Genomic DNA, 57286 nt, shown 5'->3' with positions numbered 1-57286 from the left:
CGGGGTGATCGGGCTGTCCGCCCGGCCCGGTTCGTGGGGGAGCCGGGTGGTGGAGATCCTGCGCTCCGGCGGGTTCGGCGGCGAGCTGTACGCCGTGGAGCCCCGCAACCGCGACGTGGACCTGCCGATCCTCGACGACCTGGCGGAATCCGGGAAGCTGCTGGATGTCCTGGTCGTGGCCGTGCCGGCCGAGGCCGCCATCGAGGTGATCGAGCGAGCGCGGCGCGGTGGCGTCGGAGCCGTCGTGCTGTTCTCGTCCGGATTCGCCGAGGACGGCGCCGACGGCCGGGAGCGGCAGCAGCGGTTGCGCGAGGCGGCCGGGGACATGCCGGTGCTCGGCCCGAACTGCCTCGGCGTGATCAGCAAGCCCGCCTCGGCGAACGTGACGACCACCGCGTACGTGGCGCGGCCCGCGCCGCCGCCCGGCCCGGTGTCACTGGTGTCGCAGAGCGGTGCGGTCGGCTTCGTGCTGGCCAGCCTGCTCGACGCCCGCGGCGTCGGCTTCACCTATTACGCCAGCGTCGGCAACGAAGCCTGCCTGGAGGTCACCGACATCGGCGGCTACCTCGTCGAACGCCCCGACGTGCGGGTGCTCGGGCTGTACGTCGAGCAGATCCGCGACCCGGAGGCGCTGGAGCGGCTCGGCAGGCGGGCGGTCGAACTCGGCAAGCGCATCGTGGTGCTCAAGGCCGGCGCCAGCGAGGCCGGGCAGCGCGCGACGCTCTCGCACACCGCGGCCGTGGCCGGGGACCAGCTGCTGTTCGACGCGCTGTGCCGGGACGCGGGAATCGTGGTGGCCGAGGACGACGAGTCGTTCGCCGACCTCGTAGTCGCGCTGCAACGCGAGGTGTCGCTGCCGCCGCGACCGAACATCGCAGTGCTGTCGATGTCGGGCGGCGCCGGGGCGATCATCGCCGACCGGCTGGCCGCGCTCGGCGCGGAAGTCCGGCCGCTGAGCGGGAAGACCCGGGACCGAATCGAGGAGCTGGAGCTCGCGGGCGTCGCGTCGACCGACAACCCGATCGACCTCGGCGGGCAGTTCTACCGCAGCTCCGACGCGTTCGGGCAGCTGCTCGCGCTGCTCGACGAGGATCCCGAGGTGGACGGCGTCGTCTGCTGCTTCACCTTCGGCGACCTGTTCCCGGAGCTGTACCGGGACCTCGCCGAGAAGATCGCCGCCCTGGACTCGCCGAGCTGGCTGGTGTGGGCGTGCCCGCCGCCGGGCGCGCTGGTCGGCACGCCGCCCGGGGTGGTGTACCCGAGCATCGCGGGGCTGATCCGGGCGCTGCCCGGCGTGATCCGCCCGGCGCAGCTGGACGTCGAGATCGGTGAGCAGGACGTGTCGGCGGCGGTGGAGCTGCTGAAGCCGCACACCGGCGTGGTCACCGAGATCGATGCCCGCGAGGTGCTGCGCGAACTCGGCGTGCGCTACGTGGACACGGCCGTCGCGGGCGAAGACCTGCCGCCCGCCGATCGGTACGTCGTGAAGATCGACTCGCCGGACGCACCGCACCGAGCTCGCCTCGGCCTGGTCAAGCTGGGCGTCGCGGCGTCGGACGTCTCCGGGACTTGCGCGGAACTGCTTGCCAGGGCAGGAGAACTGGGCCTCGCCGGGGCACGCGCGGTGATCCAGCCGCAGCTCGCGCACCAGGGCGAGATCGCCGTCGGGGCGGTGCGCGATCCGCACTACGGGCCCGCGCTGCTGATCGGGCCAGGCGGCTCGCGCGTCGAGGAGGAGGGACTGGCGCGCCAGGTGCTCCGCCTGCCCGCGCGTCCCGGGGCGATCGCACGAGCCCTCGCCGACGCGGCGCCACAACTGTCCACTGTGGAGTTCGCTGCGGTGCTGGCCCGGCTCGGCGAGCTCGTCGTGCGGGTACCGGCGCTCGCCGAACTCGACATCAACCCGCTGCTGCTGACGACGGACGGCGCGCCCGTCGCCGTCGACTCGCTCATCGTCGTATCGGAGGAAGCATGACCGACACCGCCGAACGCAACCCGCTCGAGAAGCGCCGGCCGACCCAGGTCGTCGCCCCGGGGATCTACCAGCTGGGATTGCAGGGCAACAGCTTCATCGTCGAAACCGAGCAGGGGCTGCTGGTGGTCGACACCGGGCCGAGCCCGAAGCTGGTCCCGGACGCGCTCGCCGACCTGCGGCAGCACACCGACGCCCCGATCCGCTGGATCGCCTACAGCCACGGGCACATGGGCTACAACTACGGCGTTGCCGGGTTCCTCGCCGACGCCGAACGCCGCGGCGACCCGCGGCCGACGATCATCGCGCACGAGAACGTGGTCCGCCGCTACCGCCGGTACGCCGAGACGGGCGGGCTGCAGTCCCACCTCAACTCGATGCAGTTCCGCCGCGCCAAGGAGGACTTCCCGGCGGTACCCCCGCAGACGTTCCCGGACCAGACCTACGCCGAGTCGCTGACGCTCGGCACCACCGGCCGCGTGGTGCAGCTGCTCTGGGCGCCGTCGGAGACCGACGACGTGACGGCGGTGTGGCTGCCGCAGGAGCGCATCCTCTACGGCAGCGCGGCGTTGATCGAATCCATCCCGAACGTCGGCACGCCGCTGCGAACCCTCCGCGACCCCGTGCGCTGGGCCGACACCCTCGACCGGTTCGCGGCGCTGAACCCTTCCGTGGTGGTGCCGGAGTGGGGCAAGCCGCGGCGCGAGCAGGTCGGGGAGATGCTCACCGGGACCGCGCGGGCCCTGCGCTGGCTGCGCGCCGAAGTGGTGGCGCGGCTGAACAAGGGCATGGTGGTCGGCGAGATCCTGCACGACCTCGACTACCCGGCGGAGCTGTTCGAGCAGCCGTGGATGGCCGAGACCTACGGGCACCGCGACTACGTGGTCCGGGACATCGTGCGGTCCGAGACCGGCTGGTGGGACTTCAACCCGACCAACTTGCACCCGTCCCGCCCCGACGTCGCCGCGGCAGCCGTCGCGGACGCGATCACGGACCAGGCGGCGGTCCTGGCCCGGGCCCGCGAGCTGCGCGACGCGGGGGAGGTGCAGCAGGCGCTGCACGTGATCGACCTGCTCGCGCTGGCGCCGGGGGACAAGCCGGAGGTCGTCGAGGCCCGCGAGCTGAAGGCGGAGCTGTGCGAGCTGCGGGCGAAGCAAACCTCGAGCTACGTGTCCCGGAGCCTGTACCGGATCTAGCGCGCGGCTGGTCGCGGCGTCGTGAGTGTTTTGGATCGCTCTGGCGGTCCAAAACGCTCACGAACGCTGGTGTCGTGGCGCAAGGCCACCGATAACCCCACCTGGCAACCGCGCCCCGCGGGGTTGTCGACCCGCGGGGCCGGGGCTTGTGAGCTGAGCCGCTAGTCTGCTGCCGCCGAACGCCGCACAGTCACAAATCGTGACGGATCAAGCGGTGGGCGTAGCCCGATGGGGTTAATCCAGGTACTCGCGTACGTACAAACCGCGATGCACGCACACGCTCCGTGCTGGAGTGTGGTGACTCGTGAACCCCGAATCCTCCGACCAACCAAGATCCCCCGAAAACAACGATCACGCCTCCACCCCGAACGAGGCGACTGACCGCGGGTTGCGTTCCGCTGCGCTGCGTGACGACCAGGCCCTGCGCACGGCAGTGGATCGCGTGCGGCCGGCGGCGCACCGCGTCGGCGAGTGGCTCGCTCCGCTGATCCAGCGCGTCCTGCAGTGGCTCGCACCGCTGCTGCAGCGAATTCAGGAAGCACCCGTGGTGCGGCGTCTCCGGGAGAGGGTTGCGCCGCACGTCGACAAGCTCCCCGAGTCCGTGCGGCGGGCGCCGCGGACCCGGTCCATGCAGGTGGGCGCCGCCGTCGCCGCAGTCGGCGTGGTGAGCCTAGTGATCGGCAGCGCGACCTCCGGCCCGACCGAGACCGAGGTCCACGAGGCCGCAGTGGAAGCCCCGATCCAGCAGCAGCAGGCCCAGGCCGCTCCCGAGCAGGCCGCCCAGGCCCCTGCTCCCCAGGCCCAGGACCCGGCTCCCCAGGCCGCGCCCGCCCCGCAGGCGCAGCCGGCTCCGGAGGCCCCGCTGGGCCCGCCGGTCGAGGGCATCGACGTGTCCAACCACAACGGCGACATCGACTGGCGCCAGGTCGCGGCCGACGGCAAGAAGTTCACCTTCGTGCTGGCCACCGACGGCACCAGCTTCACCAACCCGCGCTACAGCGAGCAATACCACGGCGCCAAGGACGCCGGCCTGATCGCGGGCGCCTACCACTTCGCGCGGCCGGGTTCGTCCTCGGCCGAGGTGCAGGCCGAGCGGTTCCTGAACACCGCCGACTACCAGTCCGACGGCAAGACCCTGCCGCCGGTGCTGGACCTGGAAGTGGACCCGAACAGCGGCGGCTGCTACGGCCTGTCCGTGTCCGAAATGCAGCTGTGGACCAAGACCTTCAACGACAAGGTCAAGGAGCGCACCGGCAAGGAGCCGATCATCTACGCCAACCCGTCGTTCTGGCGGCAGTGCATGGGCGGCACCGACACCTTCGCCGGCCACCCGCTGTGGCTGGCCTCCTACGAAGTGGACAGCCCGGCGGTTCCCGGCGGCTTCTCCGACTGGGACTTCTGGCAGTACACCGACAAGGGCAAGGTCGCCGGCATCGGCGGCAGCACGGACCTGAACCAGTACCAGCAGGGCTTCGAGCGGCTCAAGCAGCTGGCCGGCTGACCCCGGCGTTCGCCGGAATTTCGACGGGAGCGGGCCGTCCGCGCAAGCGGGCGGCCCGCTCCTTTTCGTGCGCCCGCCATGACGCAGCGACGCGGCCTCGAGTGAACGGCCTGTTCGTCTCGTCTATTGAGGTGAACGGTCCGTTCGCTCGTCGCTGGTCGTGCGTACCGGTGTTGGGCGTTCGAGGTGAACGGACCGTTTATCTCGTCTATCGGGATGGACAGGCCGTTCGCTTCGGATGGCCGACGACCCGGAGTCCTGTGTGGACGGATGTGCGGCGTCGTGGGACGCATGAGCCCGGCCTCGGGTTGCTGTCGCGATGGGTGATCTTCGTCGTGCCCCGGATGGAGGGGATTCGCCCGAAGCCCGGGCGCCGGACCGATATCCTCGCCGCGATCGATGATCACCTGATCGGAGGCACGGCATGTCACTCTGGGAACAGCGGGTCACCCGGGCTCGGCAGCTGTGGATCAGCGGTGATCACGCCGCCGCCGAGCACGAGTTGCGGGCCGTCCTCGACGACGGCGACTTCGATAGCGCCGTGCACGCGGCGTGCCTGCTCGGCGGTCTGCTCGACGAGCGCGACGACGCCGCCGGTGCCCGCGCGATGTACCAGCGGGCGCTGGACTCCGGGCACCCGATCTACGCCCAGACGGCCGCGATCTCGCTGGGCCTGCTGCTCTTCGACGCCGACGATCTGACCGCCGCCCAGGCGGTCCTGCACTTCTCCGCCGACGGCGCCGACCCGGACGCGGCCGGGCGCGCCAACGCCCTGCTGGCGCAGGTGCTGCACATGCTCGGCGACACCGAGGGCGCCCGCGAGGCCCGCGACCGCGCCCTGACCTGCAACGATCCCGCCGTGGTCGAGCTCGCCCAGGAGCTGGACCTGCCGGGCCCCGGCGAGCGGTCCGCCGACGAATACCTCCAGGTCGCCTACGAGCAGGCGTGCCTGCTGCTGGACCAGGGCCGGGATCACGACGCCGAGCCGATCCTGCTGCGGCTGCTGGACAGCGGGCATCCGAAGTACGGATCGCTGGGCGCGGCGAAGCTGTACGCGCTGCACGTCGACGACTCCGCGACGGCGCGCCGGATGGCCGAGCGGATGATCGCCTACCGCCATCCCGAGCACCTCGGCTGGGGCTACGTGCTGCTCGGTGGCGTGCTGGAGGACCTGGCCGACCTGCCCGGTGCGGCCGACGCGTTCCGGCAGGCCGCCGACGACCCGCGCCCCGACGTGCGGTTGCACGCGCTGATCCACCTGGGGATGGTGCACCGCGAACTCGGCCGGACCGACCAGGCCCGCGAGATCTACCAGCGGGTGATCAACACCCGCCACCCGCGCTACTCGACCGAGGCTCTCGGCGTGCTCGCCGAGTTGCAGCGCGACAGGGGCGACATCGTCGGAGCCGTCGAGACGTTCGGCAAGGTGGCCGATTCCGGGCATCCGGAGAAGTCGCCGTTGGCTGCGTACAACATGGGCGTCCTGCTCTACGAGCACGGTGACCAGGCGGCCGCCGCCGAGGCGTTCCGGAAGGCCGCCGACGCCGCCGACCCGCACGTCGCGCACCAGGCCGAGCTGGCACTGTCCATGATGGACGTGATCGACGCGCAGGAAGCCCCGGAAGGCGGCGACGCCAAGCAACTCGCGCAGCGCGCCCGCGAGGCGGCCGCGGCGGGCGATGTCGCCGCCGCGCGAGCCGCGTACCAGCAGGTCATCGAGATGGACGTGCGCATCTGGTCGGTGATGGCGGCCAACTCGCTCGGCCTGGTGGAGGCGACCGCGGGCGAGCCCGACCGGGCGCGGCGGGCGCTGCGCTGGGCCGCGACCTCCGACGAAGGATCGCTGGCGCAGGACGGCGCGTTCCGCCACGCGCTGCTCGACGAACCGGCCGCGCAGCCGGTGCTGCAAGCGCTGCTGCAGTTCGAGCACGGCGACGGCAGCATGATCGACGGGCTCATCGCCGGCGCGGAGCCGGAGGCCCGCGACCTGGCGGCGGTGATCAGGGCCGAGCACGTGATGACCACCGACGTGCCGGAAGCGGTGGAGATGCTCACCGGGCTGGCCGAATCGCCGAACCGGCTGGTCTGGACGAAGGCCGGTCACCTGCTGGCCCGCTGGCTCGTGCGGGAGCAGCGGCTGGCGGACGGGCTGCGGATGCTGCACCGGGTCGTCGGCGAAGGACATCCCGCGCTGCGGCCGTGGGCGGCGTCCGAGCTCGGCGATCTGCTGCTGGACCAGGGAGATCTCGAAGGCGCCATCGCGGCGTTCGAGACCGCGGCGGCCACCGGGCACCCCATCGTGCTGGGCGAGGTGTTCGGGAAGCTCGCGCTGATGTACCGCACCTGGGACCGGCACGACGAGCTGCTGGACCTCTACCGCCGCACCGCGGCCGGCAGCCACCCCGAGTTCGGTCCGCGGGCGGCGTTCCTGCTCGGTGAGGAACTTGTCGAGGCGGACGACCTGGAGTCGGCGCTGGAGCTGTTCACCAAGGCGGCCGACTCCACCTCCGCCGCCGCGCCGGTCGCGGCCTTCGGCATGCACGCCATCCGGCAGGAACTGGATGCCGCGCGGGCGAGCTTCCTCGCGCTGACCGACGACGAGAAGCCCCACTACACGGCCACGCAGCTGTGCCTGAACCTGGCGCACCGGTACCAGGGCCGGGGCGTCGCCGAGTTCACCGACTGGGCGTTGCGGCTGGTGGTCGAGGCCGGCCACCCGGAACGGGTCCAGCAGGGCTGGCTCTTCCTCGGCGCACTGCGCAACGAGAGGGGCGACATCGACGGAGCGGTCGAGGCGTGGGAGCACGCGGCCCGGAGCACGGACGACGACGAAGCCGCGGTCGCGAAGTGCAGCCTGGCGGATCTGCTGCAGGACCGGGGAGAGCTCGACCGCGCCGATGCGCTGCTGGACGAGGTCGCCGCGGGCGACACCGCCAACACCGTGAACGCCGCCCTGAAGCTGGGCGCCCTCCGCTTCGAGCGGGACGACACCGACGGCGCGATGGAGGCGTTCCGCCGCGCGGAGTCGGTGGGAACCCGCGTCGAAGCCGCCCACGCCACCGCCAGCATCGCTGTTCTGCATTCCCGGCGCGGAGAAATCGAGCGTGCGAGGGAAACGTTCGAGCGCGTGATCGCCTCGGGCGTGCCGGATGTCCAGGCCCAGGCCGCGCTGGACCTGGGCAACCTGCTCCGGGACAGCGGCGACGAAGCGGGCGCGAAGGACGCCTACGAGCGGGCGCTGGAGTTCGGCGATCCCGATGTCACGCCGTACGTGTACCAGCAGATGGGCGTCGAAACCGCCGAGCAGCGGGGATTCCGGCTGATCCAGGACGGCGACGTCGAGGGCGCCCGGGCGGCGATCCGCGAGCACTTCGGCTCGGCGCGCGTCGCCGACTACTGGTGCGCGTCCTGGAGCGACCCGGCAACCGCGGCGTCGATCCTGTCCGGCGCCTTCGGCGACGACCTGCAGACCTGCTCCGAGCTCGGGCTGGACTTCGGCCGGGCGCTGGCGAACAACGACGACCCGGCGGCCCGGGAGTTCTTCCGGATGGTCGCCGACCACGGGCATCCCGCGCTGGTGCCGAACGCCCAGATCGCGCTCGGGGAACTCGCCGAAGGCGAGCGGGAGCACGCGCTGGCGCTGGCCTGGTACCGCCGCGCGAGCTCCGCCGACGAACCGGAGGCCACCGCGAAGGCCGGTGTGCTGCTGGCCCAGCTGCTGACCCGGCTGCACGACCAGGAAGGCGCGAAATCCGCGTGCCGGCACGCGATCGCCGCAGGCTCCGGCATCTGGGCGGTGGACGCGGGCGTGCTGCTCGGCCACCTGCACCTCGCCGCCGGGGAGGTCGCCGAGGCACACGAGATCTGGGACCGGGCCGAGGAAGCCGCCGAAACCCCCGAGCAGTTCGGGACGGTGCTGCACCACCGCATCGAGCAACTCGGCGAAACGACCGACGAGGCGTTAGAACTGCTGCGCCGGGCCGCGGGTTCGACCGATCCGAAAACGGCGATCATCGCGATGGGCCTGCTCGGCGAGCGCGCCGAGGACCCGGCCGAGGCCATCCGCTGGTTCGGCGAAGCCGCGGAACTCGGGGTGCCCGGGCATTCCGACGCCGTGCGCGGGCGGCTCGGCGAACTGCTGCTGTCGCAAGGAGACCGGGACGCGGCGCGAATCCAGTTCGAGCGGGTCAGCCGCAGCGACGAGCCCGACGTCGCGGCGCGCGGCGAGTTCGGGCTGGGCCTGATCCGCTACGAAGCGGACGATTTCGCCGGTGCCGTAGCCGCTTTCGTCAAGACCGCGTCCTGCACCTCCGACGACGACATGGCCGAGGACGCGCTGAACAACGTCCGCGTCGTGCTCGACGGGCAGCGCGCCGCGGGCGATCACCTCGGCGCCGCGAACACCCTGCGCCGGCTCGCCGAAGTGGTGCCCGAATCCCACGTCGCGGAATGGGCCCACGAGACCGGCGTGGAGTTCCTGGAGGCAGCGGACCACGAGGCCGCGCTGATCTACCTGCGGTGCGCGGTGGAGATCGGCGCCCCGGAGCCCGCGCCGGAGGCGGTGCTCGCGCTGGGCGAGGCGCTGCAGCTGCGCGGCGACTCGGCGGGCGCGCGGCAGGCGTACGAGCGAGTGCTCGCCACCGGCGACGAAAACCGCGCAGCGATGGCGAAGTACCGGCTGGTCGAACTGCTCAAGGACGACGACCCGGCCGCCGCCGAGGAACTCATGCGGAGCCACGACGGCGTGCTGGCTCCGGCGATGAAGGCGATGCTCGGCCTCAAGCGGCGCGAGGAGGGCGACACCGCCGGGGCGATCGAGGCGTTCCGCGAAGCGGCGGGCAGCGCCGACGACCGGTTCTCGCCGATGGCCACCTACGCGCTGGCGCAATCCCTGCGCCAGGACGGCGATCTTGACCAGGCCCGGCAGACCTACCTGCGGCTGATCGAGTCCGCGCCGGAGGACCGCTACGCCGGGGAGGCGCTGCTGGAGCTGGCGTCGATGGCCTTCCACATCGAGGACTACGCGGAGGCCCACGACTGGAGTCTCCGGGCGTGGGAATCCGACGACGCGGAGCTGTCCGCGAAGGCGGCGATGAACCTCGGGGTGATCGCCAAGCGCCGCCGCGACATCGCCGCCGCGGCGCCGTGGTTCCAGGCGCTGATCGATCTGGGGCATCCCAACGCCGCGCTCGCCGCCGCTCACCTCGCGGAAATGCACTACTGGCGCGAAGATCACGCCGAGGCGGTCCGGCACTACGAGTACACCCTGGCGAGCACCGAAGACCCGGAACTCATCGCCGAGGCCGCCTACCGGGTCGGCGAGATCCGCTACCGGCGCGGCGAAGTCCAGCAGGCGCGCGAACTCCTGAACCGGGCGGTGCGCACCGAGGACCCGTCCTTCGCCGACCAAGCCACGAAACTACTGACCGAGCTGGGCGCGTAGCGGACTCGTGACTGCTCTGGTCCGCCTTGGTGGACCAGAACAGTCACGAGCGCGGGAAACCGAAGGTCAGGCGCGCACCGTGATGAGGCGTTCCGGGAGCGCGAGGACCTGGTCGAGCACGTCGCACGCCGAACCGGCCGTGCGCCACTGCGCCTCGGCCCGGTCGTCCCGGAAGTCGGCCCCGCGGGAAACCCGCGCGGCGCGGACGTCGTCTTCGCCGCGGAGCTCGACCACGTCGACGATGTCGGCGTGCGGGCGCACGTAGATCAACGCCATGAGCTCGCCGTCGGTGTCGCGCACCGGCGGCATCAGCCGGAAGCCCCGCGCCACCAGCTTGCGCAGGCGGATACTGGAAGCGTCCTGGTCCTCAACTTCAACTGACGAGGTCATCGAACTCACCATCCTTGGCGCCGCGCACGAAAGCGGCCAGCTCGGCTCGGGTGTAGATCAGCGCGGTGCCGTGTACCTGGCGAGACTGGCGCATCGCGATGGTGCCGTCGTCCAGGGCCGCGACCTCTACGCAGTTGCCCCACTTACCGCTGTGGCGCGACTTCTGCCAGGTCACCTCGCCCAGCGCGGAGACCGGGACCTCGAACTGACCGTTCATCAGATCTCCCTCGGTCGACTGCACATGCAATTGCATTCGCCATTGCGCCGGACCGTACCACAGCGCTGCGCGCACGCGCGATCACTGTGCGTACTCGAACTATTTCGGCGTCAGAGCATTTCGCGGGCTTTTCGCAGCAATTGGCGGGTTTGCTCCGGAGTGCGGGCGTCCACCATCAGTCGATCGAGTGTCCTGCCGTACCACTCGATCTCCTCCCGCTTGTCCAGGTACAGCGCGCCGCCCAGGTGCTCCAGGTAGACCACGTCCGGCAGTTCGGGCTCGTTGAAGCGGAGCATGGTGAACGAGCCCTCCGCCGCGTACCCGCTGAGCGAGAACGGCACCACCTGCAGCGCGATGTTCGGCAGCTTGGTCATCTCCAGCAGGTGGTCGATCTGCGCGCGGAGCACGGCGGCGCCGCCGATCGGCCGGTGCAGCACGGATTCGTCGATGACCGCCCAGAGCCGGGGCGCGTCCGGGCGGGCGAGCAGTCGCTGCCGCTTCATGCGCAGCGAGACCCGGCGCCGGGTCTCGTCATCGGCCAGCTTCGGGTGGCCCGAGCTCGCGATCGCCATCGCGTAGGCCTCGGTCTGCAGCAGACCCGGCACGAACTGCAGCTCGTAGGTCTGGATCCGGGCGGCGACCCCTTCGAGCCCGACGTAGTCCTGGAACCACTGCGGCATTGCCTCCACGTACCGGTTCCACCAGCCGGGCTGCCTGGATTCGGAGACCAGCCGGAGGAAGTGCTCCCGCTCCGTCGGATCGGTCACGCCGTACATCGTGAGCAGGTCCGCGACGTCGCGTTCCTTGAACCCGACCCGGCCCAGTTCCATCCGGCTGATCTTGGATTCCGAGCCGCGGATGGCGTAGGCGGCCTCGGCGGGCAGGATCTCCGCGGCCTCCCGCAGCCGGCGCAGCTGCGCGCCCAGGATGATGCGCCGGGCAGTCGGGCTGCCGTCCGGTCCGGCCGCGTCGCCGTCGGCGGATCCCGCTTCCCGAGCCATCGCCGCACCTCCTGGTCGAATTTCCGCCCGATTCTCGCACCGCCGCGGTGGATGCACCCGCACCGATCGATCCACTCGTTCGGGTCAAGATCGACTTGCGAGACCTCACATTCTTAGCACGCCGGACGTTTACTCCCCGAAACGAAGCTCGTACGCTGTGCAACCCCGAGGCACCCGACGCCACCCGTAAGCGAGGACACCATGGCAGCCGACCTCACTGCTTCCGACGGTGAAGCGACCCCGGTCCACATCGACACCAGCAAGGCCAGCATCGCCCGCGTTTACGACGCTTTCCTCGGCGGGAAGGACAACTACGAGGTGGACCGCGAGGTCTTCCGGCGCGTCCGGGAGGTCACGCCGGAGGCCGCGCAGCTGGCCTGGGACAACCGCCAGTTCCTGATCCGGGTCAGCCGGTTCATCGCCGCGGAAACGGGGGTCACGCAGTACCTCGACTGCGGATCGGGCCTGCCCACCGCGGAGAACACCCACCAGGTGGTGCAGCGGATCAAGCCGGAGTCGCGGGTGGTCTACGTGGACAACGACCCCGTGGTCCTCGCCCACGGTCGCGCGTTGCTGGAGGAGAACTCGCAGACCCACTTCAGCCCCGCCGACATCTTCGAACCGGCGCGGATCCTGCAGGACGAGATCGTCAACCGGCACCTGGACTTCTCGGAACCGGTCGCGCTGTTCCAGCTGGGCACGCTGCACCACTACGACGGCGAGCGACCACCGGCCGACATCATGCGGGAGTACATCGACGCGCTGCCATCGGGGTCCTACGTGGCCATCAGCCACTTCCTCGATCCGGAGACCGAGGAGTACAACGAGCTGGCCCGGCGGATGGAGCAGGCGTTCCTGCACAGCCCGATGGGCACCGGGGTGTTCCGCACCCGTGACGAGATCGCGGCGATGTTCCCGGGCCTGGAGTTCATCGACCCGGGCCTGGTGGAGTGCGCGGACTGGTGGCCGACCGGCCCGAGGCTCAACCCGCTCTACCCGGTGCAGCACTGCATCGCAGGAGCAGTGGCCCGCAAACCCTGAAACAACTGTCGCCGGACTCGATTTGCGTGGCGGTGCGGGTGGCGGAACCTCAGACGTCGCCTGGACTGTGGGAGCCCCGACTTACGTATGACCAATTACGCGGCGTCGAGGCTGTCTCGCCAGGCGACGCCTGAGAACCCGCGGCGGTGCAAGTTGCGAGGGTGGGCTAAGCGGCTTCGCCGCTTGAAGAACAAAGCCAAGTTCAAGAACGGGAACCGAGGTTCACCCCGTCCGCTTCCTACCAAACACTTGCTTGTTCGGTTAGACTCCGGCTGCCGCTGGTGTCCAGCGGATCGAGCCTGCCCGGCCGGCGCCTCGCCCGGATCAGCCGACCGGTGCCTGCGACGGAGGGACGGTCATGGCGGAGGCGTACATCATCGATGCGGCGCGGACCCCGGTGGGCCGGCGCGGCGGGGGGCTCAGCGGCATCCACCCGGCCGACCTGTCCGCGCACGTGCTCCGGAACCTGGTGGCCCGCACCGGGATCGACCCGTCGGCGGTCGACGACGTGGTGTGGGGATGCGTCGACGCGGTCGGCGCGCAGGCGGGCAACATCGGCCGCACCGGGTGGCTTGCGGCCGGATTCCCGGAGCACGTCCCGGGCGTGACGATCGACCGTCAGTGCGGTTCTTCCCAGCAGGCGGTGCACTTCGCCGCCCAGGCGGTGCTCAGTGGCACGGCCGAGCTGGTGATCGCCGGCGGCGTGCAGAACATGAGCGCCATCCCGATCGGCAGCGCGCTGCTGGGCGGTGCGGAGCTCGGATTCCCGGTCGCCTACGGCCCGAACTCCGGTTCCGCTGGCTGGCAGGACCGCTACGGCGACGTGGAGGTGACGCAATTCCGCGGTGCCGAGCTGATGGCCGAGAAGTGGGACATCTCCCGTTCGGACATGGAGGAGTTCGCGCTGACCAGCCACCGGCGGGCGATCGAGGCGATCGACGCGGGCCGGTTCGACGAGGAACTCGCGCCGATAGCGGGTGTCGAGCGCGATGAAGGTCCGCGCCGCGACACCAGCAAGGAGAAGCTCGAAGGGCTCAAAGCGCTGCGCGAGGGCGGCCGCATCACCGCCGGGCTGGCCAGCCAGATCTCCGACGGGGCCTCGGCGCTGCTGGTCGCCTCCGAGCGGGCCGTCGCCGACCACGGCCTGACGCCGCGGGCGCGCATCCACCACATGAGCGTGCGCGGCGACGATCCGGTCTTCATGCTGTCGGCGCCGATTCCGGCGACCCGGCACGCGCTGGCGAAGGCCGGGCTGAGCGCCTCGGACATCGACGTGGTGGAGATCAACGAGGCCTTCGCGAGCGTGGTGCTGGCCTGGCTGAAGGAGATCGACATCGACCCGGCTCGGGTCAACCCCAACGGCGGCGCGATCGCCCTGGGGCATCCCCTGGGCGCGACCGGGACGAAGCTGATGACGACGATGCTGGCGGAACTGGAGCGCACGGGCGGCCGCTACGGACTGCAGACGATGTGCGAAGGCGGGGGCACGGCGAACGTGACGATCATCGAGCGCCTCGGCTGACGGGCACCGCGGGCGCACGGATTTCGGCGGCGTGGGAGGAGTTTCATGGCCATCAACCGGGAATTCGTCGGGCATACCTTCGGTTCCGGCGAACCGTACGAGGTGACGCGCGGCAAGATCCGCGAGTTCGCCGACGCCATCGGCGATGCCAACCCGGCCTACCGCAGCCCGGATGCCGCTCGCGCGCTCGGGCATCCCGACGTGATCGCGCCGCCGACCTTCGGCATCGTCGCGGCCGGCGCCGCGTCGTCGGACAACCCGATCCGGCGCCCCGAGTTCGGCCTCAACTACCGGATGGTCGTGCACGGCGAGCAGGAATTCCGCTACCGGCGGCCGATCCGGGCCGGTGACGTGCTCACCGCGACGGGCCGGATCGCGGAGATCCGCGACGCCGGGCGCAACGAGCTGGTGCGCATCGAGACCGACATCCGCGATGGTGCCGGCGAGCTGGTGTGCACCGCGGTGAACGTCATCGTGTCGCGGGGCACCGCGGCCGGAGGGGAGTGAGGCATGCCGGCGAGCGTGCGCTACGACGACGTCGAGGTCGGCACCGAGATCGGCCCCGAGCGCTATCCGATCCACCGGCTGACGCTGGTGAAGTACTGCGGGGCTTCCGGTGACTTCAACGTGATCCACTGGAACGAGCGGGTCGCCAAGCAGGCGGGGCTGCCGGACGTGATCGCGCACGGCATGCTCACGATGGCGGAGGCGGCGCGGCTGGTCACAGACTGGGTGGGAGACCCGGGCGCGGTGCTGGAGTACGGCGTCCGCTTCGCGAAGCCGGTCGTGGTCCCGGACGACGACGAAGGAGTCGAGGTCGTGGTCGCGGGCCGGGTGGCGGAGAAGCTCGGCGACAAGCAGGCCGTGATCGAGCTCGCGGCCACCTCCGGGGGAGTCGACGTCCTGGCCAAGGCCAGGGCCGTCGTCCAGCTCGCCTGACCCGGCGCGGTTCCTGTTCCCGTTGTCCAGCAACGAGGACAGGCGCCTCTGCGTCATTCGGCCAGGGCCGCCTGACGTGCATGGTCGCGCTCCGCGCGGCCGGTGAGTCGCCGCAGCATCCGGGCGGTGCTTTCGCGCCGTCCTCAGGCGATGATGGCGACGACGAGCAGCGTTACGGCCGGGAAGGCCACCAGCACGATCTGGCCCTGGGCCTGGGTGATGGTGATGACGGTCGCGCCGATCATGAGCGCGACCGCAGCCGGATGGCCGTCGACTTCTTGCGAAATCGCCCACCTCCGGCGGTGCGGTCGGGGGAGTTCTGCGAAGATGGCGTCGTGGCTTCGACCAAGCGCTTGACCGCCCGCAGCCGCGCGGCGCGGGATTCCGGTGGTTCCGGGCGGCGGGCCGAACTGCTGGCCATCGCCGGCGAGCTGTTCGCCATCCGAGGTTTCCTCGCCACCACCGTGCGGGACATCGCCGACGCTGCCGGGATCCTCTCCGGCAGCCTGTACCACCACTTCGACTCCAAGGAGTCGATGGTCGACGAGATCCTGCGCGAGTTCCTCGACGCCCAGCGCGAGACCAACGAGCAGGTGCTGCGCGAGGCGAGCGACCCGCGCGCCGCGATCATCGAGCTCATCCGGCGGTCCTTCGGCGCGATGCGGCAGTACCGGGCGGCGATCGCGATCTTCCAGAACGAGTCGAAGTACCTCGGCGGGTTCGAGCGGTTCGGCTACCTGCAGCAGGCGGCCGAGGACTTCGAGCGGGTCTGGACCCGCGTGCTGCAGGACGGCCGGAGCGCCGGGGTGTTCCGCGAGGACCTCGATCCCAAGGTGACCTACCGCTTCATCCGCGACATGGTGTGGACGGCGGTGCATTGGTACGACCCGAGTGGAACGCTCACCGCGGACGGCATCGCGGATCAGTACATCAAGATCCTCTGTGGCGGCATCGTGTTGCGGGAGTGACGGTAGGGTCGCATTCGCCCGTCGTGGCACCGGATTATGAATGTCCAAATTGGATGCTAATCGTACAGGGTTGCCGGGATTCGTCCATTGAGTGCCGTCCCCAATGGACACTTCGGTGCTCTGCAGTTTCGCGTGTGATGACTCGTGAGCGTTTTGGGCTGCTGTAGCGCTCCAAAACGCTCACGAGCCCTGAACGGCCGAACTGTTTCGCCCAGGTTTCGAGGAACGGGGAAGCTTCTCCGCGCCGCAGAGGCCCGGGTTATCCTCGCGGGAGCAGTGTGCTGCGGACGGCTGGAGGTCAACGGTGAACGACGGTGCGGCAGAAGCACGGCACGCCTGGATCAACTCGGGGGTGTTCGAGGTGGCGCCGGGCGTGCACCGGATTCCGCTGCCGCTGCCCAACGACGGGCTGCGCGCGGTCAACGTCTACGCCATCGAAGACAGCGACGGACTGGTGCTCATCGACTCCGGCTGGGCCCTGGACGAAGCCCGCGACCAGCTCGAATCCGCGCTCGGCGAGCTCGGCTACGGCTTCGAGGACGTGCAGCGCTTCCTGGTCACCCACGCCCACCGCGACCACTACACGCTCGCCGTCGCGCTGCGCCGCAACTTCGGCTCCCGGATCAGCCTCGGCGCGGGCGAACAGCCCTCCGTGGAGGCGCTGCTGGCCAACCGGCAGGAAGCCGAGGCCGAGCGGCTGCGGCGCTGGGGCGCGGACGACCTGCTCGTCAAGCTCGCCGAGGCGTACGGCGGCAAGGCGCCGAAGTCCCGCAGCAGCTACGAACTCCCGGACGAGTGGCTGGAGGGCAAGGTCGAGATCCCCCTGCAGGCCCGGACCCTGCTCGCCGTGCCGACGCCGGGGCACACCCGGGGTCACGTGGTGTTCCTGGATTCCGAGTCGTCGCTGATGTTCTCCGGCGACCACATCCTGCCGCACATCACGCCGTCCATCGGCGTCGAACCGGCGCGCGCCGACCTCCCGCTGGGCGAGTACCTGGACTCGCTGCGCCTGATGCAGTCCTACCCGGACATGCGGCTGCTGCCGGCGCACGGCCCGACGGGCGGGAGTTCGCACACCCGGGCCGCGGAACTGCTGCAGCACCACGAGGAACGGCTGGACCAGACGGCCGAGGCGATCCGCGACGGGGCGGGCACCGCGTACGAGGCCGCGCTGAGTCTGGGCTGGACCCGCCGCAACCGCAAGCTGCTCGACCTCGACCTGTTCAACCAGGTGCTGGCCGTCGGCGAGACCAACGCGCACCTGGATGTCCTTGTCACCCGCGGAATCCTGACCTCGTCCGCGACGGACGGCATCGTCGAGTACGCGGCGCCCGGCCAGGCCTGACGCGACCGCCGGCGCGGGTCTTCCGGGGCGACCCCGGAAGGCTCACGCCAGCAGCAGGCGGACGGTGAGCTCCAGGCGGTTGGAGACGTCGGACGCGGATGCGCGGCGGGTCACCCAGGCCACCAGGTTGGACAGCCACACGTCGCCGATCACCCGCGCGATCGCCTTCTCCTCGTCGGTGGGATCGTCGACGGTCATGGCGTTGGTGAAGAACCGCTCGACCAGCGCCGCGACGGTGTCGACCTCGGCCGCCGCCGAGGTGTCGGCGAACATGAACGCGCGGGTCATCGCCTCGGTCAGCTGCGGGTTGCGCTGCAGCGTCTTGGTGGTGCGGTTGAGCACGAACATGACCCGCTCGTAAGGCGTTTCGCCGGGGATCTTCGTGCGGTCCATCTTGTCCTGGGCCCGCTCGAACTCTCTGGCCAGGCCGGTCACCAGCAGGTGGATCTTGGACGGGAAGTACCGGTACAGCGTCCCCAGCGCCACGTCGGCCTTCTCCGCGACGGTGCGCATCTGGACCGCGTCGTAGCCACCCTTGGTGGCCAGCGCGATGGTGGCGTCGATGATTCGCTTGCGGCGTTCGTGCTGGGCAGTGGAACCGGTCTCGTCGTCCCGGAGCGCCTGCAGCACATTCCGCGAGGTGCTTGCCATGCAGCGTCGGTCCCCTCGAAGACTCGTTGGTCGAAACGCGTGGTGGTCACCACGCGGCTCGTCGCCGCACCACCCTGACGGGTTAAGGTGATCGACGTGGTTCGATCGAAACATGTTCCAGTCTACCCAGCCCGCCGGGCGCGGGCTGTGTGAGGTGAGCCGTGCGGATCGCGTTGCTGTCCTACCGGAGCAAGCCGCACTGCGGCGGACAAGGCGTCTACGTCCGGCACCTCAGCCGCGGGCTGGCGGAACTGGGCCATCACGTCGAGGTGTTCTCCGGCAAGCCGTACCCGGAGCTGGATCCCGGGGTGGATCTGACCGCGGTGGACAGCCTCGACCTCTACGACGACGCGGACCCGTTCCACACCCCGCACTGGCGGGAACTGCGTGACGCCGTCGACCTGCTGGAGGTCGGCACCATGTGGAGCGCCGGCTTCCCCGAACCGCTGACCTTCAGCCTGCGGGCGGCGAAGCTGCTGCGCGCCCGGCGCCACGAGTTCGACGTGATCCACGACAACCAGTGCCTCGGCTACGGCCTCCTCGCCCTGCAGCGCGCCGGGATTCCGCTGGTCGCGACCGTGCACCACCCGATCACGCACGACCGCCGGGTCGACCTGGCCGGGACCACCGGCTGGCGGCGGGTGGGGGTGCGCCGCTGGTACGGGTTCACCCGCATGCAGGCGCGGGTGGCCCGCCGGATCCCGCAGCTGCTGACAGTTTCGGAGTCCTCGGCCGCCGACATCCGGCGCGACTTCGGCGTGGCCGCGAAGCAGCTGCAGGTGGTGCCGCTGGGCGTGGACGCCGAGGTGTTCAAGCCGCCGGCCGTGCCCCGGGTGCCCGGCCGCATCGTGGCGATGGCCAGCGCGGACACACCGATGAAGGGCATCGGCACGCTGCTGGAGGCGGTCGCGAAGCTGCGCACCGAACGCGCCGTGGAGCTGGTGCTGGTCGCGAAGCCGACGCCCGGCGGACCGACCGAGCAGCGCATCGAGGAGCTGGCCATCGGCGACGTGGTGCGCACCGTCAGCGGCATCAGCGACGCCGAGCTGGCGGAGCTGCTCGGCTCCGCCGAGGTGGCCTGCGTGCCGTCGCTCTACGAGGGGTTCTCGCTGCCGACGGTCGAAGCGATGGCCTGCGCGACGCCGCTGGTGGCCAGCCGCGCCGGGGCGATCCCGGAGGTGGCCGGGGCGGACGGTGAGTGCGCCGACCTCGTGCCGCCCGGCGATGCCGAGGCGCTGGCGACGGCGCTGGCCGGGCTGCTCGACTCGGCCGATCGGCGGCAGCGGCTCGGCGCGGTCGGCCGGGCTCGGGTTTTGGCGAAGTACAGCTGGAAATCGGTGGCAGCGGCGACGGTCGACTGCTACGCCGAGGCGATCGCGCGGAGGGCGCGCGCCGGGGAGGGAGCAACTTGCTGACGGTGGACTTCGACAAGCTCGGCGTGCAGGCGGGCCAGCGGGTGCTGGACCTGGGCTGCGGCGCGGGGCGGCACGCCTTCGAGCTCTACCGGCGCGGGGCGGACGTGATCGCGTTCGACCAGGACGTCGAGGAGCTGGAGAACGTGGCGGCGATGTTCGCCGCGATGAAGGCCGAGAACCAGGTGCCCGACGGCGCCGCCGCGCAGACCGTCTCCGGTGACGCGCTCGCGCTGCCCTTCCCGGACGAGCACTTCGACTGCGTGATCGCCTCGGAGATCATGGAGCACATCCCCGAGGACGAGAAGGCGATGCGCGAACTGGTGCGCGTCGTCAAGCCCGGCGGCCGGGTGGTCGTGACGGTCCCGCGCGCGTGGCCGGAGAAGATCTGCTGGGCGCTGTCGGACGAGTACCACCAGGTCGAGGGCGGCCACGTGCGGATCTACTCCGCCGACGAGCTGATCGGAAAGCTCCGCGACGCGGGCCTGCGCCCGGCGTTCCGCCACTACGCGCACGCGCTGCACTCGCCGTACTGGTGGCTGAAGTGCGCGGTCGGCACCGACAACGACGACCACCCGCTGCCCAAGCTCTACCACCGGATGCTGGTGTGGGACCTGATGAAGGGGCCCTGGATCACCCGCACCGCCGAGCGCCTGCTGGACCCGGTGATGGGCAAGAGCATCGCGGTCTACCTGGGCAAGCCGGGATCGGCCCGTGCCAGGGCCTGAGGTTCCGGGCGTGCTGTCCGCCGAGGCGGCCGCCCAGACCGGCAAGGCCATCGCCGCGACGCAGCTGGCGTCCGGCGCGGTGCCGTGGTTCCCGGGCGGGCACGTGGACCCGTGGGACCACGTCGAGTCGGCGATGGCGATGGCCGCGACCGGGCTGCTCGCCGAGGCCGAGCGCGCCTACGAGTGGCTGCGCGCGACCCAGCGTCCGGACGGCTCCTGGCCGCTGCAGGTCCGCGATGGGCGGATCGAGGACGCCGGATCGGACACCAACTTCTGCGCGTATCCGGCCGTCGGCGTCTGGCACCACCTGCTGATCAGCGGCGACGACGGGTTCGCGGAGCGGATGTGGCCGGTGGTGCGGGCCGCGATCGACTTCGTGCTCACCGCGCAGCGGGAGCGGGGCGAGATCGACTGGGCCGTGGGGGAGTCGGGCATCCCGACCGGCGAGGCGCTGCTGTCGGGGTGCTCCAGCATCCACCACAGCCTGCGCTGCGCCCTCGCGCTGGCCGAGTACCTGGACCAGCCGCAGCCGGGCTGGGAGGTGGCGCTGGGCCGGCTCGGGCACGCGCTGCGCCACCACCCGGAGGCGTTCACGCCGAAGCACCGGTACTCGATGGACTGGTACTACCCGATCCTCGGCGGGGCGTTGCGCGGCGAGGCCGGGCGGCAGCGGCTGTTCGCGCGCTGGTCGGACTTCGTCGTGGACGGGCTCGGGGTGCGCTGCGTCGACGACCACCCGTGGGTCACCGGCGCGGAAACCTGCGAACTGGTGCTGAGCCTGGATGCGCTGGATGAGCACGACCGGGCCCGCGACCTGCTCGCGGCGATGCAGCACCTGCGCGACCCGGACGGCTCGTACTGGACGGGCCTGGTCTACGCGGACGGCAAGCGCTGGCCGGAGGAGCGTTCGACCTGGACCGGAGCAGCGGTGGTCCTGGCGGCGGATGCGCTGTCCCGCGCGACGCCGGGCAACGGCATCTTCCGGGGCGAGAAGCTCCCGGCGGGCCTGCCGCTGGAGAACGTCCCCTGCTGCGAACTCGAGAACGTCCCCGGCACCTGATCCACCGCGCGCCGGCGCCGACCACGTGTGTCCGCAATTTCAATGGAAATCGGACCTCTGATTTCCATTGAAATTGCGGAAGTTGTCCACAGCCTTCGGCGTGTCGTGGTCCGACACGCCGAAGGAGTCGAGTTTCAATTGAAACTGCGGACCTCGGAACTGGAGGCGCCTCGGAACCGGAGATGCCTGGGGGATGGAGATGCCTCGGGACCGGTGCCAGGAACTGAAGACGCTTGGGGTCGGTGATACCTGGGGACCGGGTCGGTGATACTTGGGGGCCGGGTCGGTCATGTCTGGGGTGGGGATCCGGTGGGTTTCAGAGGCTCGGTTTTAGGGTCGGGAGCCGGGTTCGCCCGTTGTGCGTTGGAGGACCCGGAGGGAGCCGACGACTCGGGTTTCGCGGAACGCTCCCGTTTCCAGGGCTCGGCAGTAGATCCGGTAGGGCGCTTGGCCGCCGTCTTCCGGGTTCGGGAAGACGTCGTGGATGACCAGGGCTCCGCCCGGCGCCAGCCAGTGCGCCCAGCCCTCGTAGTCCGTGCTCGCTGCCGCGTCCGTGTGGCCGCCGTCGATGAACAGCAGCGACAGCGGCGTTCGCCAGAACTCCGCGACCGCTCCGGAGCGGCCGACGATGGCCGTGACCTCGTCCTCCAGGTCGGCCGCGGCGATCGTCCGGCGGAATTCGCCCAGCGTGTCCAGCTTGCCGACGACCGGGTCGACCAGGTTCGGGTCGTGGTACTCCCAGCCCGGCTGGTGCTCTTCGGAGCCGCGGTGGTGGTCGACCGTGACGATCTGGCCGCCGGTGCGGCGGGCCGCGGCGCCGAGGTAGATGGCGGATTTGCCGCAGTAGGTGCCGATTTCGACCGCCACGCCGGTGCCGAGGTGCTCCAGCGCCGCCTCGTAGAGCGCCTGGCCCTCCTCTGGCGGCATGAATCCGGTGGCCCGCTCGGCGAGCTCGCGCAGATCCGCCGGGATCGGGGGGTGCTGCTCGCGGTCGGTGGCCGATCCCTGCGTCACGTGCGTCCTCCGTCTGGTCCGGTTCGGTGCCGCCGGAATCTTACCTCCTGAACTGGGCAGTTCCGGTAGAACCTGTTGTCTTTCGCCCGGCCTGGGGTGCGGTCGTCAACGTTGTCGGGGCATCCGACCGCTTGCATTGCGGTCCGACCGCCGGTACTACTAGAACAAGTTTCAATATCGGGCGATGGATGAGGCGGGTCGGATGGAGTTCGCCTTCGGGGAAACGCAGCAATCCGTGCAAGATCTGGCCGCCGAGGTGCTGCGACGCGAATCCGGTCGCGGTGCGCCAGGCGATGGAACCCGTTACGACGAGGCGATCTGGAAAGCGCTGGGCGATGCGGGGCTGCGGTCCCTGGCGGTGCCGGAGCGGCTGGGCGGGGCGGGACTCGGCGTGCTGGAGACGGCGATCGTCCTCACCGAGATCGGGCGCGCGGCGGCCGATGTCCCCGCCCTGAGCACGCTGGCCTTCGGCGTCCTGCCGGTCGCGCGCCACGGCACGCCCGCCCAGCAGGACGAGCTGCTGGACGGCAAGATCCTCACCGCTGCGCTGAACGAGCCGTCGTCACCGTTGCCGGACGAGCCGCGCACCGAGGCGGTGGACGGCCGCGTTTCCGGTGCGAAGACCGGTGTTCTGCACGCCGACCTCGCGCACCGGATCCTGGTCTCCGCGAGCACGCCCGGCGGTCCCGGAGTCGTCCTGGTCGACCCGGGCGCGCGAGGCGTGACGCTGCACCAGGCGCGGTCGTCGTCCGGCATCGAATGGTCCGTCCGCCTCGATGACGCGCCCGGCGAGTTCCTCGGCGGCGCACCGGACCGCGCGATGCTCGCCGACCTGCACGCATGCGCGCTCGCGGGCATCTGCGCCGTGGGTGACGGCGCGGTGGCCGGCGCGCTCGGCCACACCGCGGAACACCTGCGCACCAGGCACCAGTTCGGCAAGCCGCTGGCCGCTTTCCAGGCCGTCGCCCAGCAGATCGCCGACGTCTACATCGCCGCCCGCACCGTGCACCTGGCCGCGCAGTCCGCGTCCTGGCGGCTGGCCGCCGGGCTCGACGCGGCCGAGGACCTGGCGGTCGCCGCGTGGTGGCTCGCCGAGGAGGCCCCGGCGGTGCTGCAGACCTGCCACCACCTGCACGGCGGCCTCGGCCTGGACATCACCTACCCGCTGCACCGGTATTCGTCGCTGATCACCGACCTCGCCCGGCTGGCAGGCGGCGCGCAGCACCGCCTGGACGTGCTCGCGGCACGAGCCTGAGGAGGGGCATGTTCATCGAACTCACCGCCGAGCAACGCGCCCTGCAGGACGAACTGCGGGCCTACTTCGGCGATCTCATGACGCGCGACGAGCGCGAGCGGATGGCGGTGGACCGGCACTGCTCCGCGCACCGCGACGTGGTGCGCCGGATGGGGCGGGACGGCTGGCTCGGCGTCGGCTGGCCCGTCGAGTACGGCGGGCGCGGCTTCGGCGACGTCGAGCAGCTGATCTTCGCCAACGAGGCCGCCCGGGCGGACGTGCAGTTGCCCGCAGTGACGCTGCAAACGGTCGGGCCGACCCTGCAGGCCTACGGCACACCCGAGCAGAAGGCGTTCTTCCTGCCCAAGATCCTGGCCGGCGAGATCCACTTCGCGATCGGCTACACCGAGCCCGACGCGGGCACGGACCTGGCCTCGCTGCGCACCGCGGCGGTCCGCGACGGCGACTCCTACGTGGTCAACGGGCAGAAGATCTTCACCACCGGCGCGCACGACGCCGACTACATCTGGCTGGCCTGCCGGACCGACCCCGATGCGCCCAAGCACAAGGGGATCTCGATCCTCATCGTGGACACCCGCGACCCCGGCTACTCGTGGACGCCGATCATCACCTGCGACGGCGCGCACCACGTCAACGCCAGCTACTACCAGGACGTTCGGGTGCTGGCGGACATGCTGGTGGGGGAGCAGGACAGGGGCTGGAGGCTGATCACCACCCAGCTCAACCACGAGCGCGTCATGCTCGGCCCGGCCGGGCGCATCGCGGGCATGCGCGACCGGGTGCGCGAGTGGGCGCGGGGCCGGGCCGCGCCGGACGGCACGCCGCTGCTCGAACTGCCCGACGTGCGCCGGGTCCTCGCGCGGGTGCGCGCCTGCGAGCGGGTCAACGAGCTGCTCAACTGGCAGGTCGCGGCGGCGGCCGCGCTCGGGCCGGTGGCCGTCGCGGATGCTTCGGCGACCAAGGTGTTCTCCTCGGAGCGCATCCAGCACCTGGGCCGGCTGCTGGCCGAGGTCGTCGGCCGCCACGGCGATCCGTCCGATGTGGACACCGCTGACCTGCTCGCCTGGCTCGACGTGCAGTACAAGCGCAACCTCGTGCTCACCTTCGGCGGTGGGGTCAACGAGGTGCAGCGCGAACTGATCGCCACTGCCGGACTCGACCTGCCACGCGTGCCGCGCTGAGCCGGAGGGAACATGACCAGCACTGCCACCGCGGCGGACGCCATCCTGGCCGCCGCCGACCGCATCCAGCAGCGCGGGCCCAGCGCCCCGCGAGCCGCGCGCGACCCCGTGAACCTCCCGATGATCAACAACTGGGTGGAGGCGATCGGCGACGCCAACCCCGTCTACACCTCGGCGGCCGACGCGGCCGCATCGGTCCACGGTGGACCGGTCGCGCCCCCGGCGATGGCGCAGGTGTGGACGATGGGCGGCCTGCACCCGGACCGCGACACGGACGACCCGCTGTACGCGATGATGGCCGCGCTCGACGACGCCGGGTACACCTCGGTCGTCGCGACCAACTGCGAGCAGACCTACCACCGGTACCTGCGGCACGGCGAGCAGCTCACCGTCACCACCCGGCTGGACGGCGTCGTCGGGCCGAAGAAGACCGGGCTCGGGGAAGGCTGGTTCGTCACCACCCGCAACACCTGGTACGTCGGCGACGAGCCGGTGGCCGAGATGCTGTTCCGGGTCCTGAAGTTCCGCCCGCCGGAGCGGGAACCCGAAGCGCCGCAACAACGATCCGGCGGCGACGTGATCCGGCCGGCGATCGACCGGGACACGGCGTACTTCTGGGAGGGCACCGCGGCCGGCGAGCTGCGCATCCAGCGCTGCGGGCAATGCGGGCTGCTACGGCACCCGCCGGGGCCGATGTGCCCCGAATGCGGCGCGACCAAGCGGACCTACCTGGTTTCCGAAGGACTCGGCGAGGTCTACAGCTACATCGTGCACCACCATCCGCCGGTGCCGGGCAAGGAACTGCCGCTGGTCGTCGCGCTGGTCGAGCTCGATGAGGGCGTGCGGATGCTCGGTGAGCTGCGCGGCGTCGACCCGGCGGCGGTCGAGATCGGCCAGCGGGTCGTGGCCGACTTCCAGCGGATCGACGACGAACTGGTGCTACCCGGATGGAGGCCGAAGGCGTCATGACACTGGCTCGAACGCGGTCGCTCGCCGAAGTGGCCATCGGCGACGCGCTGCCGGAGGAACGCATCGAGGTCTCGCCGACCTTCGTGGTCAGCACCGCCATCGCCACCCGCGACTTCCAGGACGTGCACCACGATCGCGACCTCGCGGTGGCCAAGGGCTCCAAGGACATCTTCGTCAACATCCTCACCACCACCGGCCTGGTGCAGCGCTACGTCACCGACTGGGCCGGTCCGGAGGCCCTGGTGCGCGGGGTGGCGATCAAGCTCGGCGTGCCGTGCTACGCCTACGACACGCTGACCATGCACGGCCAGGTCCTGGAGCGGGACGGCGACGTGCTCGTCGTGGAGGTGCTGGGCCGCAACAGCCTCGGCACGCACGTCACCGGCACGGTCCGGGTGGAACTTCCGGAGGTGGCGCGATGATCTCGGGTGAAGCGGCGATCGTCGGGATCGGCGCGACGGAGTTCTCCAAGGACTCCGGGCGCAGCGAGCTGCAGCTGGCCGCCGAGGCCGTCCGGGCCGCCCTCGCGGACGCCGGGCTGGGACCGTCCGATGTGGATGGTCTGGTGACCTTCACCATGGACAACAACGCCGAGACGGCCGTCGCCCGGGAACTGGGCATCCCGGAGCTGAGCTTCTTCAGCCGCATCCACTACGGCGGCGGCGCGGCGTGCGCGACGGTGCAGCAGGCCGCGATGGCCGTCGCCACCGGCGTCGCGGAGGTCGTGGTCTGCTACCGGGCGTTCAACGAGCGCTCCGGGAGCCGGTTCGGGCAGGTGCAGGCCGCGGCCGCTGCGGCACCGACCTCGTCGGGGCTGGACAACAGCTGGTCGTACCCGGTCGGCGTGGCCACGCCCGGCGCGCAGGTCGCGATGTTCGCCCGCCGCTACATGCACGACTACGGCGCCACCAGCGAGGACTTCGGCCGCGTCGCGGTGGCCGACCGCAAGCACGCGGCGACCAATCCCCACGCCTGGTTCTACCAGCGGCCGATCACCTTGGCCGACCACCAGGCGTCGCGCTGGATCACCGAGCCGCTGCGGCTGCTGGACTGCTGCCAGGAAAGCGACGGCGGGGTGGCGATCGTGGTGACGAGCCGGGCGCGGGCCGCGGACCTGCCGCACCCGCCGGCCGTCGTGGCCGCGGCCGCGCAGGGCAGCGGCGCCGACCAGTTCACCATGACCAGCTACTACCGCGACGACCTGGCGGCGCTGCCCGAGATGGGCGTGGTGGCCCGGCAGTTGTGGCGGCAGGCGGGGATCGGGCCGCAGGACGTCCAGGTCGGCATCCTCTACGACCACTTCACGCCGTTCGTCTTGGTGCAGCTGGAGGAACTGGGCTTCTGCGGGCGCGGCGAGGCGAAGGACTTCATCGCCGGCGGTGCGATCGAGCTCGGCGGGCGGCTGCCGCTGAACACCCACGGCGGCCAGCTCGGCGAGGCCTACATCCACGGCATGAACGGCATCGCCGAGGCGGTCCGGCAGGTCCGGGGCTCGGCGGTGAACCAGGTCGACGACGTCGGGCACGTCGTGGTCACGGCCGGAACCGGCGTCCCGACCAGCGGCCTGGTGCTATCGACGGCGTGAGCTTCGCGGTTGCGCCGTTTTCGCGCGAAAACGGCGTTCTCCACGCCTGCGGATGGCGGTTTCGCGCGAAACCGCCGCCCCGGGCGCCCTGCTAGCAGGACTCGCCGCACTTGGCGCAGATGCGGCCGCCGCCGCCCTGCTTCGGGACCGGGGCGTGGCCGCCGCCGGCCGGGCATTCGTCCATGCCCGGGACGTGCGGGGGTCTGCATCGGAGTGCGATCCGGCCTCGGTACTGCGCGAGTTTGGCTCGGATTGCGCCGCCGACACCCATGGTTCACTCCTGATCTTCGTGCCCTCGGACTTCACGTCGGCCGAGATGGCTTCGAGGAAAAGGTGCAAACGGTCGGTTTCTCGGGGGAAATTCGGGCACTCACCGTGGTCGGCTACCCGGACAGCACGTCGAGCAATCGACCGAGACGTGATCGCAGGTGATCGCGCAGGTCGTCCGGGGCGTCGATGGTGAAGTCGGCGTCGAGGACGGCCAGGTCGAGGACACGGCGGGTGATCGCGGGCAGCGAGTCCTCGCCGAGCCGCACGGCGCAGCTGTGCTCGTCGATCGGGGTGACCCGGTCCGGCAGCAGCGGGTGCAGGTGCTCGCGCACGGTCTCGGCGGAGGCTTGCACCGTGACCCGGGCGGAGTAGCGGTAGGGCGCGTCGATGATCGAGCGCCGGATGTGCGCGGCCGGGCTTTCCGCGGGCAGGGCGCGCGGTTCGAAGCGGCGGCCGGTGGCCAGCGGCCGGATCAGGCGGTCGGCGCGGAAGGTGCGCCAGTCCTCGCGATCTCGGTCGAAGGCGATCAGGTACCACAGGCCGCGCACCGCGACCAGGCTGTGCGGTTCGACCCGACGGGATTCCGTTGCGCCACCGCGCTTCTCGTAGTCGAAGGACAGCACCTCGTGGTCGCGGCAGGCCGCCCCGATGAGCGCCAGCGTCCCGGCGTCGACCTGCGGGCCGTCGCGCACCACCACCGGCACCGTCGCGCCCGCGAGGGCTCCCACCCGCCCGCGCAGCCGAGCCGGGAGCACCTGCTCCAGCTTGGCCAGCGCGCGGATCGAGCTCTCCTCGATGCCGGTCACGCTGCCGCTCGCGGCGGTGAGCAGCCCGGCCGCCACCGCGACGGCTTCGTCGTCGTCGAGCAGCAGCGGCGGCAGGTCCTTGCCCGAGGCCAGCCGGTAGCCGCCCGCGGTGCCGGTGGTGCTCTCGACCGGGTAGCCGAGCTCGCGGAGCCGGTCGATGTCGCGGCGCACGGTGCGGCCGGTGACCTCCAGCCGGTCGGCGAGCTCGCCGCCGGACCACTCGCGGCGGCTCTGCAGCAGCGACAGCAGGCGGAGCAACCGGGCGGGCAGCGTCGTCGTCATGTTTTCAGGATCGCACACCCTTTAGGACAAGAGCTGTCCTCAAGGTCGGTTAGTGTTCCTGGCATGGCACCAAACGAATTCGCCGCGCTGACCGACCGCGTGCAGGGCCTGGTGTTCCTGCCGGGAGACACCGACTACGACGCCGAACGTTCCGGATTCCTGGCCTTCGACCAGCGCCGACCGCAGGTCGTGGTGGGTGCGGTCGACGCGGAAGACGTGCGGGCGGCGGTCGAGTTCGCGGCGGCGCGGGACCTGCCGGTGGCGGTGCTGAGCACCGGTCACGGCATCGCCTCCGAGGTCGAGGGCGGGCTGCTGATCACGACCGGTCGCATGTCGGAGGCCCGGATCGACGCCGAGCGGCGCACCGCGTGGTTCGCCGCGGGCGTGCGCTGGGGCCAGGTGGTCGAGGCCGCGGCGGAGTTCGGGCTGGCGCCGCTGTCCGGCAGCGCACCGCACGTCGGCGCGGTGTCCTACACCCTCGGCGGCGGCCTCGGGCACCTCGGGCGGCGCTACGGCTACGCCGCCGACCACGTGCGCGCCATCGAGATCGTCACCGCCGACGGGCGGCTCCGCCGCGTCACCGCCGAATCCGACGCCGAGCTGTTCTGGGCGCTGCGTGGCGCGGGCGGCAACTTCGGCGTGGTGACCGGCATGGAGGTGGACCTGATGCCGGTAGCGAGCCTCTACGGCGGCGGCCTGTACTTCGACTCGCACCTGATCGGCGACGTGCTGCGGACCTGGCAGCAGTGGACCCGCGACCTGCCGGAGGAGATGACCTCCTCGGTCGCGCTGGTCCCGTTCCCGGACGTCCCGGCCCTGCCGGAGCCGCTGCGCGGCCGCCACGTCGTGCACGTGCGCATCGCGTACGCCGGTGATCCGGCGGAGGGGGAGCGGCTGACCGAGCCGCTGCGCGCGGTCGGGCCGCGGCTGATCGACTCGGTGCGCGAGATGCCGTACCGGGAAGTCGGCTCGATCAACAACGACCCGGTCCAGCCGATGGGCTACGTCACGGACAACGCGATGCTGCGCGACTTCGACGACGCGGCGATCAAGACGCTGCTCGATCTGGTCGGCCCGGACGCCCCGCAGCGGTGCGTGGTCGAGGTCCGCCACCTCGGCGGCGCGCTGTCCCGGCCGGCGGGCAACTGCGTCGGGCATCGCGACGCGCCGTACGTCTTCGGCGTCAACTCCAAGGTCGACGAAGCCACCGTCGACGCGGCCCGCGAGCTGCAGAGCCGCGTCATGCGCGCGATGTCCCCGTGGTCGACGGGCGGCCGCAACCTGAACTTCCTGGCGGGCGGCAGCGCCAATCCCGAAGGAGTCCGCGCGGCATACGACCCGGCGGACTACGACCGCCTCAGCGCCATGAAGGCGAGCCACGATCCGAAGAACCTCTTCCGCCTGAACCACAACATCCCGCCGGCGCGCTGAGAAGTGTTCCTGCAGGTGCGAGCCCGTGAGTGGTTTGTGCTAGCACAGGGTGCCAATGCACCCCAAACCGCTCACGGGCCTGACCTCCAGGCGGGAGTGCCGGCGCGCCCGGCCCGGCGGCACCGGGTCAAGGGCGTTGGTCCGCTGGCCACGGCTGCTCGACGAGCTGCGTCGCGTCCGCATCGTCGAGGTCGATGTCGAAGGTCTCGGACAGGATCTCCGGCAGGTCGGCTCGGTCCACATCGCGGGTTTCACCGGTTCCGTCCGGATACTGGGTGTTCAAGGTGACGCCGTCGAGCAGGTGGTGGACCTCCGGGTGGAATTTCTGGGCGATGGGTCGCGTGGTGAACGGCGAATGGGAGGACGTCGACACGTAGTGGCTGCCGACCTCGTAGTCGATCCGGTACTGCGGGGTCATCGTGAACGTGCGCCGGTTCAGCCAGCCGTTGCGGGAGAAGTGGTGCAGCGCCCCCACCTGCGCGCCGAGTTCGTCCGCGCCGAGTTCGAGCCGGAACCGCCATCCGCCGATGGTGAGTTCGCCATCGCTCGGGGTCAGCTCGATCGGTTCCATCGGGCCCGAGCCGAAGCCGACGTCGCAGAGCCAGGCTCGATCGTCCTCGGCGGTGGCCACGCGCAGCACCGCGTGCGTGGCGGGCAGCAGCCCGTTGTCCGGGCCGATGAAGATCCGCCCGCCCAGGCCGATGACACCGAAGCCGAGCCTTTCCAGCACGGCCGCGAACAACGCGTTGTTCTCGTAGCAGTATCCGCCCCGGCGCTGCCGAACCATCTTGTCCTGCATCGACTTCACGTCCAGCAGCACCGGCCGGCCGAGGACGATCTCCAGGTTCTCGAACGGGATCGTCGTGGTGTGCAGGTAGACCAGCCTGCGCAGCGTCGCCACCGTCGGCGCGCGGTCACCCTCGAAGCCGATCCGGGCCAGGTAGGCGTCCAAGTCCAGGTCCTCACCGCTCCACCGGTAGGACGGATGTGTCGGTGTGCTCATGCTCTCCTCGCCTTCTCTCCCAACTAGGGGGTGTTCAGGCAGCCGCGACCGGTTCGGCTGCTGTGGTGTCGTTGTCCGCGTTGACCGTTCGACGGCTGGGCAGGAGCACCGCGGCGAGCAGACCGAGGAGGGTGAGCGCGGCCGCGACGACGACCGTGGTGCGCAGACCGTCCGCAGTCGCGATCCGCAATGCGTCACCGTCCAGCCCGGCCGAACCGGCGTTCGCGATACCGACGAGCACCGCCAGCCCCACGCCGGTGCCGACCTGCATGGAGGTGTTGGCCAGCCCACCGGCGCTGCCCTGCTCCTGCTCGGCGACACCGGTTCCAGCGGCGGCGAACACCGTCGGGAACACGGTGCCCATCCCCGCGCCGTAGACCAGGATCCCGGTCAGGATCGTCCAGTAGGAGCCATCGGTGACCATCCCCGCGGCCAGGAGCGCACCGCCCACCGCGCCGAGCAGCAGACCGCTGATCAGGGTGGTGCGGATTCCGATCCGGACGATGAGCCGCTCAGCGATGAAGTTCGCGACCGCGATGACCGCCGAAAGGCTCAGGAAGACCAGTCCGGTGACGAGTGCGCTGTACCGCCACACGTTCTGCAGGAACAGCGTGAGGAAGTAGACGACGTTCTGCATGGTCGCGCCGAAAACGAAGATGACGGCGAGCACCGGGGCCAGTTTGCGTGCCAGCCGCAACGGCATGAGCGGGCCGGAACTGCGGGCCTCGATGACCAGGAACGAGGCCAGCAGCACCACCGCCAGCACGCCACCGCCGAGGACAGGTGCCGAGGTCCACCCGGTTTCCGGTCCCTGCGCCACGGTGAACACCAGCAGGGTGGTGCCCACGGTTCCGGTGAGCGCGCCGGGCACGTCGAAGCGCCCACGGTCGCGAGGACCGTCCGCGCGCAGCACCAGGAACGCCGCCGCCGTTCCGGCGATCACGAGTGGAACGTTGACCAAGAACACCGCCTGCCACCCGAACGCACTGGTCAGCACCCCGCCGAGCAGCGCCCCGAGGCTGAGTCCGCCGGCACCGGCCCCCGCCCACACCGCGAGCGCTCGGATCCGCTGCTTCCCCTCCTCGAACATGGTGTTGACCAGTGACAACGTCGCGGGGAACAGCACTGCCGCGCCGATCCCCTGGATCGCCCTCGCCGCGATCAGGGCGGTCGTGGTGGTGGCGAATCCGCCCAGCAGCGACGCGGCGCCGAACAGCACCATCCCGAGCACGAACATCCGCCGCCTGCCGAGCAGGTCAGCGGACCGTCCGCCCAGCAGCAGCAGGCCGCCGAAGAAGACGGCGTACGAGCTGACCACCCACTGCATGGAGTGGGCGGAGAAGCCCACGTCGCGGGCGATATCGGGTAAGGCGACGTAGATGATCGTGAAGTCCAGCGAGGTGATCAGGCTGGAGAAGGCCAGCAGGGCCAGGGCTGTCGCCGGTCGTTTCAACATTGGTGCCTCCTTCCGGGCTCAGAACGGGTACGGCTGGGCGATGCGGGCGGCGCGCAGCGCGCGGGCCCACCAGGTGAGCTGGTTGAGCAGCACCGTCGCGGCGGCACCTGCACCGTCGATGTCCAGCGGCCGGCCGTTGTCGTCGAACTTGTTCCAGCACGAGTGGAAGCTCACCGTGTCGCGGATGGTGACGGCGTGCAGCTCTCCCAACACCTGGCGCAGCTGTTCGGCACCCCGCAAGCCACCTGAGACGCCGCCGTAGGAGACGATGGCGACCGGCTTCGCCTTCCACTCGTCGACGTAGGAATCGATAGCGGTCTTGAGCGAGGCGGGATAGCCGCGGTTGTACTCGGGCGAGACGAAGACGAACGCATCGGCCTGGGCGAGGCGCGGCGCCAACGCGTCGACGGCGTCGTTGGGGTGGCCCAGGACGTCGGGCAGCCCGGTCTCCGCGAGGTCGATCAGGTCCAGGTCGAGCCCACCGTGCTTGATCGCGTGGTCGTGGAACCACTCGGCCACCGTCGGGCCGAATCGCTGCGCCCGCGTGCTGCCGATGATGATCGCCACGCGCAACGAGTCCGTCGTCTGCATCGGATCCGCCTTTCCGGCTGTCGTCGTGTGGTCACGACCTTCGCCGGAGCGGCCTACAGCTCTCCTACAGCCGCCCTACCGCGCTCCTTACACGGCGCTCGGGCGGGACCGTATCGTCACGGATATGAGGTTCGGCGTGCTCGGCCCGATGATGGCGTGGACGGATGAGGGTGAGCTGGTCACGATCCCGGCCGGACAGGTGCTGAGGGTGCTCTCCGTTCTCCTCGTCCACCGTGGACGTTCGGTGTCGACCGACCGGCTCATCGACGTGCTGTGGCCGCGGCGGGCGCCCCGTGACGCGCCTGCCGCGCTGCAGGTCAAGGTTTCGCAGCTGCGTGGTGCTCTCGCCGCCGCCGAGCCGAGCGCCCGCACGCTGGTGGTGTCGCGGGCCGCGGGCTACAGCCTGGACGTCCCGGCCGGCGCGGTGGACGCCGACCGGTTCGAGGAGTTGCTCGGGACCGGCGGAGCGGATGCCCGATCTCGGGCCGACGCCCTGAGCACCGCGCTCGGTCTCTGGCGCGGCGCCGCGTTCGCCGAGGTCGCCGACGAGGAGTTCGCGGCGGTCGAAGCGGCCCGGCTGACGGAACTCCGGCTGTCCGCGGTGGAAGCCAGGGCCGAAGCGCTGCTCGAACTGGGCGAACATGCCGAGCTGGTCGGCGAATTGGCGCCCGTGATCGCCGAGCATCCGCTGCGCGAACGATTGCGGGCAGCGCACCTTCGTGCGTTGTACCGCGCCGGACGGCAGAGCGAGGCGCTTGCCGACTTCACCGAGTTGCGGGAGCGGCTGCGCACCGAGCTCGGAGTCGATCCGGGCCCCGAGATCGTCGCCGTGCACCAGGCGATCCTCGAGCAGGACCCGCTGATCGCGCCCCGCCCGGCCGCCACTCCGACGAACCTGCCCGGCCAGCTGACCGAGCTGATCGGCAGGGCCGAAGCGACGCACGACGTGTGCGCGCTGGTCGGCGAGCACCGGTTGGTCACCCTCATCGGGCCCGGCGGCGTCGGCAAGACCCGACTGGGGGTCGAGACAGCGCGTGCCCTGATCGCAGAGCACCCCGACGGCGTGTGGTTCGTCGAGCTGGCCGGGATCGACGTGAGCTCCTCCTCGCACACCGCCATCGTGGACACCGTGCACGCGGTGCTGGGCATCCGCGACGACGGCCGGTCCAGCGCCGGTCCGGTCGACCAGCTGATCACCGCGCTGGACGGCAAACGGGTCCTGCTGATCCTGGACAACTGCGAGCACCTGGTGGCCGAGGTCGCCGAACTGGCCGAGCGGCTGTTGCGATCGGTGCCGGGGCTGCGCGTGCTGGCGACGAGCCAGGAACCACTCGGCGTATCCGGTGAAGCCCTGTACTCGGTCGCCGCACTCGAACTGCCGCACTCGCCCGCGGACACCGGTGCCGAGGCGTTACCGAAGTTCAGCGCCGTCCGGTTGTTCATGGCCCGAGCGGCCGCCGCGGCTCCTGGCTTCACCATCGATGCCGGGAACGCCGCGGCCGTCGCCAGCATCTGTCGCCGGCTGGACGGGATCCCGCTGGCGCTGGAGCTGGCCGCCGCCCGAGTGCGGGCGCTCGGGGTCCGCGAACTCGCCGCGCGGATGGACGATCGATTCGAGCTGCTGGTCGTTGGACACCGGAGCGCGCCCGGTCGCCAGCAGACGTTGCGCGCGATGATCGACTGGAGCTGGGAGCAGCTGACCGAACCGGAACAGGCTGTGCTGAGAAGGCTTTCGGTGCACGCCGATGGCTTCGGGCTGGCCGCGGCCGAGCACATCTGCGCGAGCGAGGAGCTGCCTCGCGGACGGGTCCTCGACCTGCTCGCCCGCCTGGTGGACCGGTCGCTGGTCGCGATCACCGACACCGAGGAAGGACCGCGCTACCGGCTGCTGGAGTCGGTCGCGCTGTACTGCTCGGATCGGCTGGCCCAGGCCGGCGAGGCCGACCTGGTCCGAGAGGTGCGCAACGAGTACTACACGACCCTCGCCGAACGAGCGCGCGACCGGCTGCGCAGCGCGGACCAGCAGCGGTGGCTCGCGGTGGTGGACACCGAGTACGCGAATCTGCGCTCCGCCGTGGAGGATTCGGTGCGTCGCGGTGATTCCGGCGGTGCGCTGCGCCTCGTCGACGCACTGGCCTGGTACTGGTTCCTGCGTGGACGGCTCGCCGACGGTGTCCGGCTGCTCGACGCGGCGCTGAGCACGCCTGGCGATTCCGCCTCAACCCTGTGGGCGCGGGCCAACGGCTGGCGGTCGGGGCTGATGCTGCTCAGCGGCAGCGATTCGGACCGGACTGCGCTGGTGGACGCCGGACTGGCCGGATTCGACCGGGTCAGTGATCCGGCAGGCCGTGCGTTCACCGAATGGCTGCTGGCGGAGGCGTTGCTCGGCGGTGGTGACCAATCGGTCGGCGATACGCTTGCGCAGCGCGCCCTGGGCGGATTCCGCGCGGCCGGGGACAAATGGGGCATAGCCGCGGCCTTGGGCAGCGCCGCCCACCACGCCTTGCTGCGCGGTGACGTTGCGACGATGGAGCGTGACGCGACCGAAAGCGCCAGGGTCTTCGCGGATCTCGGTGATCGGTGGGGGCAGCTTCGGACCGCTGGCCTGCTCGCCCGGAGGGCCGAGGTCATCGGCGACTACGCCGAAGCGGCGCGCCTGCTTCGCGACGGCCTGCGCCGGGCCGAAGAACTCGGGCTGTGGCCGCAGGTGGCCGACATGCTGTCGGGGCTGGGCAGGCTCGCCCTGCTCGCCGGTGATCTGGACCAGGCGCGGCTGCTGCACGAGCGTGCCCGCGATCTCTCGGCCAGCAAGGGCCACGTGACCGGCCGGTTCTTCGCAGAAGCGGGACTCGGCCTCGGTGCCCGACGTGAGGGTCGGCTCGACGACGCCGAAAGGCACATCCGGGTACTGCTGGACTGGAACCGATCAGTGGGCTATGCGCCGGGCATTGCGCACAGCCTCGCCGAGCTGGGCTTCATCGCAGAATTGCGCGGCGATCCGGAACAGGCGCACGACCTCCACGAAGAAGGCCTGGCAGTGGCCCGGGACACCGGCGACCCCCGCGCGGTCGCCCTCGCGCTGGAAGGGCTCGCCGGAGCCGCCGTCCTCGCCGGGAACGCCGAGCGAGCCCGGCAGCTGTTGGCGGCCGCCGCGGCGGAGCGGGACAGCACGGGGGCGCCGCTACCTGAGCAGGAACGGGCCGATGTGGACCGCATTTCGGCGGCGATCCGCGCGGCGCAATGACCGGTCCGTGCAAGTCATCGGCCGCCGGTGCGCCCGAAGTGCAGCTCCTCCCCTGAGCGGTTCGGGGTGCTCTATGGCAACACAAAGCACTCACGGCACGTGACCGGCTCCGATGCGGTGGCTGCGCGGGTTCTGGTCGGTTGAGGTCACCGCTCGCCGTGGCGGGCGCGGTAGTCGCTGGGCGACATCCCGCACTCCCGCCGGAAGTGCTGCCGCAGGGGCACGGCGTGGGTGTAGCCGCAGCGCTGCGCGATGCGCTCGATCGTCAGGTCCGTGGTCTCCAGCAGCCGGCAAGCAAACCACAGCCGTTGCCGGGTCAGCCAGCGGACCGGGCTGACCCCGACCTGCCGGCCGAACTGCCGGTTGAAGGTGCGCAGGCTCATCGAGGCGTGCCCGGCCAGTTCGGCGACCGGTAGATCGCGGTCGAGGCGCTTGATCGCCCAGTCCAGCGTCGCCGCCAGGCTCGGCCCCGTGGTGCGATTCGCCTGTCCTGCCCGGGATTGCGCCTGGTCGCCGCTGCGGTGCGGGGAGGCGATCATCCGGCTGCCGACCTGGGCGGCGACGGCCGCGCCGAGATCGTCGGCGACCAGCCGCAGGCACAGGTCGATGCTCGCCGCGGTCCCCGCGGCGGTGAAGTAGCGGCCGTCCTGCACGTAGAGCGCGTCGGGCCGCACGCGCACCTGCGGGTGCTCCCGGGCGAACTCCGCGGCGAACATCCAGTGGGTGGTGGCCGCTCGCCCGTCCAGCAGCCCGGCCTGCGCCAGCACGAAGGTGCCGCCGCCCAGGCCGATGATGCGGGCACCCCGGCGCCCGGCCTGCCGCAGCGCCCTCAGCAGCGACGCCGGTGCGGGCGTTCCGGGTGCGTCGCAGGACGGGACGATGACCGTGTCCGCTTCGGACAGCGCGGCCACTCCCGAGTCCAGCCGCAGCCGCGCGTCCGGCTGCACCGGTACGGAGCGGTTTCCGACCGCGCACAGGGAGAATTCGTACCAGTCGGGATGCAGGTCGCGACGATCGGTGCCGAAGATCTCGGCGGGTACGGCCAGCTCGAACAGCGGCAGGCCGGGCAGGACCGGGACCACCACCCGGCGGGGTCGACCAGTGCGCGGCATGGCCAGAACATAACCGGTGATGGCCGGTTCGTTGCTGGCCGGCCCGGGCGCTGGGCCGGACGATCGGGTGGTGAAGATCCTCATCACCGCCGCGACCGGCAGCGTTGGCCGCGAGCTCACCGAACTGCTGCGCGGCAACCCCGACGTGCACTACCTGATCCGCTCCGACCGCTCCGCCGCCTTGCTGGGGCCGGTGGCCGGTCGCGTCATCCGCGGCGACGCGGATGATCCCGCCGACGTGCGGGCCGCGGTGGACGGCGTCGAGCGCTTGTACCTCGCCCATCCCTACCGCTCGGGCCAAGCGGAGGTCGAGATCGGCCTCGCGCGGGCGGCCCTGGAAGCCGGGGTCACGCGGATCGTGAAGTTGGGGGCCCTGCCGTGGCGCACCGCCGACGAGCCCGACCCGGTCACCGGGGCGCACGAGGTCATCGTCGACCGGCTGCAGGCGATGGGCGTGCCGGAGCTGACCGTGCTGCGGCCGGACCGGTTCCTGCAGAACTTCTTGGGTCAGCTCGATTCCATCGCCGCCGGGGTGCTCGCCGATCCAGGAGGGTCGGGGGCGCGTGGTTTCATCGACACCCGCGACATCGCCGAGGTGGCCGCCGCCGAGCTGCTCGCGGAGCGGCCGGTCGGTGGCCAGCTGTCCCTCAGCGGCCCCGAGCGGGTCACCGTCGAGCGGTTGGCCGGCGAATTCGGCGCCGTCCTGGGGAATCCGGCCCGATACCGAGACATCGTGCCCGATGCCGACTGGCAGGCCGGACTGGTGCGCACCGGCTTGTCGGCCGAGTACGTCGCGGGGTTGGCCGCGCTCTACCGCAACTACCGCGCGGAAGCGGAGTCCGAGCTGGGCACCGGCGTTCAGGAGGTCCTCGGGCGGCCGCCGCGCTCGGCGGCGGACTTCGCCTCGGACGTGCTCGCCGGAGGCCTCACTCGTAGGTGATGTGGACCTCGTCGGTGATCGGGAGGGACTGGCAGGCCAGGATGATCCCGTCGTCGAGGTCTTCCTGGTCGAGGACCGAGTTCTGGAGCATCTTCACCTCGCCGCTTCGGATCCGGCAGGCGCAGGCGCTGCACGCGCCTTCGCGGCAGGAGAACGGCGCGTCCAGGCCCTTTTCCAGGAGCAGGTCCAGCAGGCGCTTCTGGCGCGGCCACGCGAACCGGTGGTGTTCGCCGTCGAGCTCGACCGCGATCGTCGCGGTGTCCTCGGCCGGTTCGGGCGCTTTGGGCCGCTTCTTCTCGAAGGGGTTGCGCTTCAGCGAGACGAAGCGTTCGACGTGGGTCCGAGCGCGCGGGACTTCCAGGTCCTTCAGCGCTTCCGCGGCAGCGTCCATGAAACCGCCCGGGCCGCACACGAAGCACTCGCGGTCCGCGAACGGCCTGATCAGCTCGCGCAGTGCGGGCACCGTCGGGCGGCCTTGCACCGATTCCAGCCAGTGCACCACGACGAGCCGGTCGGGGTGCCGGGCGATCAGATCCCGGAGCTCGGCGGCGAAGATGACCGAATCCTCGTCCTGGTTGGCGTAGATGATCACCACGCGCCCGGTCCCGGCGGCCAGCACCGACTTCGCGATGGACATCACCGGCGTGATCCCGCTGCCCGCCGCGAGTAGCAGGAAGTCCTCGTCCAGCGAACCCGGCGTGAACGCGCCGCCGGGCGGCAGAACGTCCACAGTGGTCCCGGCGACGACGTTGTCGCACAGCCAGTTCGAGCCGTAGCCGGCTCGTTTCACCGTGACCTGCCACGCCTCGTCGACGTGCGGCGAGCTGGACAGGGAGTAGCTGCGCGCCACCGAACCGGTGCGATCGCTGGGGATTCGCAGGGTGAGGAACTGGCCGGGCCGGTAGGACCACTCCGGCGGCGGCTCGAACACCAGCGACCGGCTGTCCCGGGTCTCGTCGATGACCGCGGCGACCCGCAGTCGGGCGGGTTCGGGCATCACTGGCTCCTGGGATCTGGTTGGCCCGCAATTTCCATTGAAATCGAACCTTCGATTTCAATGGAAATTGCGGTTCTGGGCTCCATCGGAATCCTGCGGCGACGTGGCGAGGTGGCCGTCGCGGGCGGCGGCGTCGATGCTCGCCAGCACGTCGGCGCAGGACTCGGCGACCTCGCCCGGGCGGTCGGCGAACGTCGCGCACCGGCGAGCGCCTTCGGCGGTCCACTGGATGCTGGTGTGCTGCGGGCTGTTCTTCTTCGCCAGCACGCGGACGCCGCAGCGCCCGCACTCCACCGGGCACAGCCCCGACCGCAGGTAGTCGGCCCGGTCGGCGGCCGTGCCCTCGCGCACCCTGGCCAGCGCCGCGGGCCGGTCGCCCAGGTCCGGTGCCTTCGCCCAGGTCATGAGCTCTCCGCCTGCTTGCGCGCGAGGTTCTCCGCGACTTCCCGCTCCCACACCTCGTTCGCGCGGCTGGTGTCCACTTCGAACTCGAACCGCGCCACCATGTCCTCGCTGACGTCCTCGACGTCCACGTAGAACTGCTCGTACCAGCGGCGCAGCTGGTAGACCGGGCCGTCCTCCTCGCACAGCAGCGGGTTGTCGATCCGCGTCTTGTTCCGCCAGATCTCCACGTCCTGCAGGAACCCGACGCCGGTGTTCTTGGCGATCTTGGCCGCCAGCTTGTCGGCCTGCTCGTCGGAGAGCCCCGGCAGCTTCTTGACCAGCACGCCCCACTGCAGCACGAACGAGTCGGCGGTGATCGGGTAGTGGCAGTTGATCAGGATCGTCTCGATGGTGTAGCCGTGGTACTCGTTCCACAGCCGGTCGATCATGTACGACGGCCCGTAGTACGACGCCTCCGAGCGCACCTGGTTGTCGCTGCCGGAGTAGGTGCCCGCGCCGATGTCCGGGCGGCCCTTGGTAGTCAGGTACTGGCTGGCGATGTGGCCCTCGAAGACGTTCTTGAAGTACGTCGGGAACGCGAAGTGGATGTAGAAGAAGTGCGCCATGTCCACCACGTTGTCGACGATCTCGCGGCAGTTCGAGCCCTCGATGCGCACGGTGTCCCAGGTCCAGTTGCTCCACTCGTCGGAGAACGACTCCGGCAGGTGCGGGATCGTCACGTCCGCCGGGGGCGGGTTGCCCTGCGGGTCGTTCCACACGAACAGCTGCTTGTTCTCCTCCATCGCGGGCCACGCCTTGGTGCGGGCGCGCAGCGGAATCCGCTTGGCGTAGGGGATTCCGGTGCAGCGGCCGTTGCCCGCCCAGCGCCAGTCGTGGAACGGGCAGGCGACCGCGTTGCCCTTGATGGTGCCCTGCGTGAGGTCGCCGCCCATGTGCCTGCAGTAGCCGTCGAGCACGTTGAGGCCGCCGTCCTCGCCCTGGAACACGACGAGCTTGGTGCCGAACGCCTCCACGGCGTGCGGTCGACCGTCCTTGAACTGCTCGGCCGGTCCGAGGCAGTGCCAGCCGCGCGCGAACCGGGTCGGTGGGGTCCCGACGTCGATGGTGCGCACCTCGTCGTTGCTTGCCGCCGTCATCTCGTCCCTTTCGCTCGTACCGCCTCAAAAGGCTTTTGAAAATGCGGCGTTAGCCGCATGCGGTGGGGGACTCGACTTGCACCGCCGCGGGTTCTCAGACGGTGCCCGCCCTTCTGGGCTACTGGGCGAGGCCAGTCCCCGATGCCGTGTATTGGGCATACACAAGTCGGGGATCCCACAGTCCAGACGGCGTCTGTAACTCCCGCAGGGGGGCCGCCACCCGCACCGCTACGCAGGCCCATTGCCGAATTCACTCCTCAGTTGCCAGGTGTTGCGCGGCGAGATATCCGAAGGTCATCGCTGGGCCGAGGGTCGCGCCCGGCCCGGCGTAGGTGCGGCCCATCACGGCGGCGCTGGTGTTGCCTGCCGCGTAAAGGCCTTCGATGGGCGTGCCGTCTTCGCGCAGCACCCGAGCGTGCACGTCGGTGCGCAGGCCGCCCTTGGTGCCGAGGTCGCCCGGCACGATCTTCACGGCGTAGAACGGCGCTACCTCCAGCGCGCCCAGGCTCGGGTTCGGCTTGTTGCGCGGATCGCCGTAGTAGCGGTCGTATCCGGAGTCGCCACGCTGGAAGTCGGCGTCCATCCCGCTGCGCGCGAAGTCGTTGAACCGCTCGATCGTGCGGCGCAGCGCGTCGGCGGGCACGTCGATGCGTTCGGCCAGCGCCTCGACCGTCGCCGCCCGCTGGATGGCCCCCGTCTTGTACCAGCGGCCCGGGAACGGCTGTCGAGGGCCCAGGCCCGCGAACATGTACCGGTTGCGGTAGCGCTGGTCGGCGATCAGCCAGGTCGGCATGTGCCGCCCGGGCCCGTCGCCGGGACCGTACATGGCGTGCACCGCGTCGACGTACGGCGCGGCCTCGTTGACGAACCGCTCTCCGTCGCCGTTGACCAGGATGCAGCCGGGAAGGGTTCGTTCGGCGAGGCAGAACCACGGCCCGCCGGGCAGCGGGATCGACGGCCCCCACCACGCGTCGTCCATCAGCTCCGTCGCGGCACCGAGCCGCTGGGCGGCGTTGATCGCGTCGCCGGTGTTGGCCTTCGCGCCGACGGTCCACTGTGTACCGATCGGCTCGCGCTGGTGCTGCTTGCGCAGTTGTTCGTTGTGCTCGAAACCGCCTGCGGCCAGCACGACTCCGCGCCGTGCCAACAAGGTCCGGCGCTCGTCGTCGTGCTCGACGACGACCCCGGTGACCCGGTCGCCGTCGTGCTCCAGGTCGATCAGCGGGGTGTTCAGCCACACCGGCACGCCGGCGTCCCGCAGCGCGACCCGCAGGCCCGCGACCAGCGCTTGGCCGAGCGCGAGCAGGCGCTGCCCGCGGATCCTGGCGAGCAGCCAGCGCGTTCCCACCCGCAGGGCGCGCAGCGGGCCGCGCGGGTGGCGGGCGAGCAGGTTCAGCCACCGGAAGTCGGCCTGCGTGACGACCAGGTTCGCCGGGGACTTGCCGTAGCCGGGTTCGAGGTCGGCGAGCAGGTCGCCGAGCACCCGGCCGTCCAGCGGCGCGGCCTCGATGGATCGCCCGCGCACCCGGCCGCCGGGGGCTTCCGGGTAGTAGTCCGCGTATTCGGGCACCCACCGCATGCGCAGCGGCGTGCTCGGCAGGACCTCGACGAGCATCCGCGGGCCGGCCGCCAGGAAGGCGGCCTGCCGTTCGGGGTCGACCGCGTCGCCGACGATGTGGGCGAGGTAGGTGCTCGCGGCTTCCGGGCTGTCGGTGATGCCGGCCTCGGCGAGCACGTGGTTGTTCGGTACCCACACGCCGCCGCCGGAGCGGGCCGTGGAGCCGCCGAACTTCGCCGCCTTCTCGACGAGCACGGCGTCGAGTCCCTGCCGGGCCGCCGTGAGCGCCGCCGTCATCCCGGCGGCGCCGCTGCCGACCACGACGACGTCGAACTCGGAGCGGGCATCGGGTGTCCCTGCGGTCATCGCACCTCCCTCGCGCCAACCTCGCGGTCAATACTGAAACATGTTATAGATTTCTGCGCCAGTGGCGCTATGGTGTAGCCAGAAAACGGGCACTTGCCTCGATGAACTCACGAAGAGAACCTGTTCCAAACTTGTGAGGGGTGCGATGGTCCAGCGCAGCGCGTTGCACGCCGATGTGGTGATCGTCGGCTTCGGCGTCGCCGGGGCCTGCGCCGCGCTCGAAGCGGCCCGCGCGGGCGCCCGCGTCGTGCTGATCGACCGGTTCGGCGGCGGTGGTGCCAGCGTCCTGTCCGGTGGCGTCGTCTACGCCGGCGGTGGCACCCGGCAGCAGCGCGCGGCCGGCGTGTCGGACACGCCTGAGGCGATGTACGCCTACCTGCGGGAAGAGGTCGGCGACGCGGTCGGCGCGGACACGCTCCGCCGGTTCTGCGACTCCAGCGCCGACATGATCACCTGGTTGGAGCAGCAGGGTGTGCCGTTCGAGGGAAGCCTCTGCCCGTACAAGACGTCGTACCCGAGCAACCGGCATTACCTCTACTACTCCGGCAGCGAAGCGGCGGGCGGCCTCCGGGACGTCGCCGCGCCCGCCCCGCGCGGCCACCGCACGAAGGGTCGTGGCACGTCGGGGAAAGTGCTGTTCGCGGCGCTGGCGGAAGCCGTGCGCCGGGCCGGAGTCCAGGTGCTCACCGAGACCCGTGCGCGCGAACTGGTGCTGGACGCCGATGGCCGGGTCTGCGCGGTGGACTGCGAGCGCGTCGGCGGAGCCGCTCGCCGCGTGCACCGGGCGTTGAGCCGCGTCGCGGCGAAACCCGGCCTGTACGTGCCGAAACTGGCGCGGCTGCTGCACGGCCGGGTCGAGCGGCTGGAGCGGCGCGGCGAAGCCGTGCGGATCCACGCGGACCGAGCGGTGGTCCTGGCGGCGGGCGGATTCGTGGCCAACCGGGAGATGATGCGGCGATTCGCGCCCGCGTACCGGGGCGGGCTGCCGCTGGGCACGCAGGGCGACGACGGCAGCGGCATCCGGCTCGGGCAGGACGCCGGCGGCGCGGTCGGCAACCTGGACCGGGTCTCGGCCTGGCGGTTCATCAGCCCGCCCAGCGCGATGCTCGGCGGCCTCCTCGTCGACCGGGACGGCCGGCGGATCGGCGACGAATCCCGCTACGGCGCCGCGCACGGGCAGGCGCTCGTCGAGCGGCACGGCGGTCGGGGCTGGCTGCTGGTCGACCAGCGGTTGCAGCGGCTCGCGAAGCAGCAGCTGCGCAGCCAGACGGTGTGGTTCCAGCGGCTGCAAGCGCAGTACCTGCTCTCGACCGCGGCGACCGGCGACACGCTCGAATCGGTCGCCCGTGCAGCCGGTGTCGACGCGGTGGGACTTCAGGCCACAGTGGACAGCCACAACATGGCTGCGCACGACGGGAAACCCGATCCGGCGGGCAAACCCGCGGAGTTCGTCCAGGTCCTGGACCGGCCGCCGTTCGCGCTGCTGGACGTCTCGATCCGGCCGAGCCTGGCCCACCCGTGCCCGATGCTCACCCTCGGCGGGCTGCTCGTCGACGAGGGCACCGGGCAGGTGCGGGACGAGCACGGCGGCACCGTTCCCGGCCTGTTCGCGGCCGGTCGCTCGGCGGTCGGCGTGTGCTCGGAGTCCTACATCAGCGGGTTGTCGCTGGCCGACTGCGTGTTCTCCGGCCGCCGGGCCGGGCTCAACTCGGCGAAGGGGTGAACGGATGCTGGCAGCTGACGCGCGCGCCGAGGTGGCGCAGCGGCTTTGGGACGCCGAACGCGATCGCGCGCCGATACCGCCGCTGGTGGAGACGATCCCGCGGCTGGACGCGGTCGACGCCTACGAGATCCAGCTGCTGAACGTGCGCCGGCGCGACGAGCCGGTCGTCGGCCACAAGGTCGGCCTGACCTCGCCGGTCATGCAGCAGATGATGGGCGTGTCCGAGCCCGACTACGGGCACCTGCTGGCGAGCATGCGGCTGCCCGAGGGCGAACCGGTCGACCCGCGGCGGTACTGCGTGCCGCGGGTGGAGGTCGAGGTCGGGTTCCTGCTGGGCACGGACCTGCCCGCGGAGTGCACCGAGGCCGACGTGCTGGCCGGGACCGAGGCGCTGGTGCCGGCGATCGAGCTGATCGACAGCCGGATCGCGGACTGGCGGATCAGCCTGGTGGACACGATCGCGGACAACGCGTCCTCGGCGGGCTTCGCGCTCGGCGCGACGCGGATCGACCCGGGTTCCGTTGACCTGAAACGGATCGGCGCGGTGCTGTGGCGCAACGGCGAGGCCATCGAGCACGGCCGGTCCGACGCGGTGCTGGGCAACCCCGCCACCGCCGTCGCCTGGCTGGCGCGGAAGGTCGCCGCCTTCGGCGTGCGGCTGCGGGCCGGCAACGTCGTGCTGCCCGGCTCCTGCACCCGCGCGATCGACGTGTCGCCCGGCGACGAGTTCCGCGCCGACTTCCGGTGCGAAGGAGCCGAACTGGGCTCCGTGTCGGTGTCGTTCGGGTCGTGACCGCGAAACCGGGCTCCAGCCCGGTTTACCACTCACGACACCTGACCTGCAGAAAGGAGGCGGAATGGGCAAGGCGACCGCGGCGATCGTCGGATCCGGCAACATCGGCACCGACCTGCTGCACAAGCTGAGCCGCTCCGCGCACCTCGAACCCCGGTGGATGATCGGCATCGACTCGGCCAGCGCTGGCCTGCGCCGGGCGGCGGACCTCGGGGTCGCGGCGAGCGCGGACGGCGTGGACTGGCTGCTGGAGCACCACCGTCCCGACGTGGTCTTCGAAGCCACCTCGGCGAAGGTGCACCGGGCCAACGCGCCCCGCTACGCCGAGGCGGGCATCCGGGCCATCGACCTCACGCCGGCCGCCGTCGGGCCCTACGTGGTGCCGCCGGTGAACCTCGACGAGCACCTCGACGCGCCGAACCTGAACCTGATCACCTGCGGCGGCCAGGCCACCATCCCGATGGTGCACGCGGTGTCGCGGGTGGTGCCGGTCGCCTACGCCGAGATCGTCGCGTCGGTCGCGTCGGTGTCGGCCGGGCCGGGCACCCGCGCCAACATCGACGAGTTCACCCGCACCACCAGCACCGGCATCGAGGTGCTGGGCGGCGCGGAGCGCGGCAAGGCGATCATCGTGCTGAACCCGGCCGACCCGCCGGTGATCATGCGCGACACGATCTTCTGCGCCATCCCGGCCGACGCCGACACCGACGCGATCGGCGCGTCGATCACCAAGATGGCCGCCGAGATCGCCGAGTACGTGCCCGGCTACCGGCTGCTCGCCGAGCCCCAGTTCGACCCGCCGTCGCCGGCCACCGGCGGCATGGCGCGCGCGGCGATCTTCGTCGAAGTCGAGGGCGCGGGCGATTTCCTGCCACCGTACTCCGGGAACCTGGACATCATGACCGCCGCCGCGGTGCGGGTGGGGGAGCAATTGGTCAGCAAGGAGGCAGCGGCATGAGCAGTCCTGTGTCAACCCCAGTCCTCCTCAACCGCACCTTAGGGGAACGTGACGCAAACCAGCCACAAGAAACCGCGAAACGCGAGATTGAGCCGGACGCAACCACAACTGTGAAACGCGGAGAGGCGGAACTGGTATGACCGGCCTGCCCAACACCTACTCCGACGCCCTGGACGTGCGGATCACCGACACCTCGCTGCGCGATGGCTCGCACCACAAGCGCCACCAGTTCACCGCGACGGAGGTGCGCGACATCGTCACCGCGCTGGACGGCGCGGGAGTGCCGGTCATCGAGGTGACCCACGGCGACGGGCTGGGCGGTTCGTCGTTCAACTACGGGTTTTCCCGCACGCCCGAACAAGAACTCATCACCATCGCCGCCGAGACGGCGCGCAACGCCAAGATCGCCGTGCTGATGCTGCCGGGAGTCGGCGTCACCGACGACATCGTCATCGCCCGCGACAACGGCGCTTCGGTGTGCCGGATCGCCACGCACTGCACCGAAGCCGACGTGTCGGAGCAGCACTTCGGCCTGGCGCGCGAGCTGGGCCTGGAGACCGTCGGCTTCCTGATGATGGCGCACTCCCAGCCGCCGGAGTCGCTGGCGAAGCAGGCGCGGATCATGGTCGACGCGGGCTGCCAGTGCGTCTACGTCGTCGATTCGGCGGGCGCGCTGGTGCTGGAGCAGGTGGCCGAGCGGGTGTCGGCGCTCGTCGCGGAGGTCGGCGGCGAGGCGCAGGTCGGCTTCCACGGGCACGAGAACCTCGGCGTCGCCGTCGCCAACTCCGTCGCCGCGGCACGGGCCGGCGCGGTGCAGATCGACGGCAGCGCAAGGCGTTTCGGCGCCGGGGCGGGGAACACTCCGGTGGAGGCGTTCGTCGGCGTGTGCGACAAGCTCGGCATCCGCACCGGGATCGACTTCTTCGCCATCGCCGATGCGGCCGAGGACGTGGTGCGCCCGGCGATGCCCGAGGAATGCCTGCTGGACCGCTCGGCGCTGATGATGGGCTACGCCGGGGTGTACTCCAGCTTCCTCAAGCACGCCGCCCGGCAGGCCGAGCGCTACGGCGTCAGCGAGGCGGCGCTGCTGGTGCGCGCGGGCGAGCGCAAGCTCGTCGGCGGCCAGGAGGACCAGCTCATCGACATCGCGCTGGAACTCCAGCGGGATCGACACGAATAAGAACATGTTCTAGCCTGTGATCACTCGGGAAACGGGAGCGGCCGATGAAGGACAGTCGAGCAGTCGTCGAACGGGTGCGGGAACTCCTGCCGGTCCTGCGGGACCGCGCGCAGAAGGCCGAGGACGGCCGGAAGATCCCGGACGAGACCATCGCGGCCCTGCAGGAGGCCGGTTTCTTCGCGCTGCTGCAACCGGAGCGCTACGGCGGCTACGAGGCGGACCCGCTGGACTTCTACGGCGCGGTCCGGCTCATCGGCAGCGCGTGCGGCTCATCCGGCTGGGTGGCGTCGATCCTCGGCGTGCACCCGTGGCACCTGGCCCTGTTCCCGGAGCAGGCCCAGGACGAAGTCTGGGGCGACGACCCGGCGACGCGGGTCTCCTCGTCGTACGCGCCGATGGGCAAGGCGACCATCGTCGACGGCGGCTACCGGCTCAGCGGGCGGTGGAGCTTCTCCTCCGGCTGCGACCACGCGTCGTGGGTGTTCCTCGGCGGGCCGGTGCTGGGCGATGACGGCAAGCCGGTCGACTTCTGCACGTACCTGCTGCCGCTGGGCGACTACCGGATCGAAGACGTGTGGGACACCGTCGGCCTGCGCGGCACCGGCAGCAACGACATCGTCGTGGAGGACGTCTTCGTCCCGCAGCACCGGGCGCTGAGCTTCGTGTCGATGTCCAAGACGCAGTGCCCGGGACACCAGGTCAACACCGCGCCGCTGTACAAACTTCCCTGGGGGACGGTGCATCCGTCGACGATCACCGCCCCGATCATCGGCATGGCCCAAGGCGCCTACGACGCGCACGTGGCGCACCAGGCCAAGCGGGTGCGGGCGGCGTACGCGGGGGAGAAGGCCAAGGAAGACCCGTTCGCGAAGGTGCGGATCGCGGAGGCGGCCAGCGAGATCGACGCGGCGTGGCTGCAGCTGACGCACAACCTCGCCGAGGAGTACGCGCTGGTGCAGGCGGGCGAGGAGGTCCCGATGTCGCTGCGGCTGCGGGCGCGGCGCGACCAGGTGCGCGGCACGGCGCGGGCGATCTCGGCGATCGACCGGCTCTTCGAGAACTCCGGCGGGCGGGCGTTGTGGTCGGGCACGCCGATCCAGCGGTTCTGGCGCGACGCGCACGCGGGCCGGGTGCACGCCGCCAACGACCTGGAGCGCGCCTACTTGATGTTCGGCTCCGGAGAATTCGGCATCCCAGTGAAGGATTCGATGGTATGACGGTCGATTTCGATACGACGAGCCGGACCGCGAAGCTGCCGTCCGGACTGACCCTGCACTACCACGAGGCCGGCGACCCGTCGGCCTCCACAGTGGTCATGTTGCACGGCGGGGGACCAGGGGCTTCCTCGTGGAGCAACTTCTCCCGCAACATCGGTGTTTTCGCCGAGGACTTCCACGCCATCGCGGTCGACCAGCCCGGCTTCGGCCGCTCCGACAAGCCGACCGAGCACGGCCAGTACTTCACGCACAGCGCGACCGCGCTGCTGGAGCTGCTCGATGAGCTCGGCATCGAGCGCGCCCACCTGCTGGGCAACTCGCTGGGCGGCGGCACGGCGGTGCGCTTCGCGCTGAACCACCCGGACCGCGCGGGACGGCTGGTGCTGATGGGCCCCGGCGGCCTGAGCCTGAACGCGTTCGCGCCGGACCCGACCGAGGGCGTCCGCAAGCTCAGCGCCTTCGGCGCGCCGCCGGGCCCCAGCAAGGAGAAGCTCGCCGACTTCCTGCGGGCCATGGTCTACGACCAGTCGCTGATCACCGACGAGCTCGTCGACGAGCGCTACGCCGCCGCCTCGTCCCCCGAATCGCTGGCCGCGATGCGGGCGATGGGCGCGTCGTTCATGCACCCGGACACCTTCGAGGAAGGCATGCTGTGGCGGGAGGCGTACCGCCTGCGGCAGCGCGTCCTGCTCATCTGGGGTCGCGAGGACCGGGTCAACCCGTTGGACGGCGCGCTGGTCGCGCTGAAGCTGATCCCGCGCGCGCAGCTGCACGTGTTCGGCCGCTGCGGGCACTGGGCGCAGGTGGAGAAGTTCGCCGAATTCAACCGGATCGCCAAGGATTTCCTGCTCGACTGACTTGAGGGAACTGGTTTATAAGCGGCGTCAGCCGCTTGCGGTGTGGGACGCAACCGGCACCGCCTGAGGTTCCGCTACCTGCACCGCTACGCAAGCCAAATCAAGACGATCAATAGGAGGCCCGCCGTGGGCATTCGTTCGCTCGGCTACTTGCGCATCGAGGCGACCGACGTCGAGGCGTGGCGGGTGTTCGGCCTGAAGGTGCTCGGCATGATCGAAGGCACCGGAGCCGACCTGGACGCGCTGTACCTGCGGATGGACGACTTCCCGGCGCGCCTGGTGATCCTGCCCGGCGAGCAGGACCGGCTCGCCGCGTCCGGCTGGGAGGTCGCCAACTCCGGGGAACTGGACGAGGTCCGGGCCCGGCTGGAGAGCGCGGGCGTGCTGTACAAGGAAGGCACGGCCGGCGAGCTCGCCGACCGCCAGGTCAACGGGCTGATCAGCTTCAACGACCCGTCCGGCAACGGGCTGGAGGTCTTCCACGGGGTGGCGCTGCAGCACCGCCGCGTGGTCAGCCCGTACGGGCACCGGTTCGTCACCGAGGAGCAGGGCCTCGGGCACGTGGTGCTGTCCACCCACGACGACGAGGCGGCGCTGCGGTTCTACCGGGACGTGCTCGGCTTCCGGCTGCGCGACTCGATGCGGCTGGCGCCGGAACTGGTCGGCCGCCCCGCGGACCGGGATCCGGCCTGGCTGCGGTTCTTCGGCTGCAACCCGCGTCACCACAGCCTGGCGTTCCTGCCGATGCCGACGCCGAGCGGGATCGTGCACCTGATGGTGGAGGTCGCCGACGTCGACGACGTCGGGCTGACCCTGGACCGCGCGCAGCGGCGGAAGGTGCCGATGTCGGCGACACTGGGGCGGCACGTCAACGACCTGATGCTGTCGTTCTACATGAAGACGCCCGGCGGATTCGACGTCGAATTCGGTTGCGAGGGCAGGCAGGTCGACGACGAGGACTGGATCGCCCGCGAGAGCACGGCGGTCAGCCTGTGGGGCCACGACTTCAGCGTCGGCGCCCGCCCATGAGCGGCGAGGAGGCACGGGTGTCGCTCGCCCCGGAGCCGGCGGTGTTCCGCCGGGTGCTGGGGCACTTCGGCACCGGCGTCACGGTGGTGACGGGGACGGACGGCGAGCGGCCGGTGGGCTTCGCCTGCCAGTCGTTCGCGGCGCTGTCCCTGGACCCGCCGCTGGTCCTGTTCTGCCCGGCCCGGACGTCGCGGGCCTGGCCGGTGCTGGAGCGGGCGGGGCGGTTCTGCGTCAACGTCCTGGCGGAGTCGCAACGGCCGGTCAGCTCCGTGTTCGGCCGCAGCGGCGACGACAAGTTCGCCGGCCTCCGCTGGCACCCGGCTCCGTCGGGCGCCCCGATCCTCGACGGCGTGCTGACCTGGATCGACTGCGACATCGAGGCGGTGCACGAGGCGGGCGACCACTACATCACCATCGGCCGCGTCCGGTCCCTCGGCGAAACCGCCGCCGGCGCGCCGCTGCTGTTCTACCGGGGCGCCTACGCGGGCCTCGCCCCGACGCCGCAGTCCCCGTCAACGGATCTCGACCTGTTCCTCACCACGATCAACCCCGACGACTGGCTCTGACAGCCAGACGCGAACGGCCCGTTCGCGTCGTCTATTGAGGTGAACGGGCCGTTCGCTCGGTTCGTTGGGGGGCGCCGATGCTGGGTGGTGAGGTGAATGGCCCGTTTGTCTCGTCTATTGAGGTGAACGGGCCGTTCGCTCGGTGCCGTCAGCGCAGCCGTTCGATGATCGTGCCCGTGGCCAGGGCTCCTCCGGCGCACATCGTGATCAGCGCCGTCGTGGCGTCGCGGCGCTCCAGCTCGTGCAGGGCCGTGGTGATCAGCCTGGCTCCGGTGCTGCCGACCGGGTGGCCCAGCGCGATCGCACCGCCGTTGACGTTGACCCGGTCCAGGTCCGGTTCGTGCACCGCCGCCCACGACAGCACCACCGAGGCGAACGCTTCATTCACCTCGAAGACGTCGATGTCCCCGAGCTTCATGCCGCTGAGCTCCAGCACCCGCTGGGTGGCCTGCACCGGCCCGTCCAGGTGGTAGTACGGCTCGCCGCCCACCAGGCATTGCGCGACGATCCGGGCGCGCGGCCGCAGGCCGAGCTCGGCGGCCCGCTCGGCGTCGGCCAGCAGCACGGCCGCCGCGCCGTCGGAGATCTGCGACGACGTCCCGGCCGTGTGCATCCCGTTCTCCAGAACGGGTTTCAGGCCGCCGAGCGCCTGCATGCTGGTGTCGCGCAGGCCCTCGTCGCGGGTCACCCGGTCGCCGCCGGGAGCGCCGACCGGGACGATCTCGCGGTCGAAGCGGCCCTCCCGCCACGCCGCCTGCGCGCGGTCCTGGGAGCGCAGGCCGAAGGCGTTCAGGTCTTCGCGGGTGATGCCGCGGCGCGCGGCGATGCGGTCCGCCGCCTCGTACTGGTTCGGCAGGTCGATGTCCCAGGTGTCCGGCCGGGGCATGCCCACGTCGGTACCGAGGTTGCTGCGCAGCGGCACGCGGCTCATCGCCTCGACGCCGCAGGAGATGCCGACCCGCACCGCGTCGACGGCGATCAGGCCCGCGACGAGGTGCGTGGCCTGCTGCGCCGACCCGCATTGCGCGTCGACCGTGGTGCACCCGACCTGGTGCGGCAGGCCGGCGTTCAGCCACGCCGTGCGGGTGACGTTGTTCGACTGCTCGCCCGCCTGGGTCACGCAGCCGCCGATCACCTGGTCGGCCTCGGCGGCGTCGATGCCGGCGCGGTCGAGCAGGCCGTGTTGCGCGGCGCCGAGGATCTCGGCGGCGTGCAGCCCCGAGAGCCGGCCGCGGCGCTTGCCGATCGGCGTGCGGACCGCTTCCACGATCACCGGATTGCCCACCTGGATCTCCTCTCGCACGGTCTCCGGACTCAAAACTAGAACACGTTCTGATGTCTTTACAAGAGTTCGAATCAAGGCTGATCGAAAGCGCGTTCTCTTGCTCGATTCAAGGTTAGTTACAGGGGTTTACTGAATCTTGGAAGTGTGGTTCTCTTGCTTAGAACCCGTTCCAATTCTTCGGTCGGATCTCGCGCCGCTGTAGGAGGTATCCGTGGTCGCACCGCGCATTCCGGAGGGCTTCGACTTCACCGATCCCGACCTGCTCGCCGAACGGCTGCCGCTGGCCGAGTTCGCCGAGCTCCGCCGCACCGCGCCGGTGTGGTGGAACCAGCAGCCCGACCGTCGAAGCGGGTTCGACGACGGCGGGTTCTGGGTGGTCAGCAGGCATGCCGATGTCAAGGAGGTATCCCGGCGCAGCGACGTGTTCTCCACCTGGGAGAACACCGCCGTGATCCGGTTCAACGAGGGCATGAGCCGCGAGCAGATCGAGCTGCAGCGGTTCATCATGATCAACATGGATCCGCCGCAGCACACCAAGCTGCGCAAGATCGTGCAGCGGGGCTTCACCCCGCGGGCCATCAACAGCCTGGAGGCCGCGCTGCGGGACCGGGCGCAGCACATCGCCACCGAGGCGCGCAAGCGCGGCGCCGGCGACTTCGTCACCGACGTGGCCTGCGAGCTGCCGCTGCAGGCGATCGCGGAACTGCTCGGACTGCCGCAGGAGCACCGCAAGGAGATCTTCGACTGGTCCAACCAGATGATCGGCTACGACGACCCGGAGTACGACATCCAGCCGGAGGTCGCCGCCGCCGAGATGCTCGGCTACTTCGCGAACATGGCCGAAGAGCGCCGCGGCTGCCCGATGGACGACATCGTGACGAAGCTCGTGCAGGCCGACATCGACGGCAACGCGCTGACCGCGGACGAGTTCGGCTTCTTCGTGATCCTGCTGGCGGTGGCGGGCAACGAGACCACCCGCAACGCCATCACCCACGGCATGCTCGCGTTCATGGACAACCCGGACCAGTGGGAGCTCTACAAGGAGCAGCGCCCGTCGACGGCGGCCGACGAGATCGTGCGCTGGGCGACGCCGGTGGTCGCCTTCCAACGCACCGCGACGGCGGACGTCGAGCTCGGCGGCGTGGAGATCAAGAAGGGTCAGCGGGTCGGGATGTTCTACAGCTCGGCGAACTTCGACCCGGATGTCTTCGACGAGCCGGAGCGCTTCGACATCACCCGCGACCCGAACCCGCACGTCGGCTTCGGTGGCAACGGCGCGCACTACTGCCTCGGCGCGAACCTGGCGCGCCTGGAGATCGACCTGATCTTCAACGCGATCGCGGACCACATGCCGGACATCAAGCGGGTGGGCGACCCGCGCCGCCTCCGCTCCGGCTGGCTCAACGGCATCAAGGAAGTCCAGGTCCAGTACACCTGATCGACCGAGCGGTACCCCTGGCCGGGCACCCCTGGCCGGGCACCCCCGGCCGGGCAGTCCCGGCCGGGGGTGCCGCGCGTTCGAGGGCGTCCGATTTCGCCTGAAATCGGGAACTTCGGTGCTCGGGTCAACCGGTCAGGCCCTGGGCCCACCGGGTGAAGTCGGCGAGCACGTCTCCGGTCAGCACGGCGATCGGCGGCGACGTCGGCGAAGGGGGAGGAGCACCACCGAGTCCGCGGGGGAGGCCCCGCGGCTGCTCGGCGGCGAGGCAGCACTGGGCTGCACTTCCTCGGATTTCCGCCGTGGCCAGCCGACCATGGCGTGACGGTAATGCAGGGGCCACCCGCTTCACGCGACATTCGAAACGCTCGGAGCCCCGCCGCAGTCCGAACGCGGCGAGGCGGTTTTTCGATTTGCAGGGCTCGTTTCGGCTTGGCTGCGGGTACGTGTGAGGCGTGACCGCAGGGCGCCGTTTTCGCGCGAAATCAGCACTCCTCGTGAGGGGCGGATGGCGATTTCGCGCGAAATCGCCAACCCGTCAGGCGCCGGCGCCTTCGGGAACTCTCCGCGGCGCGGCGGCGTCAGTTCGCTTGGCGGATAGTGGCCATTGCGCGGTCGAATTCCCAGAAGGCCCGCATCGAGCGGATCAGGCCGGCGTCGTCGACGTGGTAGACGAACACGCCTTCGGCGTCCATCGCATTGCCGTCCGGGAGGAACGTGGTGACCCGGCCGACGTTGGCCACTTCGCGGCCCGCCGCGAAGGAGTCGTCGATGTGGAACTCGATGCGGTCGGCCTGGGCGATCGCCAGGTCCCAGAAGGCGGCGATGCCTTCGCGGCCGTGGTGGCCGCGACCCTCGGGGTCGAAGACCGACGGGCCGACCGGGTCCTCCACGACGCCGTCCGGCGCGAACAGCGCCACCCACTCGTCCTTGGCGCCGCGCGCCACCGCGCTCATCGACGCCAGCGCCGCTTCGCGCGCCGGATGCGGCTCGCGGGTCGCCGCCCAGTGCACGCCCTTGCTGTCCTCGTCCACTCCTGCCTCCTGATCCGGTGCGCGTCAGTTTCGCGAGAAAACGACCGGATGAACGTCAATTCCTCGCGAAAATCACACCCGTGTCGCGGTCACACGTTGCTGATCACTTTACTGGCGAACTCGGCGATCGACGCCTGCTTGGTGCTCAGGTCCGCGTCGAAGCCGTGGCCGTCGAACAGCCAGGGGACCACGATCGCGTCCGTCACGCCGATCTCCGCCTGCTCCCGGTAGCCGTCGACGCCGAAGCGGTCCACGCAGACCGCCTGGATCTCGAACGGCTCACCGGCTCGCCCGCACTCCGCGCGCAGCTCGGCGAGCCGGCCGATGGTGCTGCGCAGGTCGTCGATGCCCATCATCGCCGATGCCCAGCCGTCGCCCACCCGGGCCGCCCGGCGCAGCGCCGCATCCGTGTGCCCGCCGACGTAGATCGGCACCGGGCGCGCCGGTGCCGGGCTCATCTGCAGGCGGTCGAAGTCGAAGAACTCGCCGTGGTACTCCACCATTCCGCCGCCGAGGATCAGCCGCAGGACCTCGATCGCCTCGTCCACCCGCGCGCCGCGCTTCGCGTACGGGGCGCCGCACCACTCGAACTCCTCCGGTGCCCAGCCGAGCCCGATGCCCAGGCCGAACCGGTCGCCGGTGAGCACCGCGACCGACGCCAGCTGTCGCGCCAGCAGGACCGGATTGCGCGGCCCGAGCTTGAGGACCGAGGTGTAGAACCGCAGGCGCGAGGTCGCCGCGCCCATCGCCGCGGCGGCGATCAGCGGGTCCGCCCACGGCGTTTCCGCGGTCCACATCCGCGAGCCGTCCGGGGTGTACGGGTAGGCCGCCGAGACCTGTTCGGAGTAGAACAGCGAATCCGGCAGGGCGACCGAGTCGAAGCCGCATTCCTCGGCGGTGCGGGCCAGCTCGGTGAGCTGGTCGAGCGGGCTCATCGCGACGGACAGCGTGAACTTCATCGTTCCCCCGGTTTCTGGGCTCCGACGACCCACATCGAGAAGTACTGGGAGCCACCGCCGTAGGCGTGGCCGAGCGCGGTGCGGGCGCCGTCCACCTGGTGCTCGCCCGCCTTGCCGGTCACCTGCATCGCCGCCTCGGCGAACCGCAGCAGCCCGGACGCGCCGATCGGGTTCGACGACAGCACGCCGCCGGAGGGGTTGACCGGCAGCCGCCCGCCCAGCGCGGTTTCCCCGGCCTCGGTGAGCTTCCAGCCCTCACCGGCGGCGGCGAAGCCGAGGTTCTCCAGCCACATCGGCTCGAACCAGGAGAACGGCACGTAGATCTCGGCGGTGTCCACTTCGGACATCGGATCGGTGATGCCCGCCTGCTTCCACAGCGCCGCGGCCGCGTCCCGCCCGGCCTGGGGGTTCACCTGGTCGCGCCCGGCGAAGGTGGTCGGCTCGGTGCGCATCGCGGTGGCGTGGATCCACGCGGCCGGGCCGCCCGTCGGTTCGTCGCCGATGATCACGGCGCACGCGCCGTCGGAGGACGGGCAGGTCTCGTCGTAGCGGATCGGGTCCCACAGCACCTGCGAGGCCAGCACCGATTCCAGCGTGATGTCGTCCTGCTTGAGGTGCGCGTACGGGTTCCGGGCGCCGTTGCGCCGGTCCTTGACCGCGACCATGGCGCCGATGTGCCCGGGCGCCCCGGAGCGGCGGATGTAGGAACGAACGTGCGGGGCGAAGTAGCCGCCCGCGCCCGCGCCGACCGGCATGGTGAACGGTGGCACGATCGACAGCGCCCACATCGCGTTCGACTCGGACTGCTTCTCGAACGCCACCGCGAGCACCCGGCGGTGCACGCCGCCCTGCACGAGGCTGGCCGCGACGTTACCGGTCGAGCCGCCCACCGATCCGGCGGTGTGCACCCGCAGCAGCGGTTTGCCGGTGGCGCCGAGGGAATCGGCGAGGTGCAGCTCCGGCATCATCACGCCCTCGAACAGGTCGGGCGCCTTGCCGACCACGACGGCGTCGATGTCCGGCCAGTCCAGGCCAGCGTCGGCCAGCGCCCGCTCCGCGGCCTCCCGGCACAGCCCGGCGATCGAGACGTCCAGCCGCTTGCTGGTGTGGTGCGTCTGGCCGGTCCCGAGGACCGCCGCCGACCGCTTGCCCATCAGGACCTTCCCTCCATCACGCAGACCAGGTTCTGCTGCAGCGCCGGGCGATCGGGCTCGATGACTCGGTCGCGATCAACCCCTCCGGCGGCGCGCTCTGCGGCAA

General features: G+C 70.9%; 48 protein-coding genes (1 of these 48 cut by a window edge). 30 read left to right on the top strand and 18 right to left on the bottom strand.

Features of this window, described 5'->3' with window-relative positions:
* The 4 genes from E1288_RS28825 to E1288_RS28810 form a co-directional block, all read left to right on the top strand.
* Positions 1-1975: the 3' portion of an acetate--CoA ligase family protein gene (locus E1288_RS28825; RefSeq protein WP_132490450.1), read on the top strand. 35 nt of this gene lie to the left of the window's left edge; the window shows 1975 of its 2010 coding nt (coding positions 36-2010); the start codon falls outside the window, past its left edge; it ends in the stop codon at positions 1973-1975.
* On the top strand, positions 1972-3168 hold the full coding sequence (locus E1288_RS28820; RefSeq protein WP_132490448.1) for an alkyl sulfatase dimerization domain-containing protein: 1197 nt from the start codon (positions 1972-1974) through the stop codon (positions 3166-3168). The genes E1288_RS28825 and E1288_RS28820 overlap by 4 nt, the downstream gene beginning before the upstream one ends.
* 388 nt (positions 3169-3556) lie before the next feature.
* Entirely contained in the window at positions 3557-4669 is a 1113-nt protein-coding gene (locus E1288_RS28815) for a lysozyme (protein ID WP_235883865.1), read from the top strand.
* 424 nt (positions 4670-5093) lie between these two features.
* Positions 5094-10112: a tetratricopeptide repeat protein gene (locus E1288_RS28810; protein WP_132490445.1), complete on the top strand. Its 5019-nt coding sequence runs from the start codon at positions 5094-5096 to the stop codon at positions 10110-10112.
* A 66-nt stretch (positions 10113-10178) separates the two neighbouring features.
* On the opposite strand, the gene E1288_RS28805 is transcribed toward E1288_RS28810, so the two are convergent.
* From E1288_RS28805 to E1288_RS28795, 3 genes are all read right to left on the bottom strand, one after another.
* The gene (locus E1288_RS28805; RefSeq protein ID WP_132490443.1) at positions 10179-10502 is read right to left on the bottom strand and encodes a hypothetical protein; all 324 of its coding nucleotides are present in this window, start codon (positions 10500-10502) and stop codon (positions 10179-10181) included.
* Positions 10486-10719, bottom strand: a complete 234-nt coding sequence (locus tag E1288_RS28800) for a DUF397 domain-containing protein (protein ID WP_165968297.1) — start codon at positions 10717-10719, stop codon at positions 10486-10488. Before E1288_RS28800 ends, E1288_RS28805 begins: the two co-directional genes overlap by 17 nt.
* Before the next feature lie 110 nt (positions 10720-10829).
* Positions 10830-11720 (bottom strand): helix-turn-helix domain-containing protein, encoded by an 891-nt coding sequence (locus E1288_RS28795; RefSeq protein WP_132490441.1) that lies wholly within the window; start codon positions 11718-11720, stop codon positions 10830-10832.
* Between the two features lie 201 nt (positions 11721-11921).
* On the opposite strand from E1288_RS28795, the gene E1288_RS28790 reads away from it, so the two are divergent.
* The 6 genes from E1288_RS28790 to E1288_RS28765 all read left to right on the top strand — a co-directional run bounded on the left by E1288_RS28790 (position 11922) and on the right by E1288_RS28765 (position 17535).
* Positions 11922-12761, top strand: coding sequence for an SAM-dependent methyltransferase (locus E1288_RS28790; RefSeq protein WP_132490439.1), 840 nt, complete (start codon positions 11922-11924; stop codon positions 12759-12761).
* 358 nt (positions 12762-13119) lie between these two features.
* Positions 13120-14283 carry an acetyl-CoA C-acetyltransferase gene (locus E1288_RS28785; RefSeq protein ID WP_132490437.1) on the top strand — a complete coding sequence of 388 codons (1164 nt, stop codon included), beginning with the start codon at positions 13120-13122 and terminating at the stop codon, positions 14281-14283.
* Positions 14284-14328: 45 nt separating this feature from the next.
* Entirely contained in the window at positions 14329-14790 is a 462-nt protein-coding gene (locus tag E1288_RS28780) for a MaoC family dehydratase N-terminal domain-containing protein (RefSeq protein ID WP_132490435.1), read from the top strand.
* A 3-nt stretch (positions 14791-14793) separates the two neighbouring features.
* A complete protein-coding gene (locus E1288_RS28775) occupies positions 14794-15222 on the top strand; it encodes a MaoC family dehydratase (protein ID WP_132490433.1) in 429 nt (142 codons plus the stop codon).
* Between the two features lie 335 nt (positions 15223-15557).
* Positions 15558-16190, top strand: coding sequence for a TetR/AcrR family transcriptional regulator (locus E1288_RS28770; RefSeq protein WP_235883864.1), 633 nt, complete (start codon positions 15558-15560; stop codon positions 16188-16190).
* A 304-nt stretch (positions 16191-16494) separates the two neighbouring features.
* Positions 16495-17535, top strand: a complete 1041-nt coding sequence (locus tag E1288_RS28765; protein ID WP_132490429.1) for an MBL fold metallo-hydrolase — start codon at positions 16495-16497, stop codon at positions 17533-17535.
* Positions 17536-17577: 42 nt separating this feature from the next.
* Here E1288_RS28765 and kstR read toward each other — a convergent pair whose 3' ends face one another.
* On the bottom strand, positions 17578-18186 hold the full coding sequence (gene kstR / locus E1288_RS28760) for a cholesterol catabolism transcriptional regulator KstR (RefSeq protein WP_132490427.1): 609 nt from the start codon (positions 18184-18186) through the stop codon (positions 17578-17580).
* 161 nt (positions 18187-18347) lie between these two features.
* On the opposite strand from kstR, the gene E1288_RS28755 reads away from it, so the two are divergent.
* Genes E1288_RS28755 through E1288_RS28745 form a run of 3 tightly spaced genes read left to right on the top strand, consistent with a single transcriptional unit; the run spans position 18348 to position 21386 of the window.
* Positions 18348-19601 (top strand): glycosyltransferase family 4 protein, encoded by a 1254-nt coding sequence (locus E1288_RS28755; protein WP_132490425.1) that lies wholly within the window; start codon positions 18348-18350, stop codon positions 19599-19601.
* 2 nt (positions 19602-19603) lie between these two features.
* A complete protein-coding gene (locus E1288_RS28750) occupies positions 19604-20326 on the top strand; it encodes a class I SAM-dependent methyltransferase (RefSeq protein ID WP_235883863.1) in 723 nt (240 codons plus the stop codon).
* Entirely contained in the window at positions 20313-21386 is a 1074-nt protein-coding gene (locus E1288_RS28745; RefSeq protein ID WP_132490422.1) for a prenyltransferase/squalene oxidase repeat-containing protein, read from the top strand. The genes E1288_RS28750 and E1288_RS28745 overlap by 14 nt, the downstream gene beginning before the upstream one ends.
* A 330-nt stretch (positions 21387-21716) precedes the next feature.
* Here E1288_RS28745 and E1288_RS28740 read toward each other — a convergent pair whose 3' ends face one another.
* On the bottom strand, positions 21717-22400 hold the full coding sequence (locus tag E1288_RS28740; RefSeq protein WP_235883862.1) for a class I SAM-dependent methyltransferase: 684 nt from the start codon (positions 22398-22400) through the stop codon (positions 21717-21719).
* A gap of 202 nt (positions 22401-22602) precedes the next feature.
* Here E1288_RS28740 and E1288_RS28735 point away from each other — a divergent pair, with 202 nt between their 5' ends.
* Genes E1288_RS28735 through E1288_RS28715 form a run of 5 tightly spaced genes read left to right on the top strand, consistent with a single transcriptional unit; the run spans position 22603 to position 27390 of the window.
* On the top strand, positions 22603-23655 hold the full coding sequence (locus tag E1288_RS28735) for an acyl-CoA dehydrogenase family protein (protein ID WP_132490486.1): 1053 nt from the start codon (positions 22603-22605) through the stop codon (positions 23653-23655).
* A gap of 8 nt (positions 23656-23663) precedes the next feature.
* Positions 23664-24836 (top strand): acyl-CoA dehydrogenase family protein, encoded by a 1173-nt coding sequence (locus tag E1288_RS28730; protein WP_132490420.1) that lies wholly within the window; start codon positions 23664-23666, stop codon positions 24834-24836.
* A 12-nt stretch (positions 24837-24848) separates the two neighbouring features.
* Positions 24849-25805: a bifunctional MaoC family dehydratase N-terminal/OB-fold nucleic acid binding domain-containing protein gene (locus tag E1288_RS28725; RefSeq protein WP_132490418.1), complete on the top strand. Its 957-nt coding sequence runs from the start codon at positions 24849-24851 to the stop codon at positions 25803-25805.
* Positions 25802-26227 carry a MaoC family dehydratase gene (locus tag E1288_RS28720; protein WP_132490417.1) on the top strand — a complete coding sequence of 142 codons (426 nt, stop codon included), beginning with the start codon at positions 25802-25804 and terminating at the stop codon, positions 26225-26227. The genes E1288_RS28725 and E1288_RS28720 overlap by 4 nt, the downstream gene beginning before the upstream one ends.
* Complete coding sequence (locus E1288_RS28715) at positions 26224-27390, top strand: lipid-transfer protein (protein ID WP_132490415.1); 1167 nt, start codon at positions 26224-26226, stop codon at positions 27388-27390. The genes E1288_RS28720 and E1288_RS28715 overlap by 4 nt, the downstream gene beginning before the upstream one ends.
* Positions 27391-27773: 383 nt before the next feature.
* Here E1288_RS28715 and E1288_RS28710 read toward each other — a convergent pair whose 3' ends face one another.
* On the bottom strand, positions 27774-28748 hold the full coding sequence (locus E1288_RS28710; protein WP_132490413.1) for a helix-turn-helix transcriptional regulator: 975 nt from the start codon (positions 28746-28748) through the stop codon (positions 27774-27776).
* A 63-nt stretch (positions 28749-28811) separates the two neighbouring features.
* Between E1288_RS28710 and E1288_RS28705 the strand changes: the two genes are divergently transcribed.
* Positions 28812-30179: an FAD-binding oxidoreductase gene (locus E1288_RS28705; RefSeq protein ID WP_132490411.1), complete on the top strand. Its 1368-nt coding sequence runs from the start codon at positions 28812-28814 to the stop codon at positions 30177-30179.
* Positions 30180-30306: 127 nt separating this feature from the next.
* Here the strand turns inward: E1288_RS28705 and E1288_RS28700 are convergent, their stop codons facing one another.
* Genes E1288_RS28700 through E1288_RS28690 form a run of 3 tightly spaced genes read right to left on the bottom strand, consistent with a single transcriptional unit; the run spans position 30307 to position 33229 of the window.
* Positions 30307-31182 carry an arylamine N-acetyltransferase family protein gene (locus E1288_RS28700; RefSeq protein WP_132490409.1) on the bottom strand — a complete coding sequence of 292 codons (876 nt, stop codon included), beginning with the start codon at positions 31180-31182 and terminating at the stop codon, positions 30307-30309.
* A 34-nt stretch (positions 31183-31216) separates the two neighbouring features.
* On the bottom strand, positions 31217-32638 hold the full coding sequence (locus E1288_RS28695) for an MFS transporter (protein WP_132490407.1): 1422 nt from the start codon (positions 32636-32638) through the stop codon (positions 31217-31219).
* Between the two features lie 18 nt (positions 32639-32656).
* A complete protein-coding gene (locus E1288_RS28690; RefSeq protein WP_132490405.1) occupies positions 32657-33229 on the bottom strand; it encodes an NADPH-dependent FMN reductase in 573 nt (190 codons plus the stop codon).
* A gap of 124 nt (positions 33230-33353) precedes the next feature.
* Here E1288_RS28690 and E1288_RS28685 point away from each other — a divergent pair, with 124 nt between their 5' ends.
* Positions 33354-36473 carry a BTAD domain-containing putative transcriptional regulator gene (locus E1288_RS28685; protein WP_132490403.1) on the top strand — a complete coding sequence of 1040 codons (3120 nt, stop codon included), beginning with the start codon at positions 33354-33356 and terminating at the stop codon, positions 36471-36473.
* Between the two features lie 146 nt (positions 36474-36619).
* Here the strand turns inward: E1288_RS28685 and E1288_RS28680 are convergent, their stop codons facing one another.
* On the bottom strand, positions 36620-37585 hold the full coding sequence (locus E1288_RS28680) for a GlxA family transcriptional regulator (RefSeq protein WP_207954600.1): 966 nt from the start codon (positions 37583-37585) through the stop codon (positions 36620-36622).
* 19 nt (positions 37586-37604) lie between these two features.
* Between E1288_RS28680 and E1288_RS28675 the strand changes: the two genes are divergently transcribed.
* On the top strand, positions 37605-38525 hold the full coding sequence (locus E1288_RS28675) for an NmrA family NAD(P)-binding protein (protein WP_207954599.1): 921 nt from the start codon (positions 37605-37607) through the stop codon (positions 38523-38525).
* Here the strand turns inward: E1288_RS28675 and E1288_RS28670 are convergent.
* From E1288_RS28670 to kstD, 4 genes are all read right to left on the bottom strand, one after another.
* Positions 38512-39522 (bottom strand): ferredoxin--NADP reductase, encoded by a 1011-nt coding sequence (locus E1288_RS28670; protein ID WP_132490401.1) that lies wholly within the window; start codon positions 39520-39522, stop codon positions 38512-38514. The two genes, E1288_RS28675 and E1288_RS28670, sit on opposite strands and share 14 nt — an antisense overlap.
* 57 nt (positions 39523-39579) lie before the next feature.
* Positions 39580-39927: a hypothetical protein gene (locus tag E1288_RS28665; protein WP_132490399.1), complete on the bottom strand. Its 348-nt coding sequence runs from the start codon at positions 39925-39927 to the stop codon at positions 39580-39582.
* Positions 39924-41063 carry a Rieske 2Fe-2S domain-containing protein gene (locus E1288_RS28660; protein WP_132490397.1) on the bottom strand — a complete coding sequence of 380 codons (1140 nt, stop codon included), beginning with the start codon at positions 41061-41063 and terminating at the stop codon, positions 39924-39926. Before E1288_RS28660 ends, E1288_RS28665 begins: the two co-directional genes overlap by 4 nt.
* Before the next feature lie 250 nt (positions 41064-41313).
* A complete protein-coding gene (gene kstD, locus E1288_RS28655) occupies positions 41314-42987 on the bottom strand; it encodes a 3-oxosteroid 1-dehydrogenase (RefSeq protein WP_132490395.1) in 1674 nt (557 codons plus the stop codon).
* 145 nt (positions 42988-43132) lie between these two features.
* Here kstD and E1288_RS28650 point away from each other — a divergent pair, with 145 nt between their 5' ends.
* The 8 genes from E1288_RS28650 (at position 43133) to hsaB (ending at position 51310) form a co-directional block, all read left to right on the top strand.
* On the top strand, positions 43133-44710 hold the full coding sequence (locus E1288_RS28650) for an FAD-binding protein (RefSeq protein ID WP_132490393.1): 1578 nt from the start codon (positions 43133-43135) through the stop codon (positions 44708-44710).
* 4 nt (positions 44711-44714) lie between these two features.
* Positions 44715-45503, top strand: a complete 789-nt coding sequence (locus E1288_RS28645) for a 2-keto-4-pentenoate hydratase (protein ID WP_132490391.1) — start codon at positions 44715-44717, stop codon at positions 45501-45503.
* Positions 45504-45567: 64 nt separating this feature from the next.
* Positions 45568-46461, top strand: coding sequence for an acetaldehyde dehydrogenase (acetylating) (locus tag E1288_RS28640; protein ID WP_132490389.1), 894 nt, complete (start codon positions 45568-45570; stop codon positions 46459-46461).
* 136 nt (positions 46462-46597) lie between these two features.
* Positions 46598-47641: a 4-hydroxy-2-oxovalerate aldolase gene (gene dmpG / locus E1288_RS28635; RefSeq protein WP_132490387.1), complete on the top strand. Its 1044-nt coding sequence runs from the start codon at positions 46598-46600 to the stop codon at positions 47639-47641.
* Positions 47642-47685: 44 nt separating this feature from the next.
* A complete protein-coding gene (gene hsaA / locus E1288_RS28630; protein WP_132490385.1) occupies positions 47686-48858 on the top strand; it encodes a 3-hydroxy-9,10-secoandrosta-1,3,5(10)-triene-9,17-dione monooxygenase oxygenase subunit in 1173 nt (390 codons plus the stop codon).
* Positions 48855-49715 carry a 4,5:9,10-diseco-3-hydroxy-5,9,17-trioxoandrosta-1(10),2-diene-4-oate hydrolase gene (gene hsaD / locus E1288_RS28625; RefSeq protein ID WP_132490383.1) on the top strand — a complete coding sequence of 287 codons (861 nt, stop codon included), beginning with the start codon at positions 48855-48857 and terminating at the stop codon, positions 49713-49715. The genes hsaA and hsaD overlap by 4 nt, the downstream gene beginning before the upstream one ends.
* A 126-nt stretch (positions 49716-49841) precedes the next feature.
* The gene (hsaC, locus tag E1288_RS28620; protein ID WP_132490382.1) at positions 49842-50744 is read left to right on the top strand and encodes an iron-dependent extradiol dioxygenase HsaC; all 903 of its coding nucleotides are present in this window, start codon (positions 49842-49844) and stop codon (positions 50742-50744) included.
* Entirely contained in the window at positions 50741-51310 is a 570-nt protein-coding gene (hsaB, locus tag E1288_RS28615) for a 3-hydroxy-9,10-secoandrosta-1,3,5(10)-triene-9,17-dione monooxygenase reductase subunit (RefSeq protein WP_132490380.1), read from the top strand. Before hsaC ends, hsaB begins: the two co-directional genes overlap by 4 nt.
* Positions 51311-51458: 148 nt before the next feature.
* Here hsaB and E1288_RS28610 read toward each other — a convergent pair whose 3' ends face one another.
* Positions 51459-52595, bottom strand: coding sequence for a steroid 3-ketoacyl-CoA thiolase (locus E1288_RS28610; protein ID WP_132490378.1), 1137 nt, complete (start codon positions 52593-52595; stop codon positions 51459-51461).
* 211 nt (positions 52596-52806) lie between these two features.
* On the opposite strand from E1288_RS28610, the gene E1288_RS28605 reads away from it, so the two are divergent.
* Positions 52807-54033 carry a cytochrome P450 gene (locus E1288_RS28605; protein ID WP_132490376.1) on the top strand — a complete coding sequence of 409 codons (1227 nt, stop codon included), beginning with the start codon at positions 52807-52809 and terminating at the stop codon, positions 54031-54033.
* Positions 54034-54614: 581 nt separating this feature from the next.
* Here the strand turns inward: E1288_RS28605 and E1288_RS28600 are convergent.
* The 3 genes from E1288_RS28600 to E1288_RS28590 form a co-directional block, all read right to left on the bottom strand.
* On the bottom strand, positions 54615-55067 hold the full coding sequence (locus E1288_RS28600) for a nuclear transport factor 2 family protein (protein ID WP_132490374.1): 453 nt from the start codon (positions 55065-55067) through the stop codon (positions 54615-54617).
* 89 nt (positions 55068-55156) lie between these two features.
* The gene (locus E1288_RS28595) at positions 55157-56026 is read right to left on the bottom strand and encodes a TIGR03619 family F420-dependent LLM class oxidoreductase (RefSeq protein WP_132490372.1); all 870 of its coding nucleotides are present in this window, start codon (positions 56024-56026) and stop codon (positions 55157-55159) included.
* The gene (locus E1288_RS28590; RefSeq protein WP_132490370.1) at positions 56023-57180 is read right to left on the bottom strand and encodes a thiolase domain-containing protein; all 1158 of its coding nucleotides are present in this window, start codon (positions 57178-57180) and stop codon (positions 56023-56025) included. Before E1288_RS28590 ends, E1288_RS28595 begins: the two co-directional genes overlap by 4 nt.
* Between the last annotated feature and the right edge of the window lie 106 nt (positions 57181-57286).

It is taken from the genome of Saccharopolyspora elongata (genome assembly GCF_004348985.1).
GTDB lineage: Bacteria > Actinomycetota > Actinomycetes > Mycobacteriales > Pseudonocardiaceae > Saccharopolyspora > Saccharopolyspora elongata.
Note: the sequence above shows the minus strand (reverse complement) of the source record. Positions and strands in the feature narration are given on the sequence as shown.

Bases quoted from the DNA above. Each gene is read 5' to 3' on its own strand.
- E1288_RS28820 (WP_132490448.1), top strand. From the start codon at position 1,972: ATGACCGACACCGCCGAACGCAACCCGCTCGAGAAGCGCCGGCCGACC.
- E1288_RS28810 (WP_132490445.1), top strand. From the start codon at position 5,094: ATGTCACTCTGGGAACAGCGGGTCACCCGGGCTCGGCAGCTGTGGATC.
- E1288_RS28805 (WP_132490443.1), bottom strand. From the start codon at position 10,502: ATGACCTCGTCAGTTGAAGTTGAGGACCAGGACGCTTCCAGTATCCGC.
- E1288_RS28800 (WP_165968297.1), bottom strand. From the start codon at position 10,719: ATGAACGGTCAGTTCGAGGTCCCGGTCTCCGCGCTGGGCGAGGTGACC.
- E1288_RS28795 (WP_132490441.1), bottom strand. From the start codon at position 11,720: ATGGCTCGGGAAGCGGGATCCGCCGACGGCGACGCGGCCGGACCGGAC.
- E1288_RS28790 (WP_132490439.1), top strand. From the start codon at position 11,922: ATGGCAGCCGACCTCACTGCTTCCGACGGTGAAGCGACCCCGGTCCAC.
- E1288_RS28785 (WP_132490437.1), top strand. From the start codon at position 13,120: ATGGCGGAGGCGTACATCATCGATGCGGCGCGGACCCCGGTGGGCCGG.
- E1288_RS28780 (WP_132490435.1), top strand. From the start codon at position 14,329: ATGGCCATCAACCGGGAATTCGTCGGGCATACCTTCGGTTCCGGCGAA.
- E1288_RS28775 (WP_132490433.1), top strand. From the start codon at position 14,794: ATGCCGGCGAGCGTGCGCTACGACGACGTCGAGGTCGGCACCGAGATC.
- kstR (WP_132490427.1), bottom strand. From the start codon at position 18,186: ATGGCAAGCACCTCGCGGAATGTGCTGCAGGCGCTCCGGGACGACGAG.
- E1288_RS28735 (WP_132490486.1), top strand. From the start codon at position 22,603: ATGGAGTTCGCCTTCGGGGAAACGCAGCAATCCGTGCAAGATCTGGCC.
- E1288_RS28730 (WP_132490420.1), top strand. From the start codon at position 23,664: ATGTTCATCGAACTCACCGCCGAGCAACGCGCCCTGCAGGACGAACTG.
- E1288_RS28725 (WP_132490418.1), top strand. From the start codon at position 24,849: ATGACCAGCACTGCCACCGCGGCGGACGCCATCCTGGCCGCCGCCGAC.
- E1288_RS28720 (WP_132490417.1), top strand. From the start codon at position 25,802: ATGACACTGGCTCGAACGCGGTCGCTCGCCGAAGTGGCCATCGGCGAC.
- E1288_RS28715 (WP_132490415.1), top strand. From the start codon at position 26,224: ATGATCTCGGGTGAAGCGGCGATCGTCGGGATCGGCGCGACGGAGTTC.
- E1288_RS28710 (WP_132490413.1), bottom strand. From the start codon at position 28,748: ATGACGACGACGCTGCCCGCCCGGTTGCTCCGCCTGCTGTCGCTGCTG.
- E1288_RS28705 (WP_132490411.1), top strand. From the start codon at position 28,812: ATGGCACCAAACGAATTCGCCGCGCTGACCGACCGCGTGCAGGGCCTG.
- E1288_RS28700 (WP_132490409.1), bottom strand. From the start codon at position 31,182: ATGAGCACACCGACACATCCGTCCTACCGGTGGAGCGGTGAGGACCTG.
- E1288_RS28695 (WP_132490407.1), bottom strand. From the start codon at position 32,638: ATGTTGAAACGACCGGCGACAGCCCTGGCCCTGCTGGCCTTCTCCAGC.
- E1288_RS28690 (WP_132490405.1), bottom strand. From the start codon at position 33,229: ATGCAGACGACGGACTCGTTGCGCGTGGCGATCATCATCGGCAGCACG.
- E1288_RS28685 (WP_132490403.1), top strand. From the start codon at position 33,354: ATGAGGTTCGGCGTGCTCGGCCCGATGATGGCGTGGACGGATGAGGGT.
- E1288_RS28680 (WP_207954600.1), bottom strand. From the start codon at position 37,585: ATGCCGCGCACTGGTCGACCCCGCCGGGTGGTGGTCCCGGTCCTGCCC.
- E1288_RS28675 (WP_207954599.1), top strand. From the start codon at position 37,605: ATGGCCGGTTCGTTGCTGGCCGGCCCGGGCGCTGGGCCGGACGATCGG.
- E1288_RS28670 (WP_132490401.1), bottom strand. From the start codon at position 39,522: ATGCCCGAACCCGCCCGACTGCGGGTCGCCGCGGTCATCGACGAGACC.
- E1288_RS28665 (WP_132490399.1), bottom strand. From the start codon at position 39,927: ATGACCTGGGCGAAGGCACCGGACCTGGGCGACCGGCCCGCGGCGCTG.
- E1288_RS28660 (WP_132490397.1), bottom strand. From the start codon at position 41,063: ATGACGGCGGCAAGCAACGACGAGGTGCGCACCATCGACGTCGGGACC.
- kstD (WP_132490395.1), bottom strand. From the start codon at position 42,987: ATGACCGCAGGGACACCCGATGCCCGCTCCGAGTTCGACGTCGTCGTG.
- E1288_RS28650 (WP_132490393.1), top strand. From the start codon at position 43,133: ATGGTCCAGCGCAGCGCGTTGCACGCCGATGTGGTGATCGTCGGCTTC.
- E1288_RS28645 (WP_132490391.1), top strand. From the start codon at position 44,715: ATGCTGGCAGCTGACGCGCGCGCCGAGGTGGCGCAGCGGCTTTGGGAC.
- E1288_RS28640 (WP_132490389.1), top strand. From the start codon at position 45,568: ATGGGCAAGGCGACCGCGGCGATCGTCGGATCCGGCAACATCGGCACC.
- dmpG (WP_132490387.1), top strand. From the start codon at position 46,598: ATGACCGGCCTGCCCAACACCTACTCCGACGCCCTGGACGTGCGGATC.
- hsaA (WP_132490385.1), top strand. From the start codon at position 47,686: ATGAAGGACAGTCGAGCAGTCGTCGAACGGGTGCGGGAACTCCTGCCG.
- hsaD (WP_132490383.1), top strand. From the start codon at position 48,855: ATGACGGTCGATTTCGATACGACGAGCCGGACCGCGAAGCTGCCGTCC.
- hsaB (WP_132490380.1), top strand. From the start codon at position 50,741: ATGAGCGGCGAGGAGGCACGGGTGTCGCTCGCCCCGGAGCCGGCGGTG.
- E1288_RS28595 (WP_132490372.1), bottom strand. From the start codon at position 56,026: ATGAAGTTCACGCTGTCCGTCGCGATGAGCCCGCTCGACCAGCTCACC.
- E1288_RS28590 (WP_132490370.1), bottom strand. From the start codon at position 57,180: ATGGGCAAGCGGTCGGCGGCGGTCCTCGGGACCGGCCAGACGCACCAC.